Source organism: Micromonospora sp. NPDC049301 (assembly GCF_040678715.1).
Taxonomy (GTDB): Bacteria; Actinomycetota; Actinomycetes; order Mycobacteriales; family Micromonosporaceae; genus Micromonospora.
Window position 1 is genome coordinate 173,971 of the sequence record NZ_JBFAQO010000004.1, and the last position, 55,014, is coordinate 228,984.

Consider the following 55,014-nt stretch of genomic DNA (forward strand, 5'->3'; position numbering starts at 1 on the left):
GACCGGGTGCGGCACCACACCCTGTACGGCGGCGGGGTCTACGTCTTCAACCAGAACAACCCGTCGATCCACACCGAGAACGGCTTCGAGGTCCCGGTCACCCCGGGCGTGCGGCTGCACCACATCATGACCGTCAACCTCAGCGCCGGCACGATCGACCACGTGGTCAACGGCGTGGGCGAGGCGGCCGACATGACCAAGGTCGGCGCGCCGGTATACGTCACGCAGTACCCGACTCCGTAGGGATCTCGGGCGTACCGTTCGGGGACCGGAGCCGACGCGGCTCCGGTCCCCGTTGTCGTATCCCCAGGCACGGAGATTCCGCGCCCACGGTCTTGAATTCCTATCCATCCGATAGGAAAATGGGCCAATGCCGGTCGGTCCGTTCCTCACCTCCCGTCGGGTCGTGGACCTGATGCGGGTCGCCTCCGGGCTCTGTCCCGGCTCGCCGGCGACCGCCTGAACGCTCTCGCCGCCCGCGCACCCGCTCGGCCCGCCGCGCCTCGCCGCGGCCCGTAGCCCAACCGGTGTCCTCGCGCCAGACGCCCGCTCGTCGCGGCCCTCGCGCGTCCACGTCTCGGCCCACCCGATCCCGCCACGCCCGGATCGGTCCTTCCCCCCTCGGAGGTATGTCATGAGCACCGATCCGTCACCGTCCACACCGCCAACAGCCGGGGACTCCCGGCTCGCGTTCAACGAGGACTGGGTGGCGACCATCCTCGGGCTGATCCTGCTCGGCCTGGTCCTGCTCGGGGCCATCCCCGCCGGGTTGGTGCCCTGATGGCCACCGACGCGACGCGCACGGGCGACGAGCCCCGCACCATCGACGCGAGCGGCACCGTCGACGACGCCCGCACGGACGACGAGACCCGTGTGAGCGACGTGCCCGCCGGGACCGCACCGGACAACGAGCCCCCGTCGACCGTCGAGCCCGCCGGCGCGGCGCGCGACGGCACGTTCTGGGCCTGGACGGCGCTCGGCCTGGTGGTCGTGGTGGTGCTCGCCGCGCTCACCCGCTACCTGGAGCAGAACGTCCCCGAGTGGGCCGAGGGCACCGGCGTCGAGGACATCGGGGCGGCGATCGAGTACCCCGTCTACGCGATCCTGCTCGGGCTGCTCGGCAACGTCGCCGTCACGCTGCTCGGGTGGCGGGACCGGATCGCCGCCGCGTTCCGGACCGAGTTCTTCATCAAGACCGGTCTGGTGCTGCTCGGGGCGTCGATCAACCTGGCCGTCATCGCCAGCGCCGCCGGGCCGGCGATCGCCCAGGCGATCCTGCTGATCAGCGGGGTGTTCCTGTTCACCTGGTGGCTGGCGGGCCGGTTCGGCCTCGACGACAAACTGCGGGCGTTGCTCGCCTCGGCGGTGTCGATCTGCGGCGTCAGCGCGGCGATCGCCGCCGCCGGCGCCGTCCGGGCGCGTCGCGAGCAGTTGGCCTACACGGCCAGCCTGGTCATCGTCTTCGCGCTGCCGTCCATCTTCATCCTGCCCTGGCTCGCCGACGTGTTCGGGCTGTCCGACGCGGTGGCCGGCGCCTGGATCGGCGGCAACATCGACACCACCGCGGCGGTCACCGCGGCGGGAGCGCTCGCCGGTGAGGAGGCGCTCCAGATCGCCAGCATCGTCAAGGTCACCCAGAACGCCCTCATGGGTGTGGTGGCGGTCGCCCTCACCGCGTACTTCACGCTGCGGGTGGAGCGGCAGCCCGGCGCGGCCCGGCCGGGCCTCGGGGAGCTGTGGCGGCGGTTCCCCAAGTTCGTCCTGGGGTTCGTCGCCGCCTCGGTCATCGCCACCTGGTACCTGGACGCGGCGGGCGCGGACGGCAAGGCCACCATCGCGATCGTCAACGACCTGCGCGTCTGGTTCCTCATCCTGGCGTTCGTGAGCATCGGTCTGGAGGTCCGGGTCGCGTCGCTCCGGGAGGCCGGCTGGCGGCCCGTCGCGGTGTTCGCCAGTGCCACCGTGTTCAACCTGGCCCTGGCGCTCGCCCTGGCGTCCCTGCTGTTCCGCAACTTCGCCGCCTGATCCGGCGCCGCCCCCGCCCCCCGGTCCGGGGGACGGGGGCGATCGTCTACTTCCGACTCGCTGGCCGAATATTTCATCGATCAGTCTAACTCTTGCGGGGTGGCATTCACTGCTGCCACGATGACCGTCAATGCCTTCCGTCCCGAAGGAGTGGTCGTCATGGCGGTGTCCCGCCGCAGGTTCGTCACATCGGTGCTGGCGGGGTCCGCCCTCGCCGCCGCCTCCACCACCACCGAGCTGCTCACCACCGCCGCCGGCCCGGCGCACGCCGCGAGTCCCCCAGGGGACGTGGTCGGCAAGGTGACGGTCGGCTACCAGGGCTGGTTCAGCTGCCCTGGCGACTCGGCGCCCATCGGTGGCTGGTGGCACTGGAGCCGCGACCGGTTCCAGCCGCCCTCACCCAGCAACACCACCATCGTGTCCTGGCCGGACACGCGGGAGTACACGCACACGTACCCCACCGCCTACCCCAACCTCGGCAACGGCTCGCCGGCCACCCTCTTCTCCTCGTACGACCAGCAGACGGTGGACACCCACTTCCGCTGGATGCAGGAGTACGGCTGCGACACGGCCGCTCTGCAACGGTTCAACCCGATGGGCGACGAGGGCCCGACCCGCGACGCGATGGCACAGAAGGTGCGCTCCGCCGCCGAGCGTTACGGCCGCAAGTTCTACATCATGTACGACGTCACCGACTGGTTGAGCTTCCAGTCGGAGATCAAGACCGACTGGACGACGAAGATGTCGGCGCACGTCGCGTCCTCCGCGTACGCCCGGCAGAACGGCAAGCCGGTCGTCTGCATCTGGGGTTTCGGCTTCAGTGAGCCCAGCCGGCCCTTCACCCCGGGGCCCTGCCTGGAGGTCATCAACTGGTTCAAGGCGCAGGGCTGCTACGTCATCGGTGGCGTGCCCACCTGGTGGCGGCAGGGCATCGAGGACTCCCGCCCCGGCTTCCTCGACGTCTACCACGCGTACAACGCGATCTCGCCGTGGATGGTCTACCGGGCCAGGACGGTGGAGGAGCTGGACTCGTACTACAACAACGTCAACGTCGGCGACATGGCCGACTGTGCGGCGCGCGGCATCGACTACCTGCCCTGTGTGATGCCCGGCGACCTCGCCGGAGGGCACCGCAAACACGGCGACTTCTACTGGCGACACATCTACAACATGGTCCGGCTCGGCTCCCAGGGCCTGTACGTGTCCATGTTCGACGAGTACAACGAGGGCAACCAGATTGCCAAGACGTCCGAGACCCAGGCCACCACCCCGGCCGGCGCGAACATCCGGGCCCTGGACGAGGACGGCGTGGCCTGCTCCTCCGACTACTACCTGCGGATCACCGCCGACGGCGGCCGGATGCTCAAGGGTCAGCTCGCGCTCACCCCGGTCCGTCCCACGCCACCAACGACCGGCACTCCGCCCCCGACCGGCGGCAACCTGGCCGCCGGCCGACCCACCTCGGCCAGCAGCCAGGGCGGCGGATTCCCATCGGGCAACGCCGTGGACTCGAACGTCGGCAGCTACTGGGAGAGCGCCAACGGCGCATTCCCCCAGTGGTGGCAGGTCGACCTCGGCGCCAGCCACCAGGTCAATCGACTCGTCCTGCGGCTACCCGCCGGCTGGGGCGCGCGTACCCAGACCATCACCGTGCAGGGCAGCGTCGACGGCGGCAGCTTCAGCACCATCAGCGCGGCCGCCGGGTTCACCTTCGACCCGGCCACCGGCAACACCGTCACCCGCACGCTGCCGACCACCACGGCCCGCTACGTCCGTCTCAGCATCGGCGGCAACACCGGCTGGCCGGCCGCGCAACTCGCCCAGGTCGAGGTGTACGCGGGAAGCACCGTCCCGGACAACCCGCCGACCGCGCCGAGCGGCCTCACCGTGACCGGCAAGACGTCGACAAGCATGTCCCTGGCGTGGACGGCCTCCACCGACGACACCGGCGTGACCGGCTACCAGGTACGCCAGGGCGGCAATGTCGTCGCCACCGTCACGGGCACTACAGCGACCGTCAGCGGGCTCAGCCCGTCCACCGCGTACACCTTCACGGTCACCGCCCGCGACGCCGCCGGCAACACCTCCAGCGCGTCCAACGCGGTCACCGCCACCACGGACGCCCCGGCCAACGCGGACCTCGCCCGGGGTCGGTCCACCAGCGAGAGCAGTCACGTCCAGAGCTACGGGTCGGGCAACGTCGTCGACGGCGACGCGAACAGCTACTGGGAGAGCGCCAACAACGCGTTCCCGCAGTGGGTCCAGGTCGACCTGGGCGCGACGCGCACGGTCGGTCGGGTGGTACTGAAGCTGCCGCCGTCGTCGGCCTGGGGCACCCGGACGCAGACCCTCTCCGTGCAGGGCAGCACCGACGGGGGCAGCTTCGGCACGCTCGTCGGATCGGCGGGGCGCACCTTCAACCCGGCCACCGGCAACCAGGTGACGCTCACCTTCACCGCGGCGCAGACGCGCTACCTGCGCGTCACCGTCACCGGCAACACCGGCTGGCCGGCGGGGCAACTGGCGGCGCTGGAGGCGTACGCGAGCTGACCGCGAGCGGGGCGGCCACCGGACAGGAACGGTCGCCGCCCCGGTCGGGACGGTGTCAGCCCGCCGTCTGCTGCATTCGGCGCAGGTCGTCCGCCGGGTGGATGGTGCGCACCGGGTCCGGCACCGGCCCGCGCCGTCGCCACTCGCGCGGGTAGCCCAGGGAGACCTCCTCGAACCGGACCCCGTCGTAGAAGGTCGTGCGCGGGATGTGCAGGTGCCCGTAGACCACGGTGGCCGCACCGAAGCGCAGGTGCCAGTCCCGGGTGCGGACGGTGCCGCACCACTGGGCGAACTGCGGATACCACAGGATGTCGGTGGGTTCGCGCACCAGCGGATAGTGGTTGACCAGCACGGTCGGCAGGGTCGGGTCGCGCTCGGCCAGCCGGCGCTCGGTCTCGGCGACCCGGGCCTCGCACCACGCCTCACGGCTCGGGTAGGGATCGGGGTGCAGCAGGGCCTCGTCCGTGCACACCACCCCGGCCTCGTACGCCAGGTCCAGCGACTGCTGCTTGGTGCTGGCCTCGGGCACCCGGAACGTGTAGTCGTACAGCACGAAGAGCGAGGCGATCGTGGCTGGGCCACCCTCGCCGTCCCACACGGGGTACGGATCCTCCGGGGTGACGACCCCCAGCCGCCGGCACAGCCGCACCAGCTCGCGGTAGCGTTCCTCGCCGCGCAGCCGCACCGGGTCATCGGGCGGTGTCCACAGTTCGTGGTTGCCCGGCGCCCAGACCACCCGGGCGAATCGGCTGCTGAGCAGCCCGAGCGCCCACTCGATGTCGGCGAAGCGCTCGGCCACGTCACCGGCGACGAGCAGCCAATCGCCGTCGTTGCCGGGGCGCAGTTCCCGTACGAACGAGCGGTTCTCCGGATAGCCGATGTGCAGGTCGCTGACGGCCCGCAGCCGGGGCGGAAGACTCACGCTCCGAGGCTAGGCCGGCACGGCCGGGTCGGGGCACCCCTGTCCGGCCGTGTCGCGGCACACCCGGCGGGCGGTCAGCAGAACCAGCCGTCCTGCACCCAGCCGCGCCGGTTGATGTGCCCGTAGGCGAAGCCGTAGATGTAGCCGCCGCTGCGCGGACCCTCGACGAGGAAGGTCTGGCCCTGGTAGAGGGTGCCCATCCACGCCCCGTTGGGCTGGGTGCGGACGAACAGGTCGCTCGCGCACACCGTCTCGCGCTGGCCGATGGTGCCGTTGGCGGCCTGGGCGGGCGCCGGCAGGGCGAGTGTCGCGGCGACGACTCCGGCGAGCAGGCCGGCGATCGTCCGGGTGCGTCGTCGGGTCACCATGAGTCGTACCCGCCGATGCACTCGGCCCGCAGGTAGCCCCAGTCGTTCGGGCCGAAGTCGAACGAGGCCGCCCACCCGTTGTAGACCGGGTGCGCGCCCGGCGTGTGGCCGATCTTGTTGCCGTATTCGAGGGTGCGCTTCAGGCCGGTGGGGCCGCCGGCGGAGTCGTAGTTGGCGTAGAAGCTGGCGCTCTGGCAGACCACGATGGCGTGCCGGGGCACCACCGGGTCGGCGTGGGCCGGCGCGGCGCCCAGGGCGACCGTGGCCGCTCCGATGGCCAGCGCGGTGACCCCCGTGTGGATCCGTCGAGGCATGCCCACCTCCCGTACGGCGAAACTTTCCTACCGCCGACCCTAACAACGGGGTCGATAAATGTCGATGGGGTGGTGGGGCCCGTGGGGCCGGTGGGGCGGCTCTGCGGCGACCGGCATATCCGGCGACCGGGCGGGAAAGCGCTGTCGTCCGACAGCCCGCACCTGAGCAGGAGAGCCGACATGCCTTTCATCACCGTTGGGACGGAGAACTCCGCTCCCATCGACCTGTACTACGAGGACCACGGTTCCGGTCAGCCGGTCGTGCTGATCCACGGCTTCCCGTTCAACGGCGCGACCTGGGAGAAGGAGACCACCGCGCTGCTCAACGCCGGATACCGGACGATCACCTACGACCGGCGCGGTTTCGGCAACTCCGCCCAGCCGGCGTTCGGGTACGACTACAACACCTTCGCCGCGGACCTCGACGTCCTGATGACCGAACTGGACCTGAGCAACGTCACGCTGGTGGGCCACTCGATGGGCACCGGTGAGGTCGTCCGCTACCTGGGCAACTACGGCTCGCAGCGAGTGAGCAGGGCGGTGCTGATCAGCCCGCTGCAACCGATGCTGGCCAAGGCCAAGGACAATCCGGAGGGCGTCGACACGAGCCTCTTCAAGGGTTTCCAGCAGGCGATCATCAAGGACCGCTTCGCCTACCTCACCCAGTTCTGCGACGCGTTCTTCAACTACAGCGAGAACAAGGGCAAGCTGGTCAGCGACGAGGCGTACCGGGCACACTGGCAGATCGGTGCGCTGGGCTCCGCCAAGGCCACCCACGACTCCGTGGACGCCTGGCAGGAGGACTTCCGGCCCGACCTGCCCAAGATCGACGTGCCCGTTCTGATCATGCAGGGCGACAAGGACAACGTGTTGCCCTTCCCGGTGACCGGTCAGCGGCTCGCGCCCATGATGCCGACCGCGAACCTCATCACCCTGAAGGGTGCGCCGCACGGTATCCCGTGGACGCACGCCGACGACATCAACAAGGCGATCATGGACTTCATCAAGCAACCGGCCAAGGCTCGGGCCTGACCCGGACCGGCCTCCGACCGGACGCCAGCGCGGCGGCGTCGCCGCCACACCCGACCCGCGCGGACCCGACGGGCTCGCGTGGGTCGGGTGGCGTCGACGGTCAGGCCCGTCGGGCCACCACCGCGCCGTTGGCGCCGGGCGCGTCGAACGGCACCGTGCGCACGTCGACGAAGCCGGCATCGGTGAGCCAGGCGGTGTACTCGGCGCCGGAGTAGTTCCGGCCCCCCTCGGTCTCGACCAGCATGTTCATGCCCATCAGCGCCGCCTCCGGCGGCCCGGTGCGCTCATCGTTGAGCAGCAGCTCGCAGACGACGACCGCCCCGCCGGGCGGCAGCGCCGTGTGGCACCGGGCCAGCAGCCCCCGGTTCGTCGGCTCGTCCCAGTCATGCAGGATCATGCTGAGCAGGATGACGTCGTGCCCGCCCGGCAGCGCCGGGTCCGCGAGGAAGTCGCCGGCCACCGTGCCGATCCGCCCGGTCAGACCGGCCTCCGCGATCCGCTCCTCGGCCCGTGCGCAGACGTGCGGCAGGTCCAGGACGGTCGCCCGCAGCTCCGGCAGGCGGCGGCAGAACTCGATCGGGAACGCGCCGGCCCCGCCGCCCACGTCGAGCAGCCGGCGGTGGGCCGAGAAGTCGTACGCGTCGGCCAGCGCACCGGCGGTGAAGCTGGACGTGGAGTACATGGCGTCCCAGAACTGCGCCAGCATCTCCGGGTCGGTGGTGTCGAACATCGACTGCTGGGCCTGCGGGTCCCAGGTCAGCGGCCGGTCGGTGCGCAGGGCCTCCCCGATGCGGTGCCAGGGCAGGTACGTGCGCAGGTCGGAGTAGCGGACCTGGGCTCCGAAGTAGTACGGGCCGCCCTCGACCAGGAACTGCTCGGCCAGCGGCGAGTTGCGGTAGCCGTCGCCGGCCTTCTCCAGCAACCCGAGCGAGGCGCTCGCGGCCAGCAGCAGGTCCGCCGGGCGGTCGGCCAGCCCGAACTCGGCTGCCGCCTGCTCGACGGTCATCGTTCGACCGCCGGCGAGCCGGGTGAACAGGCCGAGTTCAACGCCGACCGCGAGGGTCTTGAACCCCCAGACGCCGGCAACCAGGCGCATGAGGGGAGTCGGAGTGATCATGGCCAATGAGAACACAGCTCCCGTCCGTCCATGATGGGCGGTCGAACCGGTCTAGGCCCGGATCAGCGTGACCAGGCCCGCCGCGACGAGCACGCCGGCCCAGAGCCGGTCGACGTTGAACTGCCGGGTGTGGCCCCGCGTGCCTTGACCAGGCTGAGACCGCCGAAGCGCTGGTAGCCGATCCGCAGCGCGCCCGCGCTGTCTCCGGCGTCGGCGGACCCTCCACAGGCGCTCACGCCGGCCGAGGCGAGCAACGCCACGGTGGCGAGCGCGGCCCTCAGCAGGCGGCGGCGGTGCGCGGGAGGGCTCGTCGAGGGGTACGCATGGCGGCTCCTTGGGATGGCATGCGGGTCCGGACGCATCGACCGGCGTGGACGGCGTGGGCAGTAGCCTACTAAGCCGATAGGTTTTATGGGTAGGCTGTCGGCGGGATCGTCCCACCCCTCAGGAGGCGCACCGCCCGCCGCCTGCGCCGCCGCATCCGCTCCACCGCACTGGAGGAAAGAGCCGCGATGACCCTCACCTTCCACTGGTTCCTGCCCACCTACGGCGACAGCCGGGACATCGTCGGCGGCGGACACGGCGTACCGGCCGGCGTGGCCGGGGGCGCCCGCCCCGCCAGCGTGGCCTACCTGGGGCAGATCGCCCGCACCGCCGAGCAGCTCGGCTTCGTCGGCGCACTCACCCCGACCGGTGCCTGGTGCGAGGACGCCTGGCTGAGCACGGCGATGCTCGCCGAGGTCACCGAACGTCTCAAGTTCCTGGTCGCCTTCCGACCCGGGTTGCTGTCACCCACGCTGGCCGCCCAGATGGCCTCGACCTTCCAGCGGCTGTCCCGGGGCCGGCTGCTGCTCAACGTGGTCACCGGCGGTGAGTCGCAGGAGCAGCGGGCGTACGGCGACTTCCTGGACAAGGACGCCCGGTACGCGCGGGCCGACGAGTTCCTGCACGTGGTGCGTGCCCTGTGGCGGGGCGAGACGGTCGACCACTCGGGCGCCCACGTCCGCGTCCAGCAGGCCCGGCTGCACCGGCTGCCCGACCCCGTCCCGCAGGTCTACTTCGGCGGCTCGTCCAGCGCCGCCCTGCCGGTGGCCGTGCGGCACAGCGACGTCTACCTCACCTGGGGCGAGCCACCTGGCCAGGTCGCCGGCAAGCTGGACCGGGTCCGCGCGCTGGCCGCCGGCGCCGGGCGCGAGCTGCGCTTCGGCATCCGGCTGCACGTGATCGCCCGGGACACCGCCGAGCAGGCCTGGGCGCAGGCGCGCCGCCTGCTCGACGGCATCGCCGACGCCGACATCCGGGCGGTGCAGGACGGGCTGCGGCGCAGCGAGTCGGAGGGACAGCGCCGGATGCTCGACCTGCACGGCGGATCCCGCGACGGCCTGGAGGTCTCGCCGAACCTCTGGGCCGGGTTCGGGCTGGTCCGTGGCGGGGCGGGCACCGCCCTCGTCGGCAGCCACACCGAGGTCGCCGACCGGATCGCCGAATACCACGCCCTCGGTATCGACGAGTTCATCCTCTCCGGCCATCCGCACCTGGAGGAGGCGTACTGGTTCGGTGAGGGTGTGCTGCCGATCCTGCGCGACCGCGGGCTGTGGCGGCACCCCGACGGCGACCCGGGCGCGGCGGAACACGTCGACATCCCCTTCGCCGGGTCGCCGGCGCCCGCCCAGGCCCGCTGACCGGCCGCCGGCGCGGTCGGGCGTTCCGGTCTAGCCGGCGCGCCCGGCCCGGCGGCGGCCAATCAGGTGAACGCCGAGGCTCACCGCCGTGCTGCCGATCGCCATCCCGATGAGCACGAGGACCGCCCCGACCGCCCACAGCCCGCTGTCGTCGCTCGTCGCTGCCCGCCACGACCAGGCCGCCGTGAAGGCCACCGTCATCACCGGCGCCACCAACCACGGGCTCAGCCGCCGGGCGGCGAGGGCGGCGAGCAGCGCGAGGGTCAGCACGCAGCCGATCACCTGCCACGGCTCGTACGGCCCGCTGGACGAACCCGTCTCCGGGTCGATGGTGTACTCGGTGTCCCAGCCCAGCCAGAGCAACCACACCCCGACCGTGGCCACCGCCAGGAACAGAGCCCCGAGCAGTGCGCGCGTACCCCTCGTCGATGTCATCCGGGGATCATCCCCCGTCCGGCGCGGTACGGGAATGAGCACCGGTACCCACCCGTGACGACCGCTCGTTTGCCACTGTGGACGAACGGCGCCCACCTGCTGTGCCGGAACGGATCCTCCGCGCGGCTGTGCCGTCACCGTGAGCGTCCGGACCGATCCCGGGGCCGACGCGGGTCGGTGGTCCGGCGTCGTTCAGGGCTGGACACGGGCGAGGAAGTCGCGGACCAGCCGGACCACCTCGTCGAGGTGCGTCTCGAGCAGCCAGTGGCCGCCGTCGAGCAGGTGCAGGTCGGCCTCGGGCAGATCCCGCAGGTAGGCGTGGGCCGCGCCGGCCGGCATGTAGCCGTCGTGCGGCCCCCAGACGATCAGGGTGGGCGGCCGGTGGGTACGCAGGTACTCCTGCTGCCGCGGGAACCAAGCGACGGTGCTGCCCTGGTCGGCGAGGAGGCGGAGCCAGACGTCGCGCCGTCGTGGATCCGCGACCAGCGCCCCGGAGAGTCGCCACAGGTCCGGGCTCACCCGGTCGGCCAGCCGTTCCGGCAACTCACCCAGGAACTCGCGCCGGAAACCGTCCTCGTTGATCGCGGCGGCCAGTTGGGCCCGGCCCTCGTCGGTCGGATCGCGCCAGAACCGTTTGAGCGGCTCGTACTTGGGCCCGTGCTGGTCGGGGTAGATGTCGCCGTTCTGAACGATGAGACCGACGACCCGCTCCGGCGCGGCCATCGCCAGGCGCAGCCCGAACTGGCTGCCGTAGTCGTGAAGGTAGATCACGTAGCGGGTCAGCCCCAGCGTCTCGGTGAACCGCCGGAGCAGGTCGGCGTGCGCGTCGAACGTGTACGCGAACCGCCCGGGATCGGGTGTGTCGCTGTAGCCGAACCCGGGGTAGTCCGGCGCGACAGCCCGCCACCGGTCGGCCAGCGCGGGCAGCAGATGGCGGAACTGGAACGACGACGACGGGTAGCCGTGCGGCAGCAGCACCACCGGCGCGTCGGCGGCGCCGGCCTCGCGGTAGAAGATCCTGATGCCGTCGACCTCGACCGTCCGGTGGCGCACAGCGGTCCCGGTCATGACATCTCCTCAACCACGGCTGGGCGGACCCCTCGACGGTGCCAGAAGCGGTGACTGGTCGCCGCCGAATCCGACCTGTCGGGCCCCGCCGGGTCAGACCGCCGGCACCGGGCCGGTCGAGTCACGGACGACCAGCAGGTGCCCGGTGGAGCGGCGCCGGGGACGCGTCGAGCGGGGCTTGAGCGCGAGGCTGAGTGCCGTCCGGCCCATCTCGGTCATCGGCAGTCGGATGGTGGTGAGGCTGGGCGCGAGGTCGGCAGCCACGGAGACGTCGTCGAAGCCGACGACCGACATCCGTTCGGGCACCGGGATGCGGCGGGCCCGCAGCGTCGACAGCACGCCCATGGCCATCGCGTCGTTGAGCGCGATGATCGCGGTCGTCTCCGGGTGTTCGTTCAGGATCTGCTCGGTGACCGCCCGGCCGCCGCCCCGGGTGAAGTCGCCGTGCACGACGGCGAGGTCGGTGGGCGGCAGCCCGCGCTGCCGCAGCGCCGAGGAGACGCCGGCGAGCCGGTCGGCGACCGTGGTGAGACCGACGCTGCCCGCGGCGACCGTGATCCGCCGGTGGCCGAGATCTATCAGGTGGTGGGCGAGCGCGTTGCCGCCCGCCTCGTTGTCCGGCAGGACGGCGTCGACGCCGAGGGCGTGCCGCCCGATCGCGGCGACCCGGCCCCCGTGGTCCTGGAAGGCCGCCAGCTCGGCCCGGGCTTCGGCCTCCACCCGGGGGTCGTCGTACCCGGAACCGCTGATCAGGATGATGCCGACCCGCTGGGCGATGAGGTGGCGCAGCTGTTGCAGCTCGTAGTCCGGGTCCCGGCCGGACTGGCAGATCTGCACCAGCAGCCCCTGCTCGGCGGCGAGTTGGATGACGCCGCCGGCGATCTCGGAGAAGTAGGGGTCGTCGACCTGGTGGACGATCAGGCCCACCGTGGAGCTGGCGCCGCTGGCGAGGGTGCGGGCGTACGGGTTGGCGACGTACCCCAGCTCGCGGGCGACCTGCCGGACCCGGTCGGCCACCTCGGCGCTGACCCCGTCGCGGCCGGCGAGGGCCCGGGACGCGGTCGCCAGCGAGACGTCGGCACGTTCGGCCACGTCGACGAGGCGCGGCCGCTGGCCAGCCCTGGGCATCGGCAACTCCCCGGGAATATCCATGTCACGCGATCTCTTGCCTGTCGCGCTGATCGAAGCCTAGGGTACGTAAGCGCTTACGTAAGCGCTTACGTAGACGGCACCGGCGTGCCGCGAAATGAGGTGAACGCGATGTCCAGGGCCAGACGAGCCGCCGTCGCCACCATTTCCCTGCTGGCGATCGGCGCACTGACCGGCGCGGGGGCGCCTCCGGCACAGGCGAGCCGTGACCATCCGTCCGACGTCCACCCCGCCCTGCGAGCGCACCTGGTCGCCGCCTACGACTTCGACCACCCGGTGCCGGGCGACCCCGCGCTGGAGCGCGACCAGGGCCGCTCCGGCACCGAGATCGAGCTGGTCAACGGCGGCGCCGCCATGCGCGTACGGGACCACGCCTACCGGGGCAGCGGCCATGCGCTGCAGACGCGGCAGGTCGACCCGGCGCTGAACGGCAACGACGACTGGAAGGCGGGCACCTGGTCGGCCAGCGGGGTGCGCACCCTGCGCGCCTTCAGCGCCACCGCGGGCACCACCGTGATGGGCTGGTTCAAGCTGGAGATGGACAGCCCGCTGCCCAACTCCACCACCGCCGACCCGAACGACCGGTACAACGCCATCGGGCTGGCCGGGGTGCTGACCGGCGACTCCGACGGTCACGGCGTCCGGGCGTTGCTGGAGCTGATCGACGTCAACGGGGAGCTGCGCCTGGTCGCGCTCGGCCGGCGTCTCGACGGCGGCAACTCGCAGACGTTCGCGGCGAGCCAGGACTGGCGTGACCTGCTGCCGGCAGGGGAGTGGGTGCACCTCGCCGCCACCTTCGACTTCGGCACCGGCGCCCTCGCCCTGTACCGCAACGGCGAACCGGTGGAGGGCTTCTACACCCGTACCGACGACCCGTGGCTCGTGTCGGGTCCCGGCCCGCACGTCACCACGGCCTCCGACCCCCGCGGCATCAAGATCGGCGGAAGCTTCCCGCAGGACACGCTGGAGCGCAACCCGTGTGACTGCCGCATGGACGGCCTGATGTTCCTCGACAGCGTGGTCTCCGCGAGCGACGTGCGGAGGCAGTACCGCCACCTGGCCCGCTGACCACCCTCGGCACCGTCCCACCGAGAAGGAGACACGCGTGCTCATCCTCCACGACAGCGCCCGCAGGATCCGCGGATCCGTGCTGACGGCCGGCCTCACCGCCGTCGTGCTGATCCTGTCCACCGTGCTCGCGACGCCCGCCCGGGCCGCCGGCGCGGTCTACGACCCGGTCCCCGAGATGCCGATCCAGTCCCGGCTCGGGCTGGTCCTCAGCGAGTACGCCAGCTTCCCGCAGTCGCAGCCGAACCCGGCCCCGACCGACCAGCGGCTCATGCGTACCGCCCGGATCAACACCATCATGGAGCTGCCCGACGGCTCTGGCCGACGCGCGGTGCCCGATCTGAACGGCAGCCTCTACCTCGTCGAGGGCGGCGTGCCGCACGTCTACCTCGACGTGGCGGCGACCTTCGCGCCGCAGTTCTTCTCCGGTCGCGGGTTGGGCCAGGGCTTCGGCTACGTCGCCTTCCACCCGGAGTTCGGCACCAACGGCCGGTTCTACACCATCCACACCGAGCTGGCGTCGGCGGCGACCACCCCGCCGGACTACGCCCAGGCCGGCACGATCTACCACGGTGTCATCACCGAGTGGACGGCGACCGACCCGAGCGCCAACACCTTCGCCGGCACCCGGCGGGAGGTGCTGCGCATCGGCTTCGGCGGCCAGGTGCACGGCATCCAGGAGATCAACTTCAATCCCACCGCGAAGCGCCACGACGCCGACTACGGCCTGCTGTACCTGGCGGTCGGTGACGGCGGTCTGGGCGTGCGCAACACCGACCCGCAGAACCTGGGCATGCCGCACGGCAAGCTGCTGCGCATCGACCCGCGTGGCACCACCTCCGCCAACGGTCGGTACGGCATTCCCGCCACGAACCCGTTCGTCGGCCGGGCCGGCGCGCTCGGCGAGATCTACGCCCTGGGCTTCCGCGACCCGCACCGCTTCAGCTGGGACCGGGCGACCGGTCGGATGTACCTCGGGCACATCGGTGAGCACGCCATCGAGGCGATCTACGAGGTCCGCGCCGGCGACAACTTCGGCTGGAGCGAGCGCGAGGGCTCCTTCGTGTTCGACAAGGCGGCCACCAACCCCTGTGACCGGCTGTACCCGCTGCCGGCCGACGACGACCGGTACGGATACACGTACCCCGTCGCCGCGTACGACCACGATCCGGCCGCGGACTGGAACTGCACCTCGGACGTCGGCGTCGCGGTGGCCGGCGGGTTCGTCTACCGGGGACGCGCGGTGCCCGCGCTGCGCGGCAAGTACGTCTTCGGTGACCTGGTCGACGGCCGGGTGCTCTACACCGAGGCGAACGAGATGCGCCGAGGTCGTGGCCTGGCCCCGATCCACCAGCTCGCCCTGTTCAACGCCGAGGGCAGCCCGGTCCGGATGCGGGACCTGTCCGGGCCCGGCGCGCCCGGCGACCCGAACCGCGTCGACCTGCGCTTCGGCACCGACGCCGCCGGCGAGCTCTACGTGCTCGCCAAGGCCAACGGAAAGATCTGGAAGGTCACCGGCACCCGCGTCTTCGCCAGCGGCGACGTCGGGCACACCACCCTGCGCCGCACCGCCGGGGCGTCGAACTGGGCGCCGGTGACGCCGGCCAAGTGGCAGTTCACCCACGACCAGGTGATCCTGGCCGAGGCCGGGGTCAGCCGGCCGGGCCCGCGCCGGCCGTTCGAGTACGCAGTGCTGACCGCCGGGCCGGCCTGGTCCTCGGTCGAGGTCGAGGCACGGGTACGGCTGGACACGCCGGTGGAGGTCACCAACCGGGACGTGATCATCGTCTTCGGCTGGCGCTCGGACACCGAGTTCTACTACGCCCACCTCTCCACCGACAACACGATCTATCCGCACAACGGCATCTTCAAGGTCAACAACGCGGACCGGGAACGCATCGACCACCAGTGGAACGGTCGGTCGCGCGGCGCCAACCCGGCGATCACCGATGCCGACTGGCACCGCGTGCGGGTCGTGCACCTGCCGGCCACCGGCGAGATCGCGGTCTACGTCGACGGGCGACGGGACCCGCTGATGACCGCGAAGGACACGACGTTCGGCTCCGGGCGGGTGGGCTTCGGCTCGTTCGACAACGTGGGTCGGCTGCGCGGCATGACGGTCACCGGCACGCCGGCCTGACCCGGTCGTGGTGGGGACGGCGGCACGAGTGCCGCCGTCCCCACCGTCACGGGCGCCAGACCCGCCGGAGTGGATCACCGTCGGTACCGGCCGGTCGGCCGAGCCGGCCCGGAGGGGGCCCTTCGGTTCGTAGAATCGCTGCCATGCCGCAGATCGTCGAGTTGCTGGCCTCGCCCGTGCACCGCTTCCTGGGCCGGCCCGCCGACGGCCCGGCGCCGGCCCCGCCCGGTGAGCTGGTCGACGTGGTGCGGATCCGGGCCGGCCTCGGCATCGTCGGCGACCGGTACTTCGGCCAGCCGGCACACCGCGACGCGAGCGTGACGGTGATCGCCCAGGAGTCACTGCCGCCCGGCATCGGCCTGGCGGAGGTCCGCCGCAACGTCCTCACCGCCGGCATCGCCGTGGACGAACTGATCGGCAAGGTGCTGGTGCTGGACTCCGGAGACGGCCCGGTCCGCCTGCGGGTCAACCGGGCCGCCCGCCCCTGCGCCTGGATGGACGTCACGGTCGGCCCCGGAGCCTGGAAGGCGCTGCGCACCACCGGCGGCATCCGCTGCACGCCGCTCAACGACGGCGTGCTGCGCGTCGGCCCGGTCGACGCCACCGCGCAGCGGACACCCGCGTCGTAGCGGCCACCACGTACCGTGCGGCCGGCATGCCGTCCACAGTGCAGAGACGATGCGAGTCGTGACGGCGGCGGGGCCGGGCGGGGTGAAGCGGTCGTGCCTGTCGGTTAGGCTCGGCCCGTTCGGCCTTGGGGAGGGCACATGGCGGCAGATCCGGTCAGCGGCGACTTCACGCGCATGTTGGACGCGACAATGCAGGCGTTGGGGGCGGTCAGCGCACCGGCGGCCGACGCGGACGGGGAGCCGGCCGAGCCGCCGGCCGGCGAGGCCGCGGACGGTCAGGTTCGTGCCGAGCTGGGCCCGGACGGTCGGCTGCGCTCGCTCTGGGTGGAGCCCCGGCTGATGCGCCTCGGCTCCGAGGAGCTGACCGAGCACATCACCACGGCCGTCAACGCGGCGATCGACGCGATGCGGGGCGCCACGACGCCGCCGCAGGCCGGTGACCTGTCGCAGCTGCGCGAGCAGTTGGCGGAGGTCCGCGACACGGCGGTGCCGCGACTCGGGTCGTTCCTGGCGGCGCTGACCGAGGCACAGGACCGGCTGGCCCGGGGCGGCCCGCGATGAGCGGCAACGGGTTCGAGGTGGAGCCGCAGACGCTGCGCGACGCCGGCACGACCGTCGCCGATCTCGCGGGCCGCTTCCTGGGCGAGCTGGACGGCTTCGAGGCGCAGATGACCGGTTACGGCGAGCCGTGGGGCGCCGACGACATCGGCTCGCTGATCGGGGTCGCCTACACCGAGGTCGCCGCGTACGTCTTCGACTGCCTGGGGATGGCGGCGGAGGAGATCGGCTCGGCCGGCGGTGATCTGGGCACCATGGCCGACGCGTACGACCGGGTCGACGAGGACGGCGCGGGCACCATGCGCTCGCTGGCCGGCGGACTGGGGTAGCGGGATGGGGTTGCAGCTACCCGGTGAACTGGTCACCGCCCTGGGCTGGATCGGCTACACCTGGCCGGAGGGCGACGAGGAGAAGCTCTTCGAGATGGGCCAGGCGTGGATCGACTTCGCCGGCCGGATCGGCGCCACGGCCGGCGAGGCGGACGCCGGCGCGGCACAGGTCTGGTCGCAGAACGTAGGGCCGGCGGTGCAGGCGTTCCAGGGCTGGTGGACCGGCGAGCAGCACGGCCCGCTGGTGCTGCGCGACGCCGCGCAGGCGGCCGTCATCCTCGGCGCCGGCCTGATCATCTGCGCGGTGATCGTCCTGGCCCTGAAGATCCAGATGATCGTGCAGCTGGCCATCCTCGCGTTCCAGGTGGCGCAGGCGATCGTCACCGCGGTCGCCACCTTCGGGGCCTCGCTGGCCGAGATCCCGATCTTCCAGATGATCACCCGGGAGATCGTCGGTCTGCTGATCGAACAGGTGATCGGCCAGCTGCTCGATGCCTAGCAAGCCGAGGAAGGGGCGCGGCGCCGCCGCGAAGCCGGCCGCCGGCAAGATCGTCCGCAAGGCGGTCGAGAAGCTGGAGAAGCCGATCGTCCGGGTCACCGGACCGGATCACAGCCTGCCGACGAAGGTCATCCGGGTCCAGCGCAAGGACTTCCACGCCACCTCGCAGTTCCGCCGCAAGATGGCCGCGCTGAAGAAGCTCAGCGACGAGGGCAAGCTCTACAAGGCCACCAACCCGGTCGCGCGCGACACCAGCCTCACGGACGGGTACAAGGCGCGGATCCGGCAGAAGATCTGGGACAAGTACTGGCCGCACGACAAGGATCTGGCCAACCGGCTCAGCGAGCGGCTCAGCAGCTACCACCCGGACCACGTCTGGGAACTCCAGCTCGGCGGGCCGGACACCGTCGACAACCTCAAGCTGCTGCATGGTAGAACCAACACGGACATCGGTTCGCAGATCTGGGGGCAGATCCAGACCTTGCCGGACGGGACCCCGATCCGAATAGAGGTGGTGGATTGACCCCCGAGCTGCACCAGCTCATCGAGGAGCTGCGGGCCGACCTGGCCGAGGACGAGCCGGCGAGCCTGGGGTACGCCCAGTTCGGCGACGGCGCCGCCACCGACGCCGTGCCGGCGGACCTCCCGGCCGACCTGCGGGATCTCCTGTTGGTGGCCGACGGGCTGCGCGCCGGCCGGATCGAGCTGGCGTCCACGTCCACCCTCGCCGGCATCCAGTACCACCTGGACTACGCGCCGGACTTCTCCGCCATTCCGGAGGACCGGGCGGGCTGGCTGGTGATCGGCACCCGCAGCGACGAGCCGATCTTCATGGACCGGGGCACCGGCGCGATCTGGTACTTCCCGCCCACCGGCACCGAGTGGTTCATGTCGGACGCCTTCGAGGAGCTCGCCCCCGACCTGGATTCCTTCGTGCACTACTACCTGCTCGGCCCGGGGTACGCCGACCTGACCCCCGCCGACGACCAGTGGTTCGCCTTCCTCGACCAGCAGGGCCTGCTCGACGAGGACGACGACGAAGAGTCCGACGACGACGCGAGGGACGGGCGGTGACCGTCACCCGCGAGGAGCTGGTCGCGCTCTGGGGCGAGCGGGGCGTCATCTACTTCCCGGACCAGCGCTTCGAGACGATCCTCGGCCCGCTGGGGCCGGAGGTGTTTCCGCCGTACGGGGCCCTGCCGGTCGAGGTGCCGATCCTGTTCACGGTCGACGTGACCGCGCCCGATGTGGAACTCTTCTCCACCCTGCGCATCGAGGTGGGCGACGAGGCGCCCGGCGCGTACATCGTGCTGGGCAGTTCCCCCGAGGATCCCTTGCTGCTGTTCTGCCTGGAGGCGGCGACCGGCGCGGTGCTGCTGCTGGACCTCCAGACACCCAACCTGGAGACCGTCAACAGCAGCTTCGCCGCGTTCGTGGAGTTCCTCTACCGGCTGGGCCAGCTCATCGCCACCGACCCGGGCGGCCGGGAGCGGGCGGCCCGCGCCGTGCAGATCCGCGCCGGCGTGCGGGAGGTCGACCCGGCGGCGTTCGCCGATCCGGAGTCGTGGTGGAGCCTGGCGTTCGACGAGTTGGAGTCCACGACCTGAGCCTGTCGCGCACGCGGCCCGTCACACCGGGCTGATGTGCGCGGCGAGCACCCGCCAGCCGTGGGCGTCGTCGTGGATCCAGGTCCGGGTGTACCGCAGGCGTGCCGCGAACGGCGTGCCGTTGAACAATCCGGCCACCCGGCCGAGAAAGAACGTCACGCCGGTCGACCCGGCGACGAGCAGGTCCAGCTCCTCCTCGACGAGTTCCTCGATGACCGAGATGCGGTCCCGGTGCGCGGCCAGGTCCTCCCGTTTGGTGTACCTGCCGCCCTCCGGGCCGATGGCGATCAGCTCGTCGACGAGCAACTGGTCGAGGGCCGCCACATCGCTGGCCCGCTGCGCGGCCTGCAGGGCGCGCTCGGCATCGAGCAGTTCCGCCTCGCGTTCGCTGTCCGGCATGGTGCGTCCTCCTGATCGGGGTCGCCCCGGCGGCACCGTCCACCGGGCTGTCCGCATTGTGGCAGCCAGCGCGCCCCGGACGGGTGCGGATCGGCCGCCGGCCGGTCGTACCCGGTGGCGGGCGCGCGTCGCGTCGACGCGGCGGCGGTGGGCCGGCGGCCGGCCGGCGGCTAGGCTGCGGGCATGACAGACCGGACCGGCCGTCGTGGACACGCCGCCGAGGCGGCGCGGCCGGTCGAGGCGGTCGTGCGGGAGCTCCTGGCGGTCGGTCCGGCCGGCTGCTCGTGGCTGCTGCCGGTGCCGGACGACGGTGGGCCGGTCGTGGACTTCCGGATCGCGGCCACCAGCGGCCAGGGCCACGACATCTACGGCCGGGGGGTCGAGCGGGTGGGCGCGCGGCTCACCGAGCTGTACCCGAGCATGGTCGACGGCCCGCTCTGGCGGCTCTACCTCGACGTGCTGGCCACCGGGTCGTCCGGTCGGCTGGCCGACTTCCGGTACGTGGAGAAGCGCACCGGCGTCGTCGCCGACTCGCTGTTCGACGTGCACGTGCACCGGGTGCTCGGCGGCCTGCTGGTCTCCTGGCAGCGGCTCGACGAGGACCGGCGCCGGCTGGATCGCACCGAGTTGCTGGGCAACCTCGGCTGGGCGGAGTACGACCTGGCCAGCGGGGTCAGCCAGTGGTCACCCGGGATGTACCGGATCTTCGAGCGCGACCCTGCGCTGGGCCCGCTGTCGCGAGCCGAACAGGCCGCCGCCCTGCTCCCCGACGACTACATGCTGCGCGAGGCGGCCTGGCAGACGCTGGACAGTGGAGCCTCCTCGGACGTGACGGTCCGGTTCCAGACGGCGGGTTCGGTGAAGTACCTGCGGGTCCTCTCCGACGTCTCTCGGGACGCGGACGGCGCACCGTTGAAGATCCACGCCGTGGTGCAGGACGTGACGGCCCGGGTCGACTCGCGGACCGCCATCGAGCAGCTCAGCGACCAGCTGAAAACCCGGGAGATGACGGCGCTGGCCGAGCACCGGCTGGCCGGGCAGTTGCAGACCCTGATCCAGCCGGTGCCCCGCGAGCCGTTCCCGCTGGCCGGTCTGGAGGCCATGGTCAACTACCTCCCGGCGGAGAGCGCGGTGCGGGTGGGCGGGGACTGGTACCACGCGCAGACCCTGCCGGACGGGCAGGTCGTGCTCGCGGTCGGTGACGTGGCCGGTCACGGGCTGGACGCCGCCAGCGGGATGGCCCATCTGCGCTTCGGGCTGGTGGCCTGGCTGTCGACCGGCATCCGGGACCCGGCGGTGCTGCTCGGGCACCTCAACCGGCTCTGCGGTCAGCTCGCGATCACCGGGACCGCGGTGGTCGCGGTCTACGACCCGTCGACCCGGGTGCTCCGCTGGGGACGCGCCGGGCACCTGGCGCCGCTGTTGTCCCGCGACGGCGAGACCCGTCCGCTGGACCGGCCGCCGGGCCTGCTGCTGGGCGCCGACGACGACACGGTGTACCCGGTGCTCACCCCGCGCCTGCGTCCGGGCGACCTGGTGCTCTTCTACACCGACGGGCTGATCGAACGGCGCGAACCGGTGGAGGACCGGCTGGATCAGGTGTGCGGGATGCTGTCGGCGTTCTCCGCCGCGCCGGCGGAGCGGCCCCTCGGGCGGCTGCGTGACCTGCTGCACCACCCCAGCCCGGACGACGACACCTGCGCCCTGGCCGTACGTGTGCTGGCCTGAGCCGCCCGGCTCAGAGGCCCAACCGGATCCGGACCACGGTCTCCTCCGGCCCGGACAGCACGGCGACGTCGTCGCAGACCTGCTCCACGATCGCCAGCCCGCGACCCCGTAGCGCGTCGGCGGGCGGCATGTCCCGGCCGAACGCCGGCACCGGCCCCCGGTCGATGACGTCGCAGACCAACTGATCCGCCTCGGCCCACAGCCGCACCCGGCCGCCGCCGGTGGTGTGCTGCAACGTGTTGGTGGCCAGCTCACTGACCGCCAGCGTCAGCAGCTCGACGCGGTGTGGCGGCAGGCCCCGAGCCAGGGCCGCGGTGCAGACGAACGCGCGCAGCGCTCGCAGGTCGGTTGCCACCTGGTACGCCATCGCCTCCGTGACATGGGCGGACGCGGACTGCCCGGCCACGGTGCTGGTCTCCCGACGGTCGGCCGTCATCAGCCCACCCGCCGCGAGTCGTCGCTGGGTGGGCGCAGCAGGTCGCCGACGCCGGTGATGTCCAGGACGGCGGCGACCGGCCCGCTGGCGTTGACCGCGTACATCCGCCGACCGGCCGCGCGGGCGGCCTGGTGGGCGGTCACCAGGCTGTGCAGACCGGTGGAGTCGAGGAAGCGCAACCCGCCCACGTCGACCACGACCACGGGCGCGCCCCGGACCGCCGCGGACAGCACGGTGGTCAGCTCGTCCCGGGTGGCCAGGTCGCACTCCCCGGACAGCGTGACCACGATCCGGCCGGGTGCCGTGGACGTCCGGGCCTCGAAGTGCGGCATCTGGCAGCAGCAACCTTCCTCGTCGGCTCAACCGTTGTCGGCACATCATGTCATCTGATCGCCCGCCGGTCGTGTCCTCCGTTCGGCGGCGATCGGCGGCGTGCCGTCCCGAACCGACGGCCATCCCCGGCGGCCCGGGGCAGCCCGCGCAATCGGTCGCTACGGGCGGATGTCGAGGGCGCCGATCAGGTTGTCGCGCAGCGTGAACCGGTACCGCAGCTCGATCGGGCTGCCGGGGAAGTCGCCCGACACGCGCGTGCGGACCTGGTACGAGTTGCCCGGCTGCGGTGTGACCGCGACCGGCTCCGCGGTGTACGAGTAGGCCTCCATCGTCCGCTGCCGCCAGGAGCGGATCGCGGCCCGTCCCTCGTGCAGCCGGTCCTCGTCGGCCACGGTCGCGGTGTCCGCGAAGCAGGCGACGAAGCCCTCCAGGTCTCCGTCACCGACGGCCCGGAAGTACCGGTCGATCACCTCAGGCAGGTCGACCGCCATCTGCTCCTCCTGCGGCCCGGGCCGCCATCGGGCAGCCGAATTCCCCGTCCGACCCACGGTACGAGACGGTGCCGTGGCCGCGCCGAACAACCACCAGAACCCGCGCGGCGTCGGCCCGCTCTCCGCTCGGGGGTCGGTAAGGCGGTTCGGAAACCGGACACCCGTCCCGCGCGGACGCACCGTGACCGGCGTCGGGTTTGCCACCGGTGGGCGCGGGTAGCCACGCGACTCCGGAACGAAGGGCGGGGGGCATGGCCGAGCTGACGTTCGTCGACAAGGTTGCGGCGCGGGCGGGCGTCCCGCCCGAGCAGGCGCGACCGCTGACCGAGGCGGTTCTGCGCACCCTCACCGAGCGGCTGAGCGGCGGCGAGGCGGCGGCGCTGGCCCCCCACCTGGCCGCCGAGTTGAGCCCACTGCTGGTCAAGGTCGCCGAGGCGCCCGAGGCGTTCGGCTACGACGAGTTCCTGCGGCGGGTGGCCGACCGCGCCGGGACCGACCGACCCACCGCCGAGCGTGGCGCCCGGGCCGTGCTCCAGACGATGCACCGGGTGGTGGGGCACCGGGAGTTCGAGGACGCCCTGTCCCAGCTCCCGGCGGACCTGAAGGAGCTGGCCCAGCCGCTGCCGCAGGGACCCTGACCTGGCCGTCGTCCCGGCCGTTCTGGACGCGCGGGGCTTCGCAGGTCGATCTTCGGTACGGCCGGGGCGCTCGGCGTGCTCACCACCATGCTCGCGGCCCGACGGTGGAGCCGCCACGGCACACCCGCCGCCCCGCGTCTGGAGGGCGGCGGGCGCCTGCTGATGGCGCTGGCCGCAGTCGCCGCGCTGGCGGTCGGGGTGGCGGCGGCGCCGGCCGGTGCCGAGCGGGGCTTCGTCGTCGTGGTGACCGGCGTCCTGGCCGCCGCGCTGGCGCAGGACGCCCTGGTCGCCGGCGACGTGAGCCGGGCTGCGCGGGGCGCGGCCTGACCGTTGCCGGCCCGACCACGCCCCGCGCAGCCTGGGATCGCTACCCGCCGGTGATCACCCACTTCTGGTGTGCGCCGCCCGCGTACGTGCCGATCTGGATCTGGGTGCCGTCGGCGGTGCCGGCGCCGGCGGCCTCCAGCACCTTGCCCGACTGCGGGTTACGGATCGACCCGTCGGACTGCGGCTGCCACACCTGCGAACCGGTGCCGTTGCAGGTCCACAACTGCACCTTCGTGCCGTCGGCGGTGCCGCCGTTGTCGACGTCCAGGCACTTGCCCAGGGCCCGGTACGTGTCGCCGACCCGGCTCCACGACTGCGCGCCGGTGCCGTTGCAGGTCCACAACTGCACCCTGGTGCCGTCGGCGGTGCCCGCGTTGTCCACGTCCAGGCACTTGCCGCCGACGCCGTTGATGCTGCCCCCGCCGCCGGCGGCGCCGTAGACCTCCAGCTCGTAGATGCGCGCGGCCGGATCAGTGGTGCTGGTCGGCGCGGTGATGGCCAACCGCACGTAGCGGGTGCCGGGCGCGGCGACGTCGTGCGTGGTGGTGCTCGCCGTGTTGCCGGCCACCGTGGCCCGGGTGGTCCAGGTCGTGCCGTCGGGGCTGGAGGCGACCGTGAAGTCCCGGGTGTTCCAGGCGGTGTTCTCACCGCCGGCGCCGGCATGCTTGACCACCACCCGGTTCACCGCGTAGCTGGCCCCCAGGTCGACCTGGAGGAACCTGGTGGTGCCCTTCGAGCACCACTTGTCGCCGTTGCCGCCGGCGACGCTGCCGTTGACGGCCTTGGCCGGGCCCTCGGTCGCCGAGCAGGAGCTGTCCGCGGTGGCCGTCTTGTTGAGCGCCAGGTTGGTCCCGCCGGTCGGCGGCGGGGTGACGCCCGGGATGGCGTTGAGCGTGTACCAGGCCTCGGTGCTCCACAGTGACTGCCCGCTGGTCGAGGTGAACGGACGAGGCGAGCGCAGGTGGACCACGTGACCGGCCTTGCGCCCGTTCACCGCCAGGGTGACCTTCTTTCCGTCCGCCGAGAGGGTCGCCGAGCTGACGCTCAGCGTCTCCTCGTCGATCTTCGGGCCGCCGTAGCTGGACGTCGGCTGGTACCGCCATTGCTTGATCTTGTAGTGCGTGGCCAGGTTGGCGGCGGTCTCGGCGGAGACCGGCTGGGTGTACTCCACCTCGAACCCGGCGGTGGTGGCCCGCATGGCCAGCATCTCGAAGGTGCTGGTGCTGTTCGGGGTCAGCTTCTGCAGGCCGTACGACAGCTTGCCGGTCTGTCCCCAGTTGCCGCCCGCGCCGAGCCCGCCGACGTAGATGGCGCCGTCCGGGCCGACGTTGACCTCGGAGACGCCCGCCTCCAAGCCCTGGGTGAGCCGGAACAGGGCGCCCTGGTACTCGCCGTTGACCTTCTCCACGTTGGCCCTCTGCAGGCCGCCGTAGGTCACGTCGCCGATGACGAACTGGCCGGCGTACCGGCCGCTGGTCAGGTAGAGCGGGGTGCTGGGCGAGTTGGCGATCTCGTTCTGTGGCATCCAGAGCACCGGCGGGGTGACCGGGTTGGCGTCGAACGGGCCGGCCGGGTTCATGTAGTGGTTGAAGAACCGGCCCTGCTTGATGTGCACCAGCTTGGACGAGGGCAGCCAACCGCCCTGGTTGTCGGTGACGAAGATGCCGCCCTCCGGGCCCCAGCCGATGCCGTGCGGGGTCCGCAGCCCGCCGGCCACGTAGCTGACCGCGCCGGTGTCCTTGTTGACCTTGAGGGTGGTGCCCCGGTTCACGGCCGGCTGCGGGTTGGTGGTCGCGCCGCCGGAGTTGATCGAGACCGACAGGTTCAGGTAGAAGAACCCGTCCTGGTAGAGCAGGCCGAACGCGAACTCGTGGAAGTTGCCGCCGTACGACCAGGTGGCAACCGTCTGGAGCTGGTCGGCCACCTCGTCGCCTGTGGTGTCCACCAGCCGGGTCAGCCGCTGCTTCTCCGACACGTAGACGACCCCGTCGACGACCTTGAGCCCCATCGGCTCCTTGAGGCCGCCGGCGATCTTCTTGGTGGTCACATTGCCCGGCCCGGACGTGCCGCCGGTGTTGCCCATGATCCAGACCTCACCGTCCTGGGAGGTGCCGGACTGGTCGCTGCCGCCCCACGTGGAGATGACCAGCCGGCCGTCAACCAGCCAGTCCATCCCGGTCACCTTCGGCTGGAAACCGCTGGGCCGCAGGTTGGTCAGCGTGTAGCCGGGGTGCACGCTCGTCAGCGGCAGGCCGTCGCCGGGGGAGTCGGTTACCCCCTCGCACTCCTTGCGGCCCGGTGCGGTCACCCGGACCACTCCGGCGTCGGTGCTCAGCGCCGAGTTCGGCACGACCACGAAGGACGACGAGCCCGGGGTCTTCCACTCCAGGGTGATCTGCTGCCCGCCGTCGCGCTCGAAGTGGTCGATGCGCAGCGGGTGCAGCCCGGCGGTGAGGGTGACCGTGCCCTCCTTGGGCGGGGTGGCGCCGTGCAGGCCGTCGTGGTTGATGACCACCGTGTTGTCGATCGACAGTTTCGACCCGTCGTCGCTGCTCAGCCGGAACGTGTAGCTGCCGGCCTGGGTGGTGGTGATGTTGCCGAGCACCTGCGAGACGAAGTAGTTGTCGAAGCCGAAGTCGGCGGTCGACGTCCAGTTGATCGTGGACATGAGCTTGTCCACGTTCGGGGTCTGCGCGGGCTTGAGTGTGCAGATCTCGGAGAGCGGCACCTGCACGTCGAAGACGCGCAGCGTGACGCCCGGTTCCTGCTCGGGGGCGGCGCCGGCCGGGTCGGCCCAGAAGCCGGCGGCGAGGACGAGTGCGAGCGCACCCAGGACAGGACTGCGGAATCGGCGCAGCAGCCGTGTGCCCATCGTTCCTCCAGGGGAGAGGAGTGTCCGACGGCCGGCGTGAAGCGTTGGGGTGGTGATGGCCGTCGGCCCGGCTCCGAAACGTCCTCGACGCCGACGAGTGACGATGCGGAAACACCGGGTTGATGGGTCGAGACATTAAGTTGTTTCGATCTGCCTGTCCATGCCTTCGCATCGATATATCGAAAGTTTGCGATGTTCGGCCGAAAGTTCGCGGCATTGATCCGGTCATCGCCGGAATGTCCACGCAACTCGACACCGGGATCACGGGGACGGTGTCCGCCGAGATCGCCTCCGGAAGTCGGGTGTTCAGCTACCGGCGAGGAGAAGCGCCTGGCGGGCGTCGACGGTCTCCTGGTGATCCGGCCCTCGGCGAGTTTCGAGGATGGTCAGCGCGCGCTGGGCCAGGCCGCGGGCGATGGTCGCCTGACCCAGTTGGCAGTGCAGACGGGCGAGCGCGGTGAGGGCGCAGCCGACATCCGGGTGGTCGGGGCCGTACGCCGTCTCGTGGATGTGTACCGCACGGGCCGCCAACGGCAGACCACGGGCGGGCTCACCGAGGTCGTCGTGCAGCCGCGCCAATATCGTCATGACGACACCGACGTACGGGTGATCGTGGCCGTAGCCGCTCTCGTAGATGCGCAGAGCCCGTTCCGCCTGCTCGACGGCCTCGGCGTGCCGGCCGAGTTCGCGATTGACCCGGGCGAGGATGTTCAGGGCCCCGCCCACGTACGGGTGACTCGGCCCGACCGCCGTCTCGTCGATCGCCAACGCGCGCTCAGCGAACGGAAGCGCCTCGGCTGGACGGCCGAGGTCGTCCAACACCCACGCGAGCACCTTCAGCACACCACCCAGGTCGGCATGGTCCCGGCCCAGCTGCGTCTCGTAGATCGCCAGCGTCCGCTGGGCGAGCGGCAGGGCGAAGGTGGGTCGGCCCATGTCACGGTGGATCCGTGCCAGTGTCATCAGGGCGGAACCGAACGCGGCATCGTCCGCACCGTGCACCGCCTCGGCGACCGTGCGGGCCTGCTCGGCCATGGGCAGCGCTGAGATCGGGTCACCGATCGTCCGGAGATATCGGGCCGCGAGGTTCACGAGCGTGGCGACGCTCGCGGACGGGGGTGCGGCCCCGGCGACCGTGATGACGTGCGGAAGGTTCACCTGCCAGGCCGGCCACCGGGACGGGCCGCTCTCGACGTCCGCTGGCAGTGCGGCCAGGAGCAGATCGCACAGGGTGTGCTGTGCGGCCTGACGCCGCTCGGGTGTCAGGCCGGAGCGCACCGCGGCCTGGACGAGCCGGTGGACAACCAGCCGGTGCCCGTTGCGCCTGGCCAGACTCAGCCCGACCATGTCACCGAGGACGGCGCTCCACTCGACCGGGTCGAGGCACGCGGAACGCACCGGCTCATCCAGCAACGTCGGGTGTCGGGAGAAGAGCTCCGTCGGGATGGGTTCCGGGGCCAGCAACGCACACAGCTCGAGGAGGTCGACGGCGGCCGGCCGAGTGCGGTTGAGCTGTTGCAGATTCATCTCCCACAGGCGGCCCACGACAACGCCCGGCCGGTCGGCGACCGTGCCGTGGCCGAGCATCTGGTCCAGGCGCAGGGCCAGCAGCCGCACGTACTCCTCAGGCGGCGTGGCGGTGCGCTCCAGGAAGGCCGCCGCCTGCTCCAACGCCAGCGGCAGATCACCGAGCAACTCGGCGATCCGGTCGGCGAGGGCGTCGGTCAGGCCCGGCACCCGCTGGACCAGGAGGTCGACCGACTCGGCACGGTCGAAGAGGTCCACGTCGACAGTGCTGCCGCGCGCCCGCCAGCCGGCCCGGCGCGTCGTCACGATCACGTGGCCGGTGCGCGCCGCACGCCCGGAGGGCAGAAACCGCACCAGGTCCGCCGGTTCCTCACCGTTGTCGAAGATCAGCAGCCAGCGCCCGCGCTGCGCCAGCAGGCGGTACACCGCCCCGACCACCCGGTCGGGCTGTAGCTCGTTGATCCCGAGTTCCCCGGCCATCGCCACGAACTGGGACATCAGGATCTCGGGTCGTTCGGCGTCGATGAACCCGATGAACCGGTACCTGTCCTGGTGGCGGTAGGCGTACTCGATCGACATCTGGGTCTTGCCGACTCCGCCCATCCCGTGCAGCGCGTGGACCGAGGCGGTGCCACCCGAGGTGAGCGCCGCACGTAGCCGGCGCAACGCGGACGCTCGGCCGGTGAAGTTCGGGTGACGGGCCGGCAGGCGGAAGGTGTCCACCGGGACCTGGGCGGTCGACCGTCCCGGCCGGGAGGCTGGCCACAGACCGATCACCGCCACCGGAGCCAGGAGCATCAGGATGAGCCACGGGTAGCGGCGGACCAGATCCATCGGGCCGGGCCAACGGTCCTGAGTGGAGGCAGCGTTGAAGGCGAGGCTCCCCACGAAGAGCACGGCCAACCCTGCGCCAACGGAAAACAGCGCCCTGATCCCACCGCCCGGTCGCATGGTTAGTACTCTGCCGCACCGTACGGCCGCACGGAATGCCGCCGAAGCGTCACGCCCAGGCCCGGACGGATGGCGGACGACGCCCCACCCGCGCGTACCAACCCCTCGACCACACGCCCTAGCGCCGGCCGCGACGAGCGGGGCCCCGGCGCGCACCACCGCGCTGACGCGCGGCGCCGCCGGCCCGGCCCGGCGCGGGTTTGCGGCGGGCCGCCACCACGATGATCGCGCCGACGACCACCACGATGATGGCCGGCACCATCCATGCCTGGAACGTCTTCGCCGGCCGGGCCGGAGCCGGTGCCGCCGCCGGGCTGCTCCCCGGGGCCTCGGTCGCGCCGGCCACGCCGGGGCTCGCCGACGGGGTGCCCTCGATCAGGGCGAGCAGGGTGGGCGCCGGCCCGTCCGTGGGCGGCGACCAACCGGACGGCGCCGCCGTGCCGGGGCCCTGGTAGTCGAAGGTGACGCTGCCCCGCACCGCCTCACCGTCCGAGGCGACGGAGAGGTAGTTGGCCGTGTACCGGCCCTTCGCCGGCCAGTGCGCGACGGACACCATGGCCGGGAAGCCGGTGTGGTACAGCCGCGGCTCGAAGACGCCGTTGACCATGAAGTACTCCTGGACCGGCTTGTCCAGGCGCTTCGGCTCGCCGTACGACCAGCCGCTGTCCACCCGGGACCCGTTCGGGCCCGTGACGGTGAAGTGGGCGTTGGAGGCCGGCTTCTCGGTGAAGTACAACCCCAGCTGTGTCAGCGGCTCGCGGACCACGGTGCCGGTCAGCGGGGTGGAGGTCGCCAACTGGCCGTGCGCGGACGCCGGAGCGGCGGGCAGCAGCAACGACACCGTCAGCGTCACGGCCAGCGCCGCCACAGCTCGGCTCAGGACGTGACGGGCAGTGACCAGCCTCGATCGCATCCGTTCATCATGGTCATTTCCCCGCCGCCGAACAAGACGTAGAGTTCTCCTCCCCGACGATCAGTCCGACACCCGTCCCCCCGCGTCGTTCGGAGTCCGCCCGTGCTCGTCCGTGCCCCCGGTTCCCGCATTCCCGCCGTTCTCGCCACCGGCCTCGTCACCGTCCTGCTCGCCAGCGGTTGCGGGCATGACAGCGACCCGTCCGTGGCCACCCCCTCGACGCCGCCGACGGCCGCCGCGCCGCCGAGCGCCACCGTCGCGCCGGCCCCGTCGGGCAGTTCCACACCCGGTGCCAGTGCCACCACGGCCGTGGACCGGCAGGTCACCGTGACGATCGCGAAGCGGCGGGTCAACCCACCCACCGGGCGGGTCACCGTGGGCAAGGGTGAGCTGGTCCGGATCACGGTCACCTCGGACGTCGCCGACGAGCTGCACGTGCACGGCTACGACCTGGGCGCCCGGCTGCCGGCCGGCACGCCCGCGTCGGTGGAGTTCCGCGCCGAGAAGACCGGGCTGTTCGAGGTGGAGACGCACGAGTCCGAGCTGGTGCTGTTCCAGCTCGTCGTCCGCTGAGCACCATGAGCGGCGCCCCGGCGGTGCTGGCACACGGCGTCGGTGGCCGCCAGGACCTGCCGATCACGCTGCCGCAGCTCGTCGTCGCGGCGGCGCTGACCCTGGTCGTCACGTTTCTCGCGCTGGGCCTGCTCTGGCGCGAGCCACGGCTCGACCGGGACGCCACCGGCGGCCGCCCGGTGCCCGAGCCGCTGGCCCGGCTCGTCGACGCGCCCACGTTCCGGTGGGCGCTGCGTGGTCTGGGTCTGCTCGGCGCGGGCTGGTTCTGCCTGGGCCTGCTGGCCGGGCCGGACACCCCGGACAACCCGACGGCCGGCGCGCTCTACGTGCTGCTCTGGGTCGGGCTGGTGCCCGTGTCCCTGCTGCTCGGCCCGGTCTGGCGGGCCGTCAACCCGCTGCGTACCGTGCATCTGCTCGCCGCGCTGGTGGCGCGCCGGGCCCCGGAGCGCGGTCTCCGCGAGCTGCCGGCCGGCCTGGGCCTCTGGCCCGCTGCCGTCACCCTGTTCGGGTTCGTCTGGCTGGAGCTGGTCGCGCCCGACCGGGCCACCCTGCCGGTCATCACCGCCTGGCTCGCCGGATACGCCGTGGTCATGCTCGCCGGGGCCGCGCTGTTCGGCGCGGGCTGGTTCGACCGGGCCGACCCGTTCGAGGTGTACAGCGGACTGATCGGTCACCTCGCCCCGGTCGGCCGCGCCGCGGACGGCGTGCTGGTGTGGCGCAACCCGCTCGACGGGATCGCCGGGCTGCGGCCCCGTCCCGGGCTGGTCGCCGTGGTGATCGTGCTGCTCGGCTCGACCATGTTCGACAGCCTCTCCAACGCGCCGGCCTGGCTGCGCTTCGCGCAGGAGAACGGCCTGCCCCCGGCGGCCACCGGCAGCGCCGGGCTGATCCTGGTCATCGCCGCCGTCGCGGTGGCGTACCTCGCCGCCACCGGGGCGGCGACCCGGATCGGCCGCGCCGGACCCGCCGACGCCGACGCCGGCGGGCTGCCCGGCGAGCTCGCCCACTCGATCGTGCCGATCGCGGTGGGCTACCTCGTGGCGCACTACTACTCGCTGCTGATCCTGGAGGGCCAGCGCACCGTCGCGCTGCTCGCCGACCCCCTGGACACCGGCGCGAACTGGCTCGGCACCGCCGGCTGGGAACCGCACACCGGCCTGGTCACCCCGTCCGGGGTGGCCACCCTCCAGATCACCGTCATCATCCTCGGGCATCTGCTCGGCACGCTGCTCGCCCACGACCGCGCCCTGTACCTGTTCCCCCGGGTCCGGGCCGTGGCCGGCCAACTGCCGCTGCTGGCGCTGATGGTCGCCTACACCGTCGCCGGCCTGCTGCTGCTGTACGCCGGGTAGCGGGTGACCCGGGTCGGACGCGTCGCGGGCCACCGGTGAGGATGGGGCGTGGATTCCGATCTTCGGCGCTACCTCGACGAGCTGGTCGACGCCGCCCGCGACGTGCTCGGCGACGACCTGGTGGGCGCGTACGCGGCCGGCTCGGTGGGGCTCGACGCGTACCAGCCCGGCCGTAGCGATGTGGACGTGGCGCTCATCTGCGCCGGGCCCCTGACCGAGACCGTCAAGCGGGCGCTGGTGGCGCGGCTGCGGCACGAGGCGCTGCCCTGCCCGGCGCGCGGGCTGGAGCTGGTCGCCTACCGGCGGGAGGTGGCCGCCGCCGGCAGCCCCGAGCCTGGCTTCGAGGTCGAGCTGAACACCGGGTCCGCGATGCCGTTCCGCCGCACCCTCGACCCGGCCGACCGGCCGGCGGCCGACGGCCGGTTCTGGTACGCGCTGGATCGCAGCATCCTGCACCAGAGTGGGCTGGCACTGCTCGGGCCGCCGGCGGGGGAGGTCTTCGCCGACCTGGCCCCGGCCGACCTGCGCCGCCTGCTGATCGAGGCGCTGTCGTGGTGGCTGGCCCTGCCGACGCCGCCGGACGACCAGCCCGCGCCCGGCGCGGAGGACGCGGTGCTCGGCGCCTGCCGGTCCCTGGTCCGCCACCGCGACGGCGTCTGGCTGTCCAAGGTGGCGGCCGGGCAGCGGCTGATCGACGCCGGGGACCCGGCCGAGGTGATCGGCCGGGCGGTCGCCGCCCGGCGCGGTGGGCCGCCGCCCACCGGCGCGCGGGCGCGCGCCTTCCAGCACCGGGTGCGCGCCGAGATCGCCGGCCAGTCCGTCTGACCGGCCCGGCCGGACGGCCCCCCGCGTCCGGGCCGACGTCGATCGTCCCGGACCGGGTCAACCGTCGTAGGGGTCAGTGCCGGGTGGCGCCGTTCTCGCTGATCGGCTGCCCGAAGGGCAGGAACGGCACGGGCGCCGGTTCGCTGGGCCGCATGAAGGTCGGCTCGGTGTCGCCGCTGGGCGCGTCCGCGGCGGTCGTACGGTCGGCAGCCACCGCCGGCTCCTCCGTGGGGGACGGGGTGACGACCTGCTCGCCCTCGGGCTGGTCGCTGCCGGACGGGTCCCCACCGGGCTGGTCGACGCTCGGCCGCTCGCCGTGTCGGCCGGTGCTCGGCCGCTCGACACCCACCCGCTCGACGCCGGTCCAGTCGGCACCGGTCCGATCCGTGCTGGCCCGGTCCGCGCCGGTCCGCTCGCCGCCGGTCCGCTCGGCGCCGGTCCGCTCGGCGCTGGAGCGGGTGCCCACCATCGGGTACTCGGCGGTCTCCGTACCGCCGGCGGCGGCGGCCATCACGGCGGCGGCGGCCAGGTCGGCCACCCGCTTCGCCTCCCGCTGCACCCGGGCGCGGACGTCCTTGGCGTGCCGCTCGGCGGAGTCCCCGGCCCGCCGGGCCTCTTCCAGTCGAGCGCTCTCGGCGGTGAGGTCCCGCCGGACCTCGCCCAGTCGCTGCTGCACCCGGGACAGCTCGTTCTCCAGCGTCTCGCCCTCCTGGCGCACCTCGGCGAGCTGCTGCTGTGCGGTCTCCAGCTCGGCGTGCAGCTCGGCCGACTCCTGCCGGCGCTCCTCGATCTCCTGCTGGAGGGCGGCGAGCTGCTCCTGGTGGGTGGCGGCCTGCTCGTCGGCCCGGTTGCGCAGGTCGGTCACGTGCTGCTGCGCCTCGGCCAGCAGCGCGGCGATCTGCTGCTCGGTGGTGCTGCGCTGCTCGGCCAGCTCCCGCTCCGCGGCCGCCTGCTGCTCGGCGATCTCCTGCTCGGCGGCGCTCCGCCGCTCATTGACGTCGCGCTCGATCCCGGCCTGCCACTGGGCCAGCTCCTGCTGGCTCTTGGCCCGGGCCGCCTGAAGCTCCTGCTGGATCTGGGTACGCGCGGACTTCATCAGCGCGTCGGCGGCGACACGGGTCTGGTTGAGCTGCTGGGCGCTCTGCTCGGTGATCCGCTTCGCCTCGTTCTGCGCGCGCTCGTGCGCGGCCTCACCGTCGGCGCGCAGCTGCTCAGCGTGCTCCCGGATGGCCGTCAGCTCGGCCTCGGCCACGCTGCGCCGCTCCTCGTGCGCCTGCTCCTGCTCGGCGCGCCGCGCCGCCAGCTCCTCCGCCAGGTCCTGGCGCGCCTGCGCGGCCCGCTCGTGGGTGTCGGCGAGGATCCGCTCCGCCTCGGTCCGCAGCTCGTTGGCCCGCTCGGTGGCGGAATCGGTGATCGCGGCGGCCTGCTTCTCGGCGATGGCCAGTATTTCGCCGACCATCGGGCCCAGATCCTGGAACGAGGCGCGGTCCACCTGCACCGGCTGCTCGTGCAGGTCGGCCAGCTCGGCGCGCAGCCGCTGCACCTCGGCGGTCAGCTCACGGACCCGGACGGCGGAGCGCCCGTGCTCCCCGCTCAGCATCGCGATCTGACCGTCGAGCTGCTCCAGGTGCCGGTCGACCTGACGTTTGTCGTAGCCGCGCAGGGTGAGCTCGAAGCTCGGCCGCGAGGCCGCGTCGTCGCGTGCAGCGAGCGGCTCAGCGCCGATGGACATGCACCATCCTCCGTACGATCGGGGCGCCAGGGCCGGCGGTCTACCGCCCGGCGGGCCGTGAGTGTGGCGCAACGCTACCGCCGAGGCCGCACTATCTGAAGGCCCGCCCCACCACCGTCCACGCCGACCCCGCCAGCCCCGTCCCCGGACCCGTCTCCACGCCGCCAGTGGTGGTGACGTGTCGCCCGTAAGGCGGTAGTCCGCGGCCTTTGTCGCCCACCACAGTGGTGCGGTGCCGGTGGCGGGCGGGCCGCCACCGGCATCCGTGCTCAGCGCCGCCGGGCGATGAGGACCGCGTCGTGCAGGGTGATCTCGCGGCCGTCCGGGTCGGTGCCGGGGCGGGGGCGTGCCTCGGCGGTGAGCACCTCCCAGTGGGCCGGGTCGAGCGAGCCGGCCACCTCCTCGGCCGTGTACATCATGTCCGGCAGGTGCATCCGGTGGGCCGACGTCCACAGGTCCGACGGGTGGTGCCCGACGATCAGCAGGGTGCCGCCCGGCGCCACCGCGGCGGCCAGCCGGGCGAACAGCTCCCGCCGCTGCGGCGGTGGCAGGTGCATGAACTGCGCGGACACCAGGTCGTACGCCTCGTCGGCGGGCGGCTTGTCGCGCAGGTCGGCGTGCGTGAACTCGACGCGGTCGCCGACGCCGGCGGTCTCGGCGTGCTCGGCGGCCCGGCTGAGCGCGGTGGTGGAGATGTCCACGGCCGTCACCCGCCAGCCGCGTTCGGCAAGCCACACCGCGTCGGCGCCCTCGCCGCTGCCCACGTCCAGCGCCCGCCCGGGAGTCAGATCGGCGGCCTCGGTGACGAGCTGCGGGTTCGGCCGGCCGCTCCACACCGCCGCCCGGGCCCGGTAGCGCTCCTCCCACGCTGGCTCCTCGAAGGCCGTGGCCAGCATCTGCCGGTACGCGGCGACCGCGTCGCGGGTCTCCTCGGCGATCAGGTCGGCGTTGATGGCCGCTCCGGCGGTGAGGCCGGCAGCGGCGGCCGCGATCACCTGGCCCCGGACGTCGGCCACGTTGCCGGCCACCCACACGCCCGGGACGGTCGTCGCCCCGGTGGGGTCGGCCGGGATCTGGGTGCCGATGACGTGCTCGCCCATCGTCACCTCCTCCGGGGCCAGACCCAGCCCCACCAGCATCGTGGCGCGGGGGACCGGCCGCGCGGCGACCACCACCGCGTCGAGCGCCACCACCCGGCCGGAGGCGAGCCGGACGCCGGTCAGCGCGTCGTCGGTGACCTCCAGCGCGGCCACCGGGCCGGGCACCACGGCGATGCCCCGCGCGGCGAGCCGCTCGGCCGTCTCCCCGTCGGGGGTGGGCGCGTCGTGCAGCAGGAGCAGCACGTCGGAACTCCACTGTCGCCACATCTCGGCCTGGTGCACGGCCAGCGGGCCGGTGGCCAGCACGCCGATCCGCCGGTCCTGGACCTCCCAGCCATGGCAGTACGGGCAGTGCAGGACGTCGCGGCCCCACCGCTGCGCCACCCCGGGCACGTCGGGCAGCTCGTCGGTCAGCCCGGTGGCCACCAGCAGCCGACGGGCCCGCACCGCGCGCCCGTCGTCGAGGCGGAGGCGGAACCCGTCGTCGTCCCGGGTGGCCGCCTCCACCCGCCCGGCCAGGAACCGCCCGCCGTACCCGGCGACCTCGGCGCGACCGGCCGCGACCAGCTCGGCCGGCGGCGTCCCCTCCCGCGCCAGGTAGTTGTGCACCTGGTCGGCTGGCGCGTTGCGCGGCTCGCCGGAGTCGATCACCAGCACCGACCGTCGGGCCCGGCTCAGCGCCAGGGCTCCGCTGAGCCCTGCCGCACCACCGCCCACCACCACCACGTCGTATGTCTCGTCCACCGGAATCTCCCCTTGCTTGTCGGCTGAGCCCACCATCCGCCCACCCCGCCCGAGTGGCAACTATCCTTGCCGTTATGGCAAAAGACGACAGCGCGGCGCTGGCGGCGGTCGGCCCGCGGCTGCGTGCCCTGCGCAACCAGCGGGGTACGACGCTGGCCCAACTCGCCGAGCTGACCGGCATCTCGGTGAGCACCCTGTCCCGACTGGAATCCGGCAGTCGCCGGCCCACCCTGGAACTGCTGCTCCCGCTGGCCCGGGCCTACCAGGTGCCACTGGACGAGCTGGTGGACGCCCCGGCCACCGGCGACCCGCGAGTGCACCCCAAGCCGATCGTCCAGCACGGCGTGACGTTCCTGCCGCTGACCCGCCGACCGGGCGGTGTGCAGGCGTTCAAGCAGATCCTTCCGCCCAACACGCCCACCGGGGAGCACACCCAGCAGACCCACGAGGGGTACGAGTGGATCTACGTGCTCTCCGGCCGGCTGCGCCTGCTGCTCGGCGAGCACGACCTGACGCTGACCCCGGGCGAGGTGGCCGAGTTCGACACCCGCGTCCCGCACCGGGTGTACAACCCCGGCCCCGGCACCACCGAGGTCCTCAACCTCTTCGGGCCGCAGGGGGAGCGGCTGCACGTCCGCGCCCGGCCGACCGCGTCCGAGAAGACGTAGGCCCCGGCCTTGATCCACTGCCGGTGAGGCACCCCGTACTTCGCCTCCGCCGCGTCTGCCGGGGCTCCGCCGCGTCTGCCGGGCCTCCGCCGCGACCGTCACCGAAGGTGCTGTTGCATCCAGACCAGTGTGGCGTCGGCGATCTCGCGCCAGCCGCTGTCGATCGGCATCGAGTGGCCGCGGTCGGGGAACTCCTGGTAGTCGGTCACCGCCGGTGAGGCGAGGTATCGCTTGACGGTGGCCTTGACGACGGCTCGATGTGCACTGTGGTCTCTTCCGCCGGCGATCATGAGCAGTGGTCCCCGGCCCGGGTTGGCAGCGTCGATCGTGGCCGGTGAGCGTCGGGAGAGGTTAGCGGACACCAGCTCGAAGATCGGTCTGCCGGGTGATGGGATGGCCCACTGCCGGTACAACTGGTCGGATTCGGTCGTGGTGAGCGCATTGCCGTGGCTGTAGCGGAACTGCCGTGCGGTCAGCGACAGCGCCCGCCGCCGGTTGGCCGGGTTGCGCAGCAGGGGCCAGCCCACAGGAATGGTCGATGGCGCAAGGTTGGCCACGCCCTTGATCGGTGGAGGTTGCAGCGCCACCGCCGCCGCCGCGACGTCCTGATCGAGGAGGCGCTGCGCGACCAGGGCGCCGGTCGAGTGGCCGATGACGATCGGCCGTGTGCCGAGCGTGCGGATGATCTGTGCGTAGTGCGCGACGATGTCGTCGATGCCGTTGCCCGCGACCCGGTCCGGCTCTTGCCGCGCTTCTGCGACTGTGCTCGGCTCACCCGGCCAGCCTGGATTTACCGGGTCATATCCCGCCGTCCGAAACAGCTCGACCCAACCGGCCCACGACGAGGCGTGCAGGAACATGCCATGGACGAACACCACCGGTGTGCCTGTCGCTGCCATCTCTTCCCCTCCCGTGGGCATCCGTGCCAGGAGCCGCGAACGCCGGTCACCAGTCTCACTCAACCGCCAAGAGCGATGGTGCGGCGCCGCGGCGCCCATCACGTGTGCTCATCCGGCCACGTTAAGAACGGACGCACCGGCATGTACTCCCTCGAGCGAGGGAGTGCATCCCGCAGACGGGTGGCGGTAGGCACTGCCGCGGCGGCGAAGCGTGCCGTCACGCCACCTGATCGTGCTGCCGTGACTCGTCAGGGTCATCGCCTCGGCCGCACCCTGACCGTTGACGCTCCCCTCGTGGCGGGACATCGTTCCCTCCTGTCGGGGAGGAGCGGTGATCCATCCGTGCAGATCATTGGGGCTACGACTGTAGGCGTGTGGCAACCGGGTTCTGGTGGTTGCGGTGTTGCCGTAGCGAAATTACGGACACGATTCCTCTATAGGCCGAAAAGGAGCAACATGAACACCGACGTCGGCGACCTACCCGTAGCGCCGCAATGGTTTCGCTTCACAGTCCTGGACGAGCGCACCACCCTCATTGAGGAACCACACGTCCGCGGCCTGCTCCGCGCGAACGCCTGGCACCTGCGTGGTCGCAACCGCGACCTGCTCGTCGACTGCGGACTGGGCGTCACCGCACTGGCGCCGCTGCTCCTGGAACGCTTCGGCCGCGAACCCGTGCTGGTCCTCACCCACGCGCACCTCGACCACATGGGATCGGCGCACGAATTCAGCGACGTCTGGGCCCATCCGCTCGAACCCATCGATGACCCCGCCCCGGGTTCCCTGCACGGCCCTGCCCTGGCGGCCCAAATGGGCCTCGACGAAACCCTGCCGTCGGCGCTGCTGACCGCGCGTCCGCACGGCGACTACGACCTCAGCACCTATCGGGTACGACCTGCGACGCGCACCCGCGCACTGACCGACGGTGACCTCGTCGACCTCGGCGATTACGCCCTGACCGTCCTGCACCTACCCGGTCACAGCCCCGGCAGCATCGCGCTGTTCGACCAGACCACCGGCACGCTGTTCAGCGGCGACGTTATCTACGACGACGTCCTGCTCGACTCGCTGCCGGGTAGCGACATCCGACAGTACGCACGTTCCCTCCGGCGGCTCCGCAACCTGCCGGTACGCGTGACTCAACCCGGACATGGACGCAGCTTCGGCAGGGACCGCCTGCATCACCTCATCGACAGCTATCTCCACTCAGTACGGAACAGCGGCTGACCCGGTGGTGGATCGGCCCATGACGAGCGCGCTCGCGCGTGTCGCGCACGTTCTGCGGCGTAAGCGTGCACCGTGTGCTGAGCGCGGACGGCCGCTGAGCGAAGCGGCACTTACGACGAAGCAGCGTCACGCGTGAGTGAGCGTGGCGAGCCACTTTTTCGGGTATGGCTTTTGAGTCGACAGATTCCGGATCAACGTCGCCACGGTTTCGGGGCGTCGGCCGTGGGCCACCAAGGCGACGGCCTCCGCCAAGGCATATCGAACGCGGCTGTCGCGTCGGATTCCGACCTCCTCGCGAAGGCTCGGGCCGAAGCTCGCTGTCAGCTTCTCCTGACGCTCCGCCAGATAGGAATATACCGACGGATCCATCGATACGTTGGTGACCGCGCCGGACGGCAAGTCCGCGGTCCAGCCTGCGTGCTGCTGCCAACGTCGCGTTTTCGGACTCGTCTTACCACGGGCGACGACCCCGATGAAACGAATCTTTCGGCGCACGACGTTTCACGGCTCCCGCTGCTCCTCGACCCAGTCGCGGAGCAGCGAATACAGGCTCTCGAACGTCCTGCCGGTGGACACAATGTCGACGAACGAGACAGGATCGCCGGTGCGGGCCAGGCGGAACGGCGTCACGCCACATCGAGTCAGGATGACGCGAGCCTCTTCGCGCCACTCATCATCCGGCACCCAACCTTCTGAAAACCTGCTGAATGGCAACCGCATCAACCTCGGGTCCTCGGCCAGCACTCCAGTAAGCAGGTCGTACATCGAATCCATCGAGCGTCCGACGAAGTGCAACGCGCCGCCACCGGAACGGGCTAACACCCTGGCCGAGCAGTCCACCAACTCTGCCGCAAACCACAAATCGGGGCGGCAATCCCCGTCCAAGAGCGAACCCAGTCGATCCGGTGTCACCAAGTTCCAGCGGAACGGCAAGGTCATCCTCGGGTCGTCGGCCCACATGGCGAACGATGTTGCCATGGCCTTCCCCCTGCTGCAGGGAATTGCGGGCCACGGCCCGGGGATCTGACCGTGTTGGGCCTGGTCACTGAGCGGCCGCAGCACGGTTACGATTACCTCCCTGAGCCTCATGGAGGCGGAAAGGCAGTGGCTCCCACCCGAGTCCAGGTGTCCGGTGACGAACAAAGCTGACGACAAGATCGACTTCAAGAAGACCCTCGACGCCTACCGAGCGCAACGAGGCCGGTTCCGGATGGTCGACGTACCCGACATGCGGTATCTCATGATCGACGGCCATGGCGACCCCAACACCTCGCCGGCCTTTACCGAGGCGGTCGAGGCGCTCTACCCGGTGGCGTACAAGCTGAAGTTCGCCAGCAAGCAGGACCTCGGGCGCGACTACGTGGTCCCGCCCCTGGAAGGCCTGTGGTGGGCCGAGGACATGAGCTCCTTCACCACCGCACGGGACAAGTCACAGTGGGACTGGACGCTGATGCTCATGGTTCCGGACTGGATCGACCAGACCATGTTCACGACCGCCGTCGAGCAGACCGAGGCGAAGCACCGGCCGGCGCGCCTCGACGACGTCCGCCTCCAGACGCTGACCGAGGGGCGGTGCGTGCAGACGCTGCACGTCGGTTCCTTCGACGACGAGGCCGACGTGCTCGCGCGACTGCATCAAGATTTCATCCCCGACAACAGTCTTCGGATGGCCGGCACCCACCACGAGATCTACCTCAGCGACTTCCGCAGGGTCGCACCCGACAAGCGGCGCACCATCCTCAGGCAACCGATCACCATCGACACCCAGGCGTGAACGGCTGGTTCGCAGTGAGGCGAAGCGGCTCGACCCTCGAATACCGCCCGATTCGCGGTCAGCGGGGCGCGGCGATCGGTGGTGCGGTCGGTCCGAAGGCGGTCAGGAACCGGTCCCGGAAGGTGTCCATCGGCCAGACCGGAGCGTCCGGACCTGGCCGCAGGCCGTCCTGCCACCCCCAGCCCGCCACCCGGTCCAGCACCGCCGGGTCGCGGGCGACGATGGTGATCGGCACGTCCCGGCTGGCGCCCTCGCCGGTGACCACGGGGGAGGGCTGGTGGTCGCCGAGGAAGACCAGCACCAGGTCGTCGTCCCCGTACGTCTGCACGTAGGAGATCAGCGTCTCCAGTGAGTACGCGATGGCCTGCCGGTACCCGCCGCGGATCTGGCCGGTGTTCCGGTCGTCGGCGTCGCCGCTGTCCGCGCCGACCGCGGAGCCGTGGTAGATCGAGCCGTCGCCCACCTCGTCCCACCCGATCATCCGGGGCACCGCCGTCCAGGGGGAATGGCTGGAGATGAGCGGGATCTCCGCCATCACCGGGCGATCGGCGCTGGCGCGGACCTGCCGCTGGAAGAACGACATCGTGTACTGGTCGGGCATCGGAGCGTAGCTGAACTTCGGTCCGCGGTAGCCGAGCGCCTCCGCGTCGTAGTAGCGGTCGTAGGTGAAGAACCCCTGCTCCGGCCACGGTTGGGTGGCCGCCGGCAGCACCCCGACGGTCTGCCAGCCGGCCCGGCGGAACGCACCGTTGAGGGTGAGCCGGTCACTGGCCAGCAGGGTGCGGTGCCGCTGCTCGTTGTCCGTCCACAGGCCGGACAGCAGCGTGTCGTGCGCCAGCCAACTGCCGCCGCCGAAGGTGGGGGAGGTGAGGAACCCGCTGCGGGCCTCGTACCCGGCCGTCCGCAGTTTCTGCGTCCCGGCGTCCAGCACCGCGTTGACCTGTGGCGCCAGCTCAGGGTCCTCCACCGCGTCGCGGCCGTAGCTCTCCACGAACGCCAGGATGACGTCCTTGCCCCGCAGCCCGGTCAGCAGTTCGTCGCCCGGGGTGTCGCGGAACGGGTCGTCGACGATCTGGGCGCTGAACCTCTCCCGGTCGTGCAGCCGCGCGTCCACCTGGGTCGCGTGCGCGCCGACCAGGGCGGTGATCCCGGTGTCGGCCACCGGCACGCCCGGCACGATCCGCACTCCGACGACGGCGCACGCCACCCACGCGACGGTCAGCGCGGCCACCGCCCGGGTCGCCACCCGCTCGTGCCGGGTCAGCAGCGTCGCCAGCCGACGCAGTGCCAGCGTCAGCACCAGCAGCAGCGCGCCGACCAACAGCACGACGCCGATCACCGCGCCGACCGCGCCGGCCCGACCGGCCGAGTCGCGGACGAAGCCGAACGCGTCGTCCAGCAGCAGCCAGTCCAGCACCAGGTCGAACGGCCGGTCGAGCGCCGCGCGGAAGCCGAGGTCGGCCAGCTTCAGGATGGCCAGCAGGCCGAGCAGCGGCCCGACCACGGCCACGACCACCCGCCGGGGCTGCGCCGGCAGGGCCAGCAGCAGCGCGGCGACGAGCAGCCCCTCCAGCGGGATGCGCAGGAAGGCGCCCGGCGTGAGCAGGCCGAGCCGGTCCGGGCCGACCAGGACCGCGAACACCAGCAGCACGGCCAGCACACTGCCCAGGGCACCCGCCGCCCGCCGCGCCGGGCCGCGCCCGGCCTCGGCCGACACCGCGGGAGTACGCGCCGACACCTCGTCCGGATCCGGGCGGCGCGCATCGAACCGGCCGGCCAGCCGGCGTACCCGGGTGGGAAGGGTCATCACAGCCTCCAGTCGGAGTGGACCGTACCGCCCGAGCGGGCCGCCATCGCCGGCGCGGGAGCCGCCACCGGCAGCAGGGGAGGCAGCGCCACGGTCGACGGCACGACCACCGGCAGCCGGGGCGGCAGAGCCACCGGTTCGGCCACCGGGGCCGGCACAGGCGGGACGGTCCGCGCTGTCGCGGCAGCCGGCAGCGGCGGCGCGGTCGGCGGCGGGGCGGCAGCCGGCACCGGAACAACCCGCCGGGGCGTCGGGCGGCGCCGCCACAGCCACGCCACGTCCCGGCCGAACGACTCGACCAGCAGCGCCAGCGCCACCACCAGCACCAGCGTGGTCCACGGCCGCGGCAGCACCCCCGCCGCGGCCACCGCCAGCAGCACTCCCTGCGCGGCGGCCACCACCTTGCGCCAGTAGCGCGGCGGCAGCGACCCGCTCAGCCAGGGCAGCACCGCGCTCGCCGCGACGAACGCGTACCGCATCAGGCCCATGGCCAGCACCCACCCGCCGGCGGCCGGCGCGACGTGCACGCTCAGCACCAGGATGAGGAACGCGTCGACCTCCATGTCGAAGCGGGCGCCGAGCGCGCTCACCGTGCCGGTGCGTCGCGCCACCTGCCCGTCCACCGCGTCCAGCAACAACGCCACCGCGCTCACCGTGACCAGCAGCCCCACCGGCGCGGGCCGGCCGAACGAGTCCACCACCAGCGCGGTGACCGCGCCGACCAGGACGGCCCGGGTCAGCGTCACCCGGTCGGCGGGGCCCAGGCGGGAGGCGCCCGCGCGGCGCAGGCCCCGGCTCAACGCGAGGCAGGTGACCACCGCGTAGCCGGTCCCGACCAGCCAGCCGGCGCGGCCCAGCCCCACCGTGGCGGTCAGCGCCGCCAGCACGACCAGTTGCGCGCTCAGCCCGATCATCGGACCACTTCGAACCGTGGGCACCGTACCTCCGTGTTTATGATCGACGACCCCGACAGGGAACACGCAAAACGTGGCCGTTCGGTTCGGCCGGAAGCAAAGGTGAGGTGCGCGAGGGTGATCCGCGAGGCGTACGCCTGCTGGGTGCGCGAGCCCGGCGCGGCGGAGATCCGGCCGGTGTCGCTACCCGCCCCGGGCCCCGACGAGGTGCTGGTCAGGGCCTGCTACTCCGGGGTCAGCCGGGGCACCGAGACGCTGGTCTTCGCCGGCCGGGTGCCCACCGACCAGCACGCCGCGATGCGTGCCCCCTTTCAGGAGGGCGACTTCCCCGGCCCGGTGAAGTACGGCTACCTCAGCGTCGGCGTGGTCGAGCAGGGCCCACCGGAGCTGCTCGGACGCACCGTCTTCTGCCTGTACCCGCACCAGAGCGCGTACGTCGTGCCGGCCAGCGCCGTGGTGCCGGTGCCGGACGACGTGCCGCCCGCCCGCGCGGTGCTCGCCGGCACGGTGGAGACCGCGGTGAACGCGCTCTGGGACGCCGCGCCCCTGGTCGGCGACCGGGTCAGCGTGGTCGGTGCGGGCATGGTGGGCTGCTGCGTCGCCGCGCTGCTCGCCCGGTTCCCCGGCGTGCAGGTGGAACTGGTCGACACCGACGCCCGCCGGGCCGGGATCGCCGGCGCGCTCGGCGTCGGGTTCGCCCAGCCGGCCGACGCGGCCGGCGACCGGGACCTGGTCGTGCACGCCAGCGCCACCGCCGCCGGTCTGCAACAGTCGTTGGACCTGCTCGCTCCGGAGGGCACGGTCATCGAGCTGAGCTGGTACGGCGACCGCCCGGTGCAGCTCGCCCTGGGCGGCGCGTTCCACTCCGGACGGTTGACCATCCGCAGCAGTCAGGTCGGCACGGTCGCGCCCGCCCGGCGGGGACGACGCAGCTACACCGACCGGCTGGCGCTCGCCCTGGACCTGCTCGACGATCCCGCCTTCGACGCGCTGATCACCGGCGCGTCCCGGTTCACGGAGCTGCCCGACGTACTCGCTCGACTGAGCACGGGCGACCTGCCCGCGCTCTGCCATCTCATCACCTACGACGGGGAGTGACCGTGTTCAGCGTGACCGTTCGGGACCACATGATGATCGCCCACAGTTTCCGGGGCGAGGTGTTCGGTCCCGCCCAGCGCCTGCACGGCGCGACCTTCGTGGTGGACGCGACGTTCCGCCGGCCCGACCTGGACGCCGACGGCATCGTGGTCGACATCGGCCTGGCCACCGAGCAGCTGCGGGCCGTGCTCGGCGAGCTGACCTACCGCAACCTCGACGACGAGGCCGCGTTCGCCGGGGTGAACACCACCACCGAGGTGCTGGCCCGCACCGTCGCCGACCGGCTGGCCGAGCGGGTGCACGCCGGTGAGCTGGGCGCCGGGGCGCGCGAGCTGGCCGGCATCACCGTCACCCTGCACGAGTCGCACGTCGCCTGGGCGAGCTACGAGCGGTCGCTGTGATCGGCGCGGGCCGGGCGACGCCGGTCGACCGGCCCGCCTCGCCCGGCGGGACGGTGCACGTCGTCCTGCCCGGCGACATCGACGACCCGGCCACGCCGAGCGGCGGCAACTCCTACGACCGGCGGATCTGCGCGGGGCTCGGCGAGCGGGGCTGGTCGGTGCACGAGCACCCGGTGCCCGGCGCCTGGCCGCACCCCGACCCGGCCGACCGGGCGGAGCTGGCCCGGCTGCTGACCGCCGCGCCGGACGACGCCGTGGTGATGCTCGACGGCCTGATCGCCTCGACCGTCCCGGACCTGCTCGCCCCGCACGCCCGACGGCTGCGCCTGGTCGTCCTGGTGCACCTGCCGCTGGACGACGAGGCCGAGGCCCGCGCGCTGACCACCGCCCGCGCCATCGTCACGACCAGCGAGTGGACGCGCCACCGGCTGCTGGCCCGCCACCCGCTGCTGGCCGACCGGATCCGGGCCGCGCCACCCGGGGCGACGCCCGCTTTGGCGGCGTCCGGCTCCGTCGCCGGCAACCGGCTGCTCTGCGTGGCGGCCGTCACCCATCACAAGGGACACGACATCCTGGTGGACGCGCTGTGCACGCTCGCCGCCGAGCCGTGGACGCTGGTCTGCGCCGGAACGCTGACCCGGGAGCCGGACCTCGTCCACCGGCTGCGCGCGCGGCTCGCCGGAGCGGGCATCGCCGACCGGGTCCGCCTGGACGGCCCGTTGACCGGCGCCGCGCTGGACGCCGCGTACGCCGCCGCCGACCTGCTGGTGCTGCCGTCGCGCGGCGAGACGTACGGGATGGTCGTCACCGAGGCGCTGGCCCGTGGCCTGCCGGTGCTGGCCACCGAGGTCGGCGGCCTGCCGGAGGCGCTCGGCCACGCCCCCGGCGGCGACCGGCCCGGGCTGCTGGTCCCGCCGGACGACCCGGCCGCACTGGCCGGCGCGCTGACCCGTTGGCTGGGCGACGACGCCCTGCGCGCCCGGCTGTGGCGTGCCGCCCTCGCCCGGCGGGACACCCTGACCGACTGGCCGGTGACCACCGCGAAGCTGGCCGCGGTGCTGGAGGAGGTGGCGGCATGACCGTCGAGGAGACCCTGCCGTTCGCCGACTGGCTGCGCCTGCGCGAGCCCGCCGACGCGGCGGCCCGCGCCGAGGACCTGGTGGACGTGATCCGCCCCCGGCTGACCGGCGACGCCCCGACCCTGATCCACGACCTGGGCAGCGGCACCGGCTCGATGAGCCGCTGGCTGGCGGCCCGGCTGCCCGGCCCGCAGCACTGGGTGCTGCACGACCGGGACGCCGACCTGCTGGCCCGAGCCGCCGAGGGTATGACCGGGCTCACCGCCGCCGACGGCGCGCCGGTCACGGTCAGCACCCGCTGCGGCGACCTCACCCGGCTGACCGCCGCCGACCTCGCCGACGGCGCCCTGATCACCGCGTCCGCGCTGCTGGACATGCTGACCGCCGAGGAGGTCGAGCGGGTGGTCGCCGCCTGCGCCGACGCCGGCCGTCCCACCCTGTTCGCGATCTCGGTCACCGGGCGGGTCCGGCTCACCCCGGCCGACCCGCTGGACCCGGTGATCGAGGCCGCGTTCAACGACCACCAGCGGCGTACCGTCGGCGGTCGGCGGCTGCTCGGCCCGGACGCCGTCGCCGCCACCGCCGCCGCGTTCGCCCGCCGAGGCGTCCCGGTCCGGGAACGGCCCAGCCCCTGGCTGCTCGGCCCGGAGCAGGCCGACCTGACCGCCGAGTGGTTCCGGGGTTGGCTGGGCGCGGCCTGCGAGCACCGCCCCGAACTGGTCGGCCCGGCCCGGGCGTACGCCCAGCGCCGGCTGGCCGCCGCGGCTGCCGGCCGGCTCACCGTGCAGGTCGAGCACCGGGACCTCCTCGCCGGCGGATGAACCGCTCGCGCCCTGGATACGTGCACTAGGTCAAGTGGACGATCTTCAGGGAGGACCGGCGCCGATGTTCTGGGCCTGGGCACGAGTGGTCGGCGGGGTGGGCCTGCTCGCCGCCCTGCTGTGGCAGGTGGGTGGCGGCCCGTTCCTCGCCGGGGTGCGGCTGATCGACGCGCCGGCGCTGGCCGCGGCGCTGCTCATCGGCGTGCTCACCACGGTCTGCGCGGCCTGGCGGTGGAGCCTGGTCGCTGGCGGCCTGGGCGTGCGACTGCCCCTGGCGACGGCGGTGGCGCACTGCTACCGGGCGGTGTTCCTCAACGCCACCCTGCCTGGCGGGGTGCTCGGCGACGTGCACCGGGCGGTGCGCCACGGCCGGGACGCCGGCGACGTCAGCCGGGGCATCCGCGCGGTGGTCTGGGAGCGTACCGCCGGTCAGGTGGTCCTGGTGGCCGTGGCGGTGGTGGTGCTCGCCGCCTTCCCGTCTCCGGTGCGGCCGTACCTGCCGGCCGCCGCCGCGCTGCTGGTCGCGGGCGGGCTGGCCGCCGTACTGCTGGCGCGGGTCCTGCCGCGGACCGGCCGGTCGCGGTGGGCGCGGGCGCTGCGCACCGCCGTGGCAGACGTCCGGGCCGGGCTGCTGGCCCGGCGGACCTGGTGCGGCGTCCTGGTCGCCTCCGCCGTGATGGTCGCCGGTCACCTGGCCACCTTCCTGGTGGCGGCGCGTACCGCCGGCTCCGACGCCCCGCTGTCCCGGCTGGTGCCGCTCACCCTGCTCGCCCTGCTCGCCATGGGTCTGCCGTTGAACATCGCCGGGTTCGGGCCGCGTGAGGGCGTGGCCGCCTGGGCGTTCGGCGCGGCCGGGCTCAGCGCCGCGGAGGGGATCGCCACCGCCACCGTCTACGGTGCACTTGTGCTGGTTGCCAGCCTGCCCGGTGCCGCCGTGCTGCTCGCCCGGCGGGCCCGGATTCCCGCCGCCGCCCGGGAAGCCGCCTCGGGCGGCAACTGTTGAGCGGGTTGTGAGACGGTACGCGTCACCGGACGGCGGTGGCGCCGGACAAAGGAGTCCCATGCCCGAAGCATTGCCGGTCGCCACGGTCCGTACGCAGGTCACGGTGCCGCTGACCTTCCCCGACGGCTACGCCACGACCGCCCGGGTGTTCACGTTCAAGGGCCTGGTCGACGGCCGGGAACACCTCGCCCTCGGCCTCGGCGACTGGGCCGGCGCGCTGGACCGGCTCGCCGCCGACGGCGAGCCGCCGCTGGTGCGCCCGCACAGTGAGTGCCTGACCGGCGACGTGTTCGGCAGCCAGCGCTGCGACTGCGGGCCGCAGCTGCGCGAGGCGGTGCAGCGGATCACCGAGACTGGCGGTTTCCTGCTCTACCTGCGTCAGGAGGGACGCGGCATCGGCCTGTACGCCAAGCTCGACGCGTACGCCCTCCAGGACGCCGGGCTGGACACCTACCAGGCCAACGTCGCGCTGGGCCGGGGCGAGGACGAGCGGGACTACAGCGCCGCCGCGCAGATGCTCGCCACCCTGGATGTGCCCCGGATCCGGCTGCTCAGCAACAACCCGGACAAGGCCGAGCAGTTGAGCCGGCTGGGTGTGGCGGTCGCCGAGCGGGTGCCCACCGGCATCTACCTGTCCCCGGCCAACGCCGACTACCTCGCGGCGAAGGCGGCCAAGGCGGCGGAGGCCGCGGAGGCGGAGTCCGCTGGGCGTACCCCCGATCGGCCCGTCGCCCCATGAGCTGCCAGCCGGCACCGGCGCGACCGTACGTGCTGCTGAGCTGCGCCACCTCGATCGACGGGTACATCGACGACGCCTCCGATCAGCGGCTGATGCTGTCCAATGCGGACGACCTGGACCGGGTCGACGCCGTCCGGGCCAGCTGCGACGCGATTCTGGTCGGTGCCGGCACCGTCCGCCGCGACGACCCCCGGCTGCTGGTGCGCTCGGCCCGACGGCGGGCCGAGCGGGTGGCCTGCGGGCGGCCTCCCACACCTGTCAAGGTCACCCTGACCGCCCGGGGCGATCTCGACCCGACGGCCCAGTTCTTCACCGCTGGCGACCCGACCCGGCTCGTCTACTGCGCCACCGGCGCGCTGGAGAAGACCGAGGAACGGCTCGGCCGGCTGGCCACCGTGGTGGACGCGGGCGAACCGGTCGACCCCGCGTGGCTGCTGGCCGACCTGGCCACCCGGGGCGTGCGGCGGTTGATGGTGGAGGGGGGTGGCACGATGCACGCCCAGTTCCTCACGGCCGGCCTGGTCGACGAACTGCACCTGGTGGTCGCCCCGTTCTTTGTCGGCGACGGCCGGGCGCCCCGGTTCGTCACCGAGGGCCACTTCCCCTGGCACTCTGGCCGCCGGGCCCGCCTGGCCGAGGTCCGCCAGATCGGCGACGTGGTCCTCCTCCGCTACGCCCTCTCCGACCGCTGCCCCACCCCTACCCCCAACCCCGTCACCGGCGGTTGATCATGAGGTTGGCGGGCCGTTTGATCTCCTGAGGACCCGCCAACCTCATGATCACCGGGGTGGGAGTGGGGTGGGTGTGGGGTGGGGTGGGTGGGCGGCGGTAATGGGGGAGAGCGCTATGACTGTGAGGCATATTCATGCCTCACAGTCATAGCGCTCAACCGGGACATCCAGTCCGGGATGCGCCTTCCGCGTCGGGTTCTCCGGCTGCGCGGTGGTCGCTGTGCGACCTTCTGGGGCGCCCGGATCAGGCCGGTCGACGTCGGCCTGACCGAGTGATCAGCCCGGCGGCACCGGCTGCGTACGATGCGGGGCTGGGTTTCCCTCGTCGCGGCGGAGGTATCGGGTAGATGGCAGGCCAGCACGAGGGCTTCGCCCTCGGCGTCGACCTTGGCACGTCCAACACGGTCGCGGTGCTGCGCTGGCCGGACGGGCGGACGCGTCCGCTGCTGATGGACGGTCAACCGGTCAGTCCGTCCGCTGTGTACGCCGACCCGGACGGCACGCTGCACGCCGGATGGGACGCCCGGCGGTTGGCGCAGGCCGACCCGGCCCGGTTCGAGGCGAACCCGAAGCGTCGGGTGGACGAGGCGGGCGTGCTGCTCGGGGAGCGTTCGTACCCGCCGGCCGAGCTGCTCGCGGCGGTGCTGGCGTCGGTCGCGCGGGCCGCGGTGGGCACCGTCGGTTTCCTGCCCCCGGCCGTGGTCACCTGCCCGGCAGCCTGGGACGCGACGCGGCGGCAGGTGCTCGGCGACGCGCTCATGCGGGCCGGCTGGCCGCAGGCCGCGGAGCACACCCTCGCCGGGCCGACGCCGCCGGGCACCCGGCTGCTGCGGGAGCCGGTGGCCGCCGCCCGGTACTACACCCAGGTGCTGCACCGGCCGGTGCCGGTCGGTGGCGCGATCGCCGTGTTCGACTTCGGCGGCGGGACGCTCGACGTGGCGGTGCTGCGCAACGAGGGCGCCGACCCGTGGGGCGACTCCGGCTTCAGCGTGGTGGCCGACGGTGGCCTGCCGGATCTCGGTGGCCTGGATCTCGACGCGGCCCTGGTGCAGCGCGTCGGCGAACTGGTCGGTGACCGGCATGCGGTGCAGTGGGCCCGGCTGACCAACCCGGCGGACCCGGCGCAGCGCCGCGACCAGGTTCGGCTCTGGGACGAGGTCCGGGGCGCGAAGGAGACACTGTCCCGCTCGACCGTGGCGCCGGTCGCCGTACCCGGGGTGGCCGACGCGGTGCGGCTGACCCGGGCGGACGTCGAGCGCGTGGCCACGCCGCTGCTGCGCCGCGGGGTCGACCGGGCCCGGGAGGTGATCGCCGCCGCCGGGCTCAGCCCCGACCAGCTCTCCGGGCTGTTCCTGGTCGGCGGCTCGTCGCGGATTCCCCTGGTGGCCCGGATGCTGCACGCCGAGCTGGGGGTGGCCCCGACGGTGCTGGACCAGCCGGAGCTGCCGGTGGCCGAGGGCGCGTTGACGGACCTGCCGCTGCGCCGAGGGCTGCCCACACCGGCGTACGCCGGACCGCAGCCCGCCCCGGCCGGGGCTCCCGCGCCGCCGGCACCGATCTCGCCGGCCGTACCGGCGCAATCCCCGGCCTCACCGGCATTCGCGCCGACCTCGCCCGCGCCCGGCTCGACCGCGCCGACCGTCCCGGCGGCAGCGGGTCCGACCGCGCCGACCGTCCCGGCCGGGGCCGCCCCGACCGTACCGTCGCAGCACGGGCCGGGGTCGACCCTGCCGGCGGGACCGGGCCGATCGGGAACGCCGACGCCCGCCCCGGTGACGCGCTGGCGGCGGGCCCGCTGGATCGTGCTCGCCTCGGTGCTCGCTCTGGCCGGGGTGGCCACCGCCGCCACGCTCTACCTCCTGCGTGACCGCTACCCGGACCTGGAGTTCCGGCCGCTGCGCGAGCTGTCCCGGCCGTCGGCCGGCGCCGAACGGCCGGCCGGCATGTGGACGGCGATGCTCGATGACCGGGCCTATCTCGGGTACCCGCTGCCGGACGACCGGCTCGAGGTGATCGCCGTCGACGCCGGCACCGGCGACGAGCTGTGGCGCAAGCAGACCGACGTCACCGCCGACGACTGGACGGGACTGGTGGCCGTCCCGGGGGCGGTCGCGGTCATCGCGGACGCTCCGGGCGACAGCACGCTCCGCGAACTGGCCGTCCTCGACGGTCGCTCGGGCGCGCAGCGTTGGCACCGCGCGATTCGCGGCGACGACGACGTGTACTTCGCCGACGGCGTGGCCGTGCTGGTGGACCGGGCCGGCGACCAACTGGTCGGCCTGCGCCTGACCGACGGGCAGGCGACGTGGACCCAGGCCAACCCCCGCGACCAGTACGGGGGCGAACGCACCGTCGTCCGGCCGGTGGGCACCGCCGAGGCGGCCGGTGGGCCGGCCTTCCTCGACGGCACGGCCCGTAACCCCTGGACGAGCAAGGGACGGCGGCTCGTGCAGATCGGTGCGGACCGGTCGGCGCGGTTGCTGGACATGGCCACCGGCTCGGTGGTGCGCCAGTGGGGCAACGTCGCCGACCTCGACGACCTGGTGGTGGCGCACGAGGACCGGCTCTACGTGGCCGCCAACGACGGCGGGTACCAGCTGCTGGCGTACGACCTGAACTCCGACGCCACGCCGGTGGTGCTCCACCGGGCGGGGAACGACCAGCGCCGACCGAAGGCGCTGGTGGCCTGCGGTGAGCGGCGGGCGTGCCTGCTGGAGGTGCCGAACAGCGAGGCCGAGCGCACCGAGGTGGTGGCGGCGACCGAGGGCAAGAGCCCGGTTCGGTGGCCGGCCCCGGGCGTGACCGGCCTGGTTCCGCTCGGCGCCCAGTTGCTCGCCCAGCGGGAGACCCCGGAGTCGACGGTCACCGTCTTCGACGCCGCTGGCAAGCCGGTGTTGCGCGATCGCCGCGGTGTGGCGGTCCGCCTGGATGAGGGCAACCTGCTGGTCTTCGCCAAGGCGCCGAGCACGGTGGCGGACAACCGCGTCCTGGCCGGCGTGTGGGCCGAGTCGGGTGATCTCGACGAGCTGGGTGAGCTCCAGGACGTCCGCAGCGCGTCCTGCTCCTGGAACACGCGGGTGATCGCGTGCGGGGCGGAGAAGGACTTCGTGCTGTACCGCTTCGCCGAGGACTGACCCGCCTCGGTCCGCCTCGCGCCATCAGGCCCGGATGATGTTCGTGCCGTCGACGCGGACGGGGATCGCGGTGAGCCCTCGGGTGGCGGGGCCACCGAGGCGGGCGCCGTCGCCGGCCGCGAAGGTGGAGTTGTGCGCGGGGCAGGTGATCACCCCGTCGCGGGGCGCGCCGACCCGTACGCCCTGGTGAGGGCAGGTCGCGTCGTACGCGGTGAAGGTGCCGGCCTCGGGCTGGACGACGAGCACACCGTCGACGACCGTGCCGCCGCCGACCGGCACGTCGCCGGTGCGGGCCAGCACGGCGCCGGGCGCGGCGGCGGCCTGACCGTTGGGGGAGTCATCGGCGCCGCAGGCGCTCAGCAGTCCGGCGGCGCCGACCGCACCGGCCCCGGTCAGCAGGGCACGCCGGCTCAGGCACCAGCGGTTGTCGCGGAGGAACTCCTGCCCGTCGTACACCCTGGTCACCTCTCGGTCGGCGGTCCGGTGGCTCGCTGGACCAGCGTGCCCTACCCGTCTGGACGCGCGATGGGACCGAGCTGAGTGGTGGCTGGACGCCGCCGGGAGGGAGCTCCGCGCGTCACCGGGGCGGCCCGTACGATGCTCCGGTGATTCTTCGGGGTACGGTCCGGGCCGATCGTCCGCTGGTGGTGCTCGCCGTCGGGGAGGAGGCGCGGTACCTGCCCTCGGACCTGCCGGTGCTGCTCACCGGGATGGGCAAGGTGAACGCCGCCAGCGCGGTGGCGGCGGTGCTGGCCGCCGGGCCCCACCCCTCCCTGCTGCTGAACCTGGGCACGGCGGGCGCGTTGCGCTCGGGAATGACCGGCATCCACGAGGTCGCCACGGTGCTCCAGCACGACCTGGACACCGCCCTGCTGCGCTCGCTCACCGGCCAGACGTACGGCGCGCCGCTGTCGCTGGCCGCCGAGGGCGCCGTGCTCGCGACCGGCGACACGTTCGTGGCCGACGACGCGGCGCGGGACCGGTTGGCGCAGCGCGCCGACCTGGTCGACATGGAGGGATACGCGGTGGCCTGGGCCGCCAACCAGGCTGGCGTGCCGTGCCGGCTGGTCAAGCAGGTCAGCGACGAGGCGGGGGAGGGTGCCGCCCGGACGTGGCGGGATTCGGTGGACGTCTGTGCCCGGGACCTCGCCGAGTGGGCCGGTCGACACCTCACCTGACGGTTGCGGGTCATTCCTGGTTTCGCCGCCACTCCAGCCCCGGTTTGGTCGCCCGGCTCCCCCCGGGGGTCAGGGCGTGACCCGCCAGCCCGATCGCCACGATCACGGTGACCAGCAGCGGCGGCCAGCCGCCGGCCCACGGCAGCACCAGCAGCACCGGAAGTTGCCAGGCCAACCGCCGCCACGGCACGGTGGTGGTCACCATCCAGGTGAACAGGACGCGCCCGAGCAGGAACAGCAGCGGACCACCGACGATCAGCATGAGCCACCGCACCGGCGTCGCTCCGGTCGGTCGGGCGGCGACCAGGTCGAAGGAGGCCGCCGTGCCGACCACGCCGGCCAGCATCACCAGATGGGTGTACGGAGCCAGCCGGGCCGCCTGCCTCGCCTCGGCTCCAGCCTTCAGCAACTCGCCGGCCCGGTAGACGTAGATCTGCCAGAGCAGCAGCATGGTGGCGAAGGCGCAGAAGAGGGCGGTGAGCCGGAGGCGGTCGAACTGCGTCTGGCTGACCTCCAGGGTGGGCACCAGGATGATGTCGCCGAGGGCCAGGATGATGAACTGCTGGTACCGCTCGCCCAGGTGCCCGGTGGTCCGGTCGTACTGCTCGATGGGCACCCGGCCCAGCCAGAACGTCGGGTAGCGGACCGCCGCGAAGATCAGGTCGATCGCCATCGCGACGGCCCAGAGCCTCCAGTCCGGGGCGCCGGTCAGCGCCCCGGTGATCCAGAAGACGCCGGAGACCGCGAACCAGAACAGGAACCGCGTGGCCCGTTCCATGGCCGCCTGGTGCCGCTGCCGGTGCAACGAGGTGATCAGGACGACGCCGCGCACCACGTGGGTGCTGACGTACGCGATCGCGAAGACCATCGCGTGCCCGGCGGACAGCAGCGGCAGGGCCGCCGCCATCCCCACCGACCCCACCATGGCGACCATCAGGATGGCCTGGATCGGGCGCTGCTCCGGGTCGTAGAACTCGGTCGTCGTCGAGGTGACCGACCAGGTCCACCAGATCGCCGTCAGCGTCAGCAGCACCGACGCGGCGCCGGTCCAGGATTCGCGGCCGGCGATGAGCTTCGAGACCATGGCGAGGGCGGCCACGAAGACCAC

General features: G+C 72.7%; 56 protein-coding genes (2 of these 56 cut by a window edge). 33 read left to right on the forward strand and 23 right to left on the reverse strand.

All coding sequences use genetic code 11. The features are described 5' to 3' along the window. The 4 genes from AB0K07_RS13735 to AB0K07_RS13750 form a co-directional block, all read left to right on the forward strand. Nucleotides 1–243, forward strand: the end of a protein-coding gene (locus AB0K07_RS13735; protein WP_363754812.1) for an adenylyl cyclase. Its footprint begins 1,632 nt before the window's first position; the window shows 243 of its 1,875 coding nt (coding positions 1,633–1,875); the start codon falls outside the window, past its left edge; the stop codon is at nt 241–243. A gap of 391 nt (nt 244–634) precedes the next feature. Continuing rightward, the gene (locus AB0K07_RS13740) at nt 635–781 is read left to right on the forward strand and encodes a hypothetical protein (RefSeq protein WP_363754814.1); all 147 of its coding nucleotides are present in this window, start codon (nt 635–637) and stop codon (nt 779–781) included. Then, entirely contained in the window at nt 781–2,025 is a 1,245-nt protein-coding gene (locus AB0K07_RS13745; protein WP_363754816.1) for a putative sulfate exporter family transporter, read from the forward strand. Before AB0K07_RS13740 ends, AB0K07_RS13745 begins: the two co-directional genes overlap by 1 nt. Before the next feature lie 159 nt (nt 2,026–2,184). Then, nucleotides 2,185–4,575, forward strand: a complete 2,391-nt coding sequence (locus AB0K07_RS13750; protein WP_363754818.1) for a discoidin domain-containing protein — start codon at nt 2,185–2,187, stop codon at nt 4,573–4,575. 55 nt (nt 4,576–4,630) lie between these two features. On the opposite strand, the gene AB0K07_RS13755 is transcribed toward AB0K07_RS13750, so the two are convergent. From AB0K07_RS13755 to AB0K07_RS13765, 3 genes are all read right to left on the reverse strand, one after another. Then, on the reverse strand, nt 4,631–5,497 hold the full coding sequence (locus AB0K07_RS13755; protein WP_363754820.1) for a metallophosphoesterase: 867 nt from the start codon (nt 5,495–5,497) through the stop codon (nt 4,631–4,633). A 74-nt stretch (nt 5,498–5,571) separates the two neighbouring features. Beyond that, nucleotides 5,572–5,865 (reverse strand): hypothetical protein, encoded by a 294-nt coding sequence (locus AB0K07_RS13760; RefSeq protein WP_363754822.1) that lies wholly within the window; start codon nt 5,863–5,865, stop codon nt 5,572–5,574. After that, the gene (locus AB0K07_RS13765; RefSeq protein ID WP_363754824.1) at nt 5,859–6,179 is read right to left on the reverse strand and encodes a hypothetical protein; all 321 of its coding nucleotides are present in this window, start codon (nt 6,177–6,179) and stop codon (nt 5,859–5,861) included. Before AB0K07_RS13765 ends, AB0K07_RS13760 begins: the two co-directional genes overlap by 7 nt. A gap of 180 nt (nt 6,180–6,359) precedes the next feature. On the opposite strand from AB0K07_RS13765, the gene AB0K07_RS13770 reads away from it, so the two are divergent. Further along, nucleotides 6,360–7,211, forward strand: a complete 852-nt coding sequence (locus AB0K07_RS13770) for an alpha/beta hydrolase (RefSeq protein WP_363754826.1) — start codon at nt 6,360–6,362, stop codon at nt 7,209–7,211. A gap of 100 nt (nt 7,212–7,311) precedes the next feature. Here the strand turns inward: AB0K07_RS13770 and AB0K07_RS13775 are convergent, their stop codons facing one another. Then, the gene (locus AB0K07_RS13775; RefSeq protein ID WP_363754828.1) at nt 7,312–8,328 is read right to left on the reverse strand and encodes a methyltransferase; all 1,017 of its coding nucleotides are present in this window, start codon (nt 8,326–8,328) and stop codon (nt 7,312–7,314) included. Between the two features lie 512 nt (nt 8,329–8,840). On the opposite strand from AB0K07_RS13775, the gene AB0K07_RS13780 reads away from it, so the two are divergent. Further along, entirely contained in the window at nt 8,841–10,010 is a 1,170-nt protein-coding gene (locus AB0K07_RS13780; RefSeq protein ID WP_363754830.1) for an LLM class flavin-dependent oxidoreductase, read from the forward strand. Nucleotides 10,011–10,040: 30 nt separating this feature from the next. Here the strand turns inward: AB0K07_RS13780 and AB0K07_RS13785 are convergent, their stop codons facing one another. From AB0K07_RS13785 to AB0K07_RS13795, 3 genes are all read right to left on the reverse strand, one after another. Continuing rightward, nucleotides 10,041–10,445, reverse strand: a complete 405-nt coding sequence (locus AB0K07_RS13785) for a hypothetical protein (protein WP_363754832.1) — start codon at nt 10,443–10,445, stop codon at nt 10,041–10,043. A 192-nt stretch (nt 10,446–10,637) separates the two neighbouring features. After that, complete coding sequence (locus AB0K07_RS13790) at nt 10,638–11,513, reverse strand: alpha/beta hydrolase (protein ID WP_363754834.1); 876 nt, start codon at nt 11,511–11,513, stop codon at nt 10,638–10,640. Nucleotides 11,514–11,606: 93 nt separating this feature from the next. Then, nucleotides 11,607–12,641, reverse strand: a complete 1,035-nt coding sequence (locus AB0K07_RS13795; protein ID WP_363754836.1) for a LacI family DNA-binding transcriptional regulator — start codon at nt 12,639–12,641, stop codon at nt 11,607–11,609. 132 nt (nt 12,642–12,773) lie between these two features. On the opposite strand from AB0K07_RS13795, the gene AB0K07_RS13800 reads away from it, so the two are divergent. The 9 genes from AB0K07_RS13800 to AB0K07_RS13840 all read left to right on the forward strand — a co-directional run bounded on the left by AB0K07_RS13800 (nt 12,774) and on the right by AB0K07_RS13840 (nt 19,492). Further along, entirely contained in the window at nt 12,774–13,730 is a 957-nt protein-coding gene (locus tag AB0K07_RS13800; RefSeq protein ID WP_363754838.1) for a LamG-like jellyroll fold domain-containing protein, read from the forward strand. Nucleotides 13,731–13,767: 37 nt separating this feature from the next. Next, complete coding sequence (locus AB0K07_RS13805; RefSeq protein WP_363754840.1) at nt 13,768–15,870, forward strand: PQQ-dependent sugar dehydrogenase; 2,103 nt, start codon at nt 13,768–13,770, stop codon at nt 15,868–15,870. Between the two features lie 143 nt (nt 15,871–16,013). Then, on the forward strand, nt 16,014–16,499 hold the full coding sequence (locus AB0K07_RS13810) for a molybdenum cofactor biosysynthesis protein (RefSeq protein ID WP_363754842.1): 486 nt from the start codon (nt 16,014–16,016) through the stop codon (nt 16,497–16,499). Between the two features lie 138 nt (nt 16,500–16,637). Continuing rightward, nucleotides 16,638–17,060, forward strand: a complete 423-nt coding sequence (locus AB0K07_RS13815) for a YbaB/EbfC family nucleoid-associated protein (RefSeq protein ID WP_363754844.1) — start codon at nt 16,638–16,640, stop codon at nt 17,058–17,060. Further along, the gene (locus AB0K07_RS13820) at nt 17,057–17,386 is read left to right on the forward strand and encodes a hypothetical protein (protein ID WP_363754846.1); all 330 of its coding nucleotides are present in this window, start codon (nt 17,057–17,059) and stop codon (nt 17,384–17,386) included. The genes AB0K07_RS13815 and AB0K07_RS13820 overlap by 4 nt, the downstream gene beginning before the upstream one ends. Before the next feature lie 4 nt (nt 17,387–17,390). After that, nucleotides 17,391–17,885 carry a hypothetical protein gene (locus AB0K07_RS13825; RefSeq protein ID WP_363754848.1) on the forward strand — a complete coding sequence of 165 codons (495 nt, stop codon included), beginning with the start codon at nt 17,391–17,393 and terminating at the stop codon, nt 17,883–17,885. Continuing rightward, nucleotides 17,878–18,408 (forward strand): endonuclease, encoded by a 531-nt coding sequence (locus tag AB0K07_RS13830; RefSeq protein WP_363754850.1) that lies wholly within the window; start codon nt 17,878–17,880, stop codon nt 18,406–18,408. Before AB0K07_RS13825 ends, AB0K07_RS13830 begins: the two co-directional genes overlap by 8 nt. Next, the gene (locus tag AB0K07_RS13835; protein WP_363754852.1) at nt 18,405–18,959 is read left to right on the forward strand and encodes an SUKH-4 family immunity protein; all 555 of its coding nucleotides are present in this window, start codon (nt 18,405–18,407) and stop codon (nt 18,957–18,959) included. The genes AB0K07_RS13830 and AB0K07_RS13835 overlap by 4 nt, the downstream gene beginning before the upstream one ends. Continuing rightward, the gene (locus tag AB0K07_RS13840; RefSeq protein WP_363754854.1) at nt 18,956–19,492 is read left to right on the forward strand and encodes an SUKH-4 family immunity protein; all 537 of its coding nucleotides are present in this window, start codon (nt 18,956–18,958) and stop codon (nt 19,490–19,492) included. The genes AB0K07_RS13835 and AB0K07_RS13840 overlap by 4 nt, the downstream gene beginning before the upstream one ends. Nucleotides 19,493–19,513: 21 nt before the next feature. Here AB0K07_RS13840 and AB0K07_RS13845 read toward each other — a convergent pair whose 3' ends face one another. Continuing rightward, nucleotides 19,514–19,891, reverse strand: coding sequence for a nuclear transport factor 2 family protein (locus tag AB0K07_RS13845; RefSeq protein WP_363754856.1), 378 nt, complete (start codon nt 19,889–19,891; stop codon nt 19,514–19,516). A gap of 183 nt (nt 19,892–20,074) precedes the next feature. On the opposite strand from AB0K07_RS13845, the gene AB0K07_RS13850 reads away from it, so the two are divergent. Further along, on the forward strand, nt 20,075–21,619 hold the full coding sequence (locus AB0K07_RS13850) for a SpoIIE family protein phosphatase (protein WP_363754858.1): 1,545 nt from the start codon (nt 20,075–20,077) through the stop codon (nt 21,617–21,619). Nucleotides 21,620–21,629: 10 nt separating this feature from the next. Here AB0K07_RS13850 and AB0K07_RS13855 read toward each other — a convergent pair whose 3' ends face one another. The 3 genes from AB0K07_RS13855 to AB0K07_RS13865 all read right to left on the reverse strand — a co-directional run bounded on the left by AB0K07_RS13855 (nt 21,630) and on the right by AB0K07_RS13865 (nt 22,879). Continuing rightward, a complete protein-coding gene (locus AB0K07_RS13855; RefSeq protein ID WP_363754860.1) occupies nt 21,630–22,055 on the reverse strand; it encodes an ATP-binding protein in 426 nt (141 codons plus the stop codon). Further along, nucleotides 22,055–22,387, reverse strand: a complete 333-nt coding sequence (locus AB0K07_RS13860; RefSeq protein WP_363754862.1) for an STAS domain-containing protein — start codon at nt 22,385–22,387, stop codon at nt 22,055–22,057. The genes AB0K07_RS13855 and AB0K07_RS13860 overlap by 1 nt, the downstream gene beginning before the upstream one ends. 159 nt (nt 22,388–22,546) lie before the next feature. After that, nucleotides 22,547–22,879, reverse strand: a complete 333-nt coding sequence (locus tag AB0K07_RS13865) for a nuclear transport factor 2 family protein (protein ID WP_363754864.1) — start codon at nt 22,877–22,879, stop codon at nt 22,547–22,549. A 251-nt stretch (nt 22,880–23,130) separates the two neighbouring features. Between AB0K07_RS13865 and AB0K07_RS13870 the strand changes: the two genes are divergently transcribed. Together AB0K07_RS13870 and AB0K07_RS13875 are read left to right on the forward strand one after the other, a co-directional pair. Beyond that, a complete protein-coding gene (locus AB0K07_RS13870; protein ID WP_363754866.1) occupies nt 23,131–23,517 on the forward strand; it encodes a DUF2267 domain-containing protein in 387 nt (128 codons plus the stop codon). Between the two features lie 75 nt (nt 23,518–23,592). After that, nucleotides 23,593–23,844 (forward strand): hypothetical protein, encoded by a 252-nt coding sequence (locus AB0K07_RS13875; RefSeq protein ID WP_363754868.1) that lies wholly within the window; start codon nt 23,593–23,595, stop codon nt 23,842–23,844. Nucleotides 23,845–23,884: 40 nt separating this feature from the next. Here the strand turns inward: AB0K07_RS13875 and AB0K07_RS13880 are convergent, their stop codons facing one another. The 3 genes from AB0K07_RS13880 to AB0K07_RS13890 all read right to left on the reverse strand — a co-directional run bounded on the left by AB0K07_RS13880 (nt 23,885) and on the right by AB0K07_RS13890 (nt 30,107). Then, nucleotides 23,885–26,716: a ricin-type beta-trefoil lectin domain protein gene (locus tag AB0K07_RS13880; protein WP_363754870.1), complete on the reverse strand. Its 2,832-nt coding sequence runs from the start codon at nt 26,714–26,716 to the stop codon at nt 23,885–23,887. Nucleotides 26,717–27,022: 306 nt separating this feature from the next. After that, a complete protein-coding gene (fxsT, locus tag AB0K07_RS13885; protein WP_363754872.1) occupies nt 27,023–29,140 on the reverse strand; it encodes an FxSxx-COOH system tetratricopeptide repeat protein in 2,118 nt (705 codons plus the stop codon). 172 nt (nt 29,141–29,312) lie between these two features. Continuing rightward, nucleotides 29,313–30,107, reverse strand: coding sequence for a copper resistance protein CopC (locus tag AB0K07_RS13890; protein WP_363754874.1), 795 nt, complete (start codon nt 30,105–30,107; stop codon nt 29,313–29,315). Between the two features lie 102 nt (nt 30,108–30,209). Here AB0K07_RS13890 and AB0K07_RS13895 point away from each other — a divergent pair, with 102 nt between their 5' ends. The 3 genes from AB0K07_RS13895 to AB0K07_RS13905 are packed head-to-tail and all read left to right on the forward strand — an operon-like array spanning nt 30,210 to nt 32,857. After that, on the forward strand, nt 30,210–30,680 hold the full coding sequence (locus tag AB0K07_RS13895) for a hypothetical protein (RefSeq protein ID WP_363754876.1): 471 nt from the start codon (nt 30,210–30,212) through the stop codon (nt 30,678–30,680). A 5-nt stretch (nt 30,681–30,685) separates the two neighbouring features. After that, nucleotides 30,686–32,032, forward strand: a complete 1,347-nt coding sequence (locus tag AB0K07_RS13900) for a hypothetical protein (RefSeq protein WP_363754878.1) — start codon at nt 30,686–30,688, stop codon at nt 32,030–32,032. 48 nt (nt 32,033–32,080) lie between these two features. After that, on the forward strand, nt 32,081–32,857 hold the full coding sequence (locus AB0K07_RS13905; RefSeq protein WP_363754880.1) for a nucleotidyltransferase domain-containing protein: 777 nt from the start codon (nt 32,081–32,083) through the stop codon (nt 32,855–32,857). Nucleotides 32,858–32,930: 73 nt separating this feature from the next. Here AB0K07_RS13905 and AB0K07_RS13910 read toward each other — a convergent pair whose 3' ends face one another. Together AB0K07_RS13910 and AB0K07_RS13915 are read right to left on the reverse strand one after the other, a co-directional pair. Then, nucleotides 32,931–34,589, reverse strand: coding sequence for a hypothetical protein (locus AB0K07_RS13910; RefSeq protein WP_363754882.1), 1,659 nt, complete (start codon nt 34,587–34,589; stop codon nt 32,931–32,933). Nucleotides 34,590–34,858: 269 nt separating this feature from the next. Next, nucleotides 34,859–36,433 (reverse strand): FAD-dependent oxidoreductase, encoded by a 1,575-nt coding sequence (locus tag AB0K07_RS13915; protein ID WP_363754884.1) that lies wholly within the window; start codon nt 36,431–36,433, stop codon nt 34,859–34,861. 74 nt (nt 36,434–36,507) lie between these two features. Here AB0K07_RS13915 and AB0K07_RS13920 point away from each other — a divergent pair, with 74 nt between their 5' ends. Then, nucleotides 36,508–37,101: a helix-turn-helix domain-containing protein gene (locus tag AB0K07_RS13920; protein WP_363754886.1), complete on the forward strand. Its 594-nt coding sequence runs from the start codon at nt 36,508–36,510 to the stop codon at nt 37,099–37,101. 98 nt (nt 37,102–37,199) lie between these two features. On the opposite strand, the gene AB0K07_RS13925 is transcribed toward AB0K07_RS13920, so the two are convergent. Beyond that, nucleotides 37,200–38,000 carry an alpha/beta fold hydrolase gene (locus AB0K07_RS13925; RefSeq protein ID WP_363754888.1) on the reverse strand — a complete coding sequence of 267 codons (801 nt, stop codon included), beginning with the start codon at nt 37,998–38,000 and terminating at the stop codon, nt 37,200–37,202. A 456-nt stretch (nt 38,001–38,456) separates the two neighbouring features. On the opposite strand from AB0K07_RS13925, the gene AB0K07_RS13930 reads away from it, so the two are divergent. Continuing rightward, nucleotides 38,457–39,227: an MBL fold metallo-hydrolase gene (locus AB0K07_RS13930; RefSeq protein WP_363754890.1), complete on the forward strand. Its 771-nt coding sequence runs from the start codon at nt 38,457–38,459 to the stop codon at nt 39,225–39,227. Nucleotides 39,228–39,353: 126 nt separating this feature from the next. On the opposite strand, the gene AB0K07_RS13935 is transcribed toward AB0K07_RS13930, so the two are convergent. Both AB0K07_RS13935 and AB0K07_RS13940 read right to left on the reverse strand, forming a co-directional pair. Then, the gene (locus AB0K07_RS13935) at nt 39,354–39,722 is read right to left on the reverse strand and encodes a hypothetical protein (RefSeq protein ID WP_363754892.1); all 369 of its coding nucleotides are present in this window, start codon (nt 39,720–39,722) and stop codon (nt 39,354–39,356) included. A 6-nt stretch (nt 39,723–39,728) separates the two neighbouring features. Further along, nucleotides 39,729–40,205, reverse strand: a complete 477-nt coding sequence (locus AB0K07_RS13940) for a hypothetical protein (RefSeq protein ID WP_363754894.1) — start codon at nt 40,203–40,205, stop codon at nt 39,729–39,731. A gap of 109 nt (nt 40,206–40,314) precedes the next feature. Between AB0K07_RS13940 and AB0K07_RS13945 the strand changes: the two genes are divergently transcribed. Then, nucleotides 40,315–41,001, forward strand: a complete 687-nt coding sequence (locus tag AB0K07_RS13945) for a GyrI-like domain-containing protein (protein WP_363754896.1) — start codon at nt 40,315–40,317, stop codon at nt 40,999–41,001. Nucleotides 41,002–41,059: 58 nt separating this feature from the next. Here AB0K07_RS13945 and AB0K07_RS13950 read toward each other — a convergent pair whose 3' ends face one another. Beyond that, nucleotides 41,060–42,808: a sulfatase-like hydrolase/transferase gene (locus AB0K07_RS13950; RefSeq protein ID WP_363754898.1), complete on the reverse strand. Its 1,749-nt coding sequence runs from the start codon at nt 42,806–42,808 to the stop codon at nt 41,060–41,062. Then, nucleotides 42,808–43,722, reverse strand: coding sequence for a CDP-alcohol phosphatidyltransferase family protein (locus tag AB0K07_RS13955; RefSeq protein WP_363754900.1), 915 nt, complete (start codon nt 43,720–43,722; stop codon nt 42,808–42,810). The genes AB0K07_RS13950 and AB0K07_RS13955 overlap by 1 nt, the downstream gene beginning before the upstream one ends. Nucleotides 43,723–43,839: 117 nt before the next feature. Here AB0K07_RS13955 and AB0K07_RS13960 point away from each other — a divergent pair, with 117 nt between their 5' ends. The 8 genes from AB0K07_RS13960 to AB0K07_RS13995 all read left to right on the forward strand — a co-directional run bounded on the left by AB0K07_RS13960 (nt 43,840) and on the right by AB0K07_RS13995 (nt 52,728). Then, nucleotides 43,840–44,820, forward strand: a complete 981-nt coding sequence (locus tag AB0K07_RS13960) for a dehydrogenase (protein WP_363754902.1) — start codon at nt 43,840–43,842, stop codon at nt 44,818–44,820. 2 nt (nt 44,821–44,822) lie between these two features. Then, nucleotides 44,823–45,221: a 6-carboxytetrahydropterin synthase gene (locus AB0K07_RS13965; RefSeq protein WP_109816176.1), complete on the forward strand. Its 399-nt coding sequence runs from the start codon at nt 44,823–44,825 to the stop codon at nt 45,219–45,221. Further along, nucleotides 45,221–46,300, forward strand: coding sequence for a glycosyltransferase family 4 protein (locus AB0K07_RS13970; RefSeq protein ID WP_363755584.1), 1,080 nt, complete (start codon nt 45,221–45,223; stop codon nt 46,298–46,300). The genes AB0K07_RS13965 and AB0K07_RS13970 overlap by 1 nt, the downstream gene beginning before the upstream one ends. Beyond that, nucleotides 46,297–47,121 (forward strand): class I SAM-dependent methyltransferase, encoded by an 825-nt coding sequence (locus AB0K07_RS13975; RefSeq protein WP_363754904.1) that lies wholly within the window; start codon nt 46,297–46,299, stop codon nt 47,119–47,121. Before AB0K07_RS13970 ends, AB0K07_RS13975 begins: the two co-directional genes overlap by 4 nt. Before the next feature lie 64 nt (nt 47,122–47,185). After that, nucleotides 47,186–48,124: a lysylphosphatidylglycerol synthase transmembrane domain-containing protein gene (locus AB0K07_RS13980; RefSeq protein WP_363755586.1), complete on the forward strand. Its 939-nt coding sequence runs from the start codon at nt 47,186–47,188 to the stop codon at nt 48,122–48,124. 58 nt (nt 48,125–48,182) lie between these two features. After that, complete coding sequence (gene ribA, locus AB0K07_RS13985) at nt 48,183–48,863, forward strand: GTP cyclohydrolase II (RefSeq protein ID WP_363754906.1); 681 nt, start codon at nt 48,183–48,185, stop codon at nt 48,861–48,863. Continuing rightward, the gene (locus AB0K07_RS13990) at nt 48,860–49,591 is read left to right on the forward strand and encodes a dihydrofolate reductase family protein (RefSeq protein ID WP_363754908.1); all 732 of its coding nucleotides are present in this window, start codon (nt 48,860–48,862) and stop codon (nt 49,589–49,591) included. The genes ribA and AB0K07_RS13990 overlap by 4 nt, the downstream gene beginning before the upstream one ends. 350 nt (nt 49,592–49,941) lie before the next feature. Next, nucleotides 49,942–52,728 carry an Hsp70 family protein gene (locus AB0K07_RS13995; protein WP_363754910.1) on the forward strand — a complete coding sequence of 929 codons (2,787 nt, stop codon included), beginning with the start codon at nt 49,942–49,944 and terminating at the stop codon, nt 52,726–52,728. A 24-nt stretch (nt 52,729–52,752) separates the two neighbouring features. On the opposite strand, the gene AB0K07_RS14000 is transcribed toward AB0K07_RS13995, so the two are convergent. Next, nucleotides 52,753–53,184, reverse strand: coding sequence for a Rieske (2Fe-2S) protein (locus AB0K07_RS14000; RefSeq protein ID WP_363754912.1), 432 nt, complete (start codon nt 53,182–53,184; stop codon nt 52,753–52,755). Between the two features lie 149 nt (nt 53,185–53,333). On the opposite strand from AB0K07_RS14000, the gene AB0K07_RS14005 reads away from it, so the two are divergent. Further along, nucleotides 53,334–53,906: a nucleosidase gene (locus AB0K07_RS14005; RefSeq protein WP_363754914.1), complete on the forward strand. Its 573-nt coding sequence runs from the start codon at nt 53,334–53,336 to the stop codon at nt 53,904–53,906. Nucleotides 53,907–53,916: 10 nt separating this feature from the next. Here AB0K07_RS14005 and AB0K07_RS14010 read toward each other — a convergent pair whose 3' ends face one another. Beyond that, nucleotides 53,917–55,014, reverse strand: partial view of a low temperature requirement protein A gene (locus tag AB0K07_RS14010; RefSeq protein WP_363754916.1) — the 3' portion only. It continues 81 nt past the right edge of the window; only the last 1,098 of its 1,179 coding nucleotides appear in the window; its start codon lies beyond the right edge, outside the window — the gene reads right to left on this strand; its stop codon occupies nt 53,917–53,919.

Bases quoted from the DNA above. Each gene is read 5' to 3' on its own strand.
- AB0K07_RS13825 (WP_363754848.1), top strand. From the start codon at position 17,391: ATGGGGTTGCAGCTACCCGGTGAACTGGTCACCGCCCTGGGCTGGATC.
- AB0K07_RS13890 (WP_363754874.1), bottom strand. From the start codon at position 30,107: ATGCGATCGAGGCTGGTCACTGCCCGTCACGTCCTGAGCCGAGCTGTG.
- AB0K07_RS13930 (WP_363754890.1), top strand. From the start codon at position 38,457: ATGAACACCGACGTCGGCGACCTACCCGTAGCGCCGCAATGGTTTCGC.
- AB0K07_RS13760 (WP_363754822.1), bottom strand. From the start codon at position 5,865: ATGGTGACCCGACGACGCACCCGGACGATCGCCGGCCTGCTCGCCGGA.
- AB0K07_RS13845 (WP_363754856.1), bottom strand. From the start codon at position 19,891: ATGCCGGACAGCGAACGCGAGGCGGAACTGCTCGATGCCGAGCGCGCC.
- AB0K07_RS13770 (WP_363754826.1), top strand. From the start codon at position 6,360: ATGCCTTTCATCACCGTTGGGACGGAGAACTCCGCTCCCATCGACCTG.
- AB0K07_RS13940 (WP_363754894.1), bottom strand. From the start codon at position 40,205: ATGGCAACATCGTTCGCCATGTGGGCCGACGACCCGAGGATGACCTTG.
- AB0K07_RS13785 (WP_363754832.1), bottom strand. From the start codon at position 10,445: ATGACATCGACGAGGGGTACGCGCGCACTGCTCGGGGCTCTGTTCCTG.
- AB0K07_RS13920 (WP_363754886.1), top strand. From the start codon at position 36,508: ATGGCAAAAGACGACAGCGCGGCGCTGGCGGCGGTCGGCCCGCGGCTG.
- AB0K07_RS13830 (WP_363754850.1), top strand. From the start codon at position 17,878: ATGCCTAGCAAGCCGAGGAAGGGGCGCGGCGCCGCCGCGAAGCCGGCC.
- AB0K07_RS13990 (WP_363754908.1), top strand. From the start codon at position 48,860: ATGAGCTGCCAGCCGGCACCGGCGCGACCGTACGTGCTGCTGAGCTGC.
- AB0K07_RS13975 (WP_363754904.1), top strand. From the start codon at position 46,297: ATGACCGTCGAGGAGACCCTGCCGTTCGCCGACTGGCTGCGCCTGCGC.
- AB0K07_RS13855 (WP_363754860.1), bottom strand. From the start codon at position 22,055: ATGACGGCCGACCGTCGGGAGACCAGCACCGTGGCCGGGCAGTCCGCG.
- AB0K07_RS13860 (WP_363754862.1), bottom strand. From the start codon at position 22,387: ATGCCGCACTTCGAGGCCCGGACGTCCACGGCACCCGGCCGGATCGTG.
- AB0K07_RS13800 (WP_363754838.1), top strand. From the start codon at position 12,774: ATGTCCAGGGCCAGACGAGCCGCCGTCGCCACCATTTCCCTGCTGGCG.
- AB0K07_RS13820 (WP_363754846.1), top strand. From the start codon at position 17,057: ATGAGCGGCAACGGGTTCGAGGTGGAGCCGCAGACGCTGCGCGACGCC.
- AB0K07_RS13815 (WP_363754844.1), top strand. From the start codon at position 16,638: ATGGCGGCAGATCCGGTCAGCGGCGACTTCACGCGCATGTTGGACGCG.
- AB0K07_RS13910 (WP_363754882.1), bottom strand. From the start codon at position 34,589: ATGTCCATCGGCGCTGAGCCGCTCGCTGCACGCGACGACGCGGCCTCG.
- AB0K07_RS13925 (WP_363754888.1), bottom strand. From the start codon at position 38,000: ATGGCAGCGACAGGCACACCGGTGGTGTTCGTCCATGGCATGTTCCTG.
- AB0K07_RS13865 (WP_363754864.1), bottom strand. From the start codon at position 22,879: ATGGCGGTCGACCTGCCTGAGGTGATCGACCGGTACTTCCGGGCCGTC.
- AB0K07_RS13780 (WP_363754830.1), top strand. From the start codon at position 8,841: ATGACCCTCACCTTCCACTGGTTCCTGCCCACCTACGGCGACAGCCGG.
- AB0K07_RS13790 (WP_363754834.1), bottom strand. From the start codon at position 11,513: ATGACCGGGACCGCTGTGCGCCACCGGACGGTCGAGGTCGACGGCATC.
- AB0K07_RS13995 (WP_363754910.1), top strand. From the start codon at position 49,942: ATGGCAGGCCAGCACGAGGGCTTCGCCCTCGGCGTCGACCTTGGCACG.
- AB0K07_RS13870 (WP_363754866.1), top strand. From the start codon at position 23,131: ATGGCCGAGCTGACGTTCGTCGACAAGGTTGCGGCGCGGGCGGGCGTC.
- AB0K07_RS13750 (WP_363754818.1), top strand. From the start codon at position 2,185: ATGGCGGTGTCCCGCCGCAGGTTCGTCACATCGGTGCTGGCGGGGTCC.
- AB0K07_RS13745 (WP_363754816.1), top strand. From the start codon at position 781: ATGGCCACCGACGCGACGCGCACGGGCGACGAGCCCCGCACCATCGAC.
- ribA (WP_363754906.1), top strand. From the start codon at position 48,183: ATGCCCGAAGCATTGCCGGTCGCCACGGTCCGTACGCAGGTCACGGTG.
- AB0K07_RS13740 (WP_363754814.1), top strand. From the start codon at position 635: ATGAGCACCGATCCGTCACCGTCCACACCGCCAACAGCCGGGGACTCC.
- AB0K07_RS13850 (WP_363754858.1), top strand. From the start codon at position 20,075: ATGACAGACCGGACCGGCCGTCGTGGACACGCCGCCGAGGCGGCGCGG.
- AB0K07_RS13880 (WP_363754870.1), bottom strand. From the start codon at position 26,716: ATGGGCACACGGCTGCTGCGCCGATTCCGCAGTCCTGTCCTGGGTGCG.
- AB0K07_RS13765 (WP_363754824.1), bottom strand. From the start codon at position 6,179: ATGCCTCGACGGATCCACACGGGGGTCACCGCGCTGGCCATCGGAGCG.
- AB0K07_RS13950 (WP_363754898.1), bottom strand. From the start codon at position 42,808: ATGACCCTTCCCACCCGGGTACGCCGGCTGGCCGGCCGGTTCGATGCG.
- AB0K07_RS13955 (WP_363754900.1), bottom strand. From the start codon at position 43,722: ATGATCGGGCTGAGCGCGCAACTGGTCGTGCTGGCGGCGCTGACCGCC.
- AB0K07_RS13980 (WP_363755586.1), top strand. From the start codon at position 47,186: ATGTTCTGGGCCTGGGCACGAGTGGTCGGCGGGGTGGGCCTGCTCGCC.
- AB0K07_RS13900 (WP_363754878.1), top strand. From the start codon at position 30,686: ATGAGCGGCGCCCCGGCGGTGCTGGCACACGGCGTCGGTGGCCGCCAG.
- AB0K07_RS13775 (WP_363754828.1), bottom strand. From the start codon at position 8,328: ATGATCACTCCGACTCCCCTCATGCGCCTGGTTGCCGGCGTCTGGGGG.
- AB0K07_RS13795 (WP_363754836.1), bottom strand. From the start codon at position 12,641: ATGCCCAGGGCTGGCCAGCGGCCGCGCCTCGTCGACGTGGCCGAACGT.
- AB0K07_RS13810 (WP_363754842.1), top strand. From the start codon at position 16,014: ATGCCGCAGATCGTCGAGTTGCTGGCCTCGCCCGTGCACCGCTTCCTG.
- AB0K07_RS13945 (WP_363754896.1), top strand. From the start codon at position 40,315: ATGGAGGCGGAAAGGCAGTGGCTCCCACCCGAGTCCAGGTGTCCGGTG.